The following is a 56,353-nucleotide window of genomic DNA, read 5'->3' as shown; positions in this document are numbered from 1 at the left end:
GACCGTCAGCGCGCCGTAGTTGCGATAGTCGTTGATGGTGTAGCGGCCGTTGCGCATGTAACCCGGCGAGGTGTCCACGATGGTGGTCGGGGTGACCCTGCCGCTGGACAGCGCCGCGGCGATGGTGATCGGCTTCATCGTCGAGCCCGGCTCCACCACGTCGGTAACGGCACGGTTGCGGCGCGCATCACCACGTCCGCCGTCCAGCTGATTGGGGTTGTAACTGGGCAGGTTGGCCATTGCCAGCACCTCGCCGGTATCCACATCCAGGATCACCACCGAGCCGGCTGACGCCCGCGCCTGTTCGATTCCCCGGCGCAACTCACGGAACGCCAGGTACTGGATCCTGCGGTCGATGGTCAGGGTCAGGTCATGGCCGGGCTGTGCCGGCCGGATCAGGTCGACGTTCTCGATGATCCGGCCCTGGCCATCGCGGATCACCCGCTTGGAGCCCGGCGTGCCACTCAGCCAGTCGTCGAATGCCAGCTCCAGGCCTTCCTGGCCGCGGTCATCGATATTGGTGAAGCCCAGCACATGCGCCATCGCCTCGCCCTGGGGGTAGAAGCGACGGAACTCGCGCTGCGAGAACACGCCGGGGATCTCGTGGCCCAGGATCTGGCGCGCCCGGCTCGGATTGATCCGGCGCTGCAGGTACATGAACTCCTTGTCCGCACGCTGGCTGAGCTTGCGTGCCAGTTCGTCGGCCGGCACGCCCAGCGCCTTGGCCAGCTCGGGAATCCGATCGGGGTATTGCAACAGCTCCTGCGGGTTGGCCCATACCGACTCGACCGGCGTCGACACCGCCAGCGGTTCACCATTGCGGTCGGTGATCATGCCGCGCGAGGTGGCAATGGGGATCTCGCGCAGCGCGCGCGCGTCGCCCTGGCGGACGTAGAAATCGTTGTTGAACACCTGGACATCAAGCGCGCGGCCCACCAGCGCGACCGAACACAAACCAAGCGTGCCGCCCACCAGCGCCATGCGCTTGCGGACGTTGTAGTGCATTCGACCACGGGTGGCGGCGCCATCGCCGCGACCGAGGTAGGCCTGCAACCAGGCCCAGCGGGAACGCTCACGCGACGACTGCGCACCACGCGCGCGCCGGCCATTGCCCCTCATGGCCGGATCACCACGATTTCCGCGCCTTCGGGGAGCTTCATCCCCAGCCGGTCACGCGCAATCTGGTCGATGCGGTTGCTCTCGGCCCAGGTCGCCTGCTCCAGTTGCAGGCGGCCAAAATCGATATCGAGCTCGTCGCGCGCCTTCTCCAACTGGCTGAGCTGGACGAACAGCACCCGGTGGCGATGACGCGCATGCACCACCGCAAGGGCCGACACCAGGTTGGCGACCACCAGGACGATCAGCAGCAGGCGCAGCGTCATGCGGCCTCCTGCACGGGAAGTTTCTCGGCCACGCGCAACACCGCCGAGCGCGCACGTGGGTTGGCCGAAGTTTCGTCAACCTCGGCTTTCCGGGCACCGCCGATCGCCAGCAGGACCGGCGTGAACTCGACCTCCGGCATGCGCCGGTTGCCAGGCGGGGCCTTGGCGTGGCGGTTGATGAACTGCTTGACGATCCGGTCTTCCAGCGAATGGAAGCTGATCACCACCAGCCGGCCACCGGGCTTCAGCCGCGCCAGCGCCGCGTCCAGCCCGGTCTCCAGGTCGGCCAGCTCGCGGTTGATGAAGATGCGGATCGCCTGGAAGCTGCGGGTGGCGGGATGGATCTTGTCCTTGCCGCGCGGCATCACCGAGGCGATCAGCTCGGCCAGTTGGGCGGTGCGGAGGATCGGTTGTTCCTCACGCCGGGCGACGATGACGCGCGCGATCCTGCGCGACTGGCGTTCCTCGCCATGGGTCCACAGCACGTCGGCGATCTCGCGCTCATCGGCCATGGCCAGCCATTGCGCCGCGCTCAGGCCGGTATCGGGGTCCATGCGCATGTCCAGCGGCCCATCCTTGCTGAAACTGAAACCACGCTCGGCGACATCCAGCTGCGGCGATGAGACGCCCAGATCGAGGAGGATGCCGTCCAGGGCACCATCGTCCAGAGCCGCGCCCGCACCGGTCGCGTCCCAGTGCGCCATGTGGGCGAAGCTGCCACGGAAGATCGCCACCCGCGGGTCGTCGCCAAAATCGCGCTCGGCGACCGCGATCGCATCGGGGTCCTTGTCCATCAACAGCAGCCGTCCGGCCGGCCCCAGCCGTTCAAGCACACCGCGCGCGTGACCTCCACGACCGAACGTGCCATCCAGGTAAGTGCCATTCCCACGCACCTGCAGGCCATCCAGCGCCTGTCGATACATCACGGGAAGGTGGCCGGAAGTCGCTGCGCGCTCCATGCCACCGCCCGTCATAGCTGCAGGTCGAGCAGCTCGTCACTCAGATCGTCATCAGAAATCGTCTGATGGATCTGTGCGTGATGCGCCTGCTCGCTCCACAACTCGAACTTCTCATCCATCCCCAACAAGATGGCCTTTCGCTCGATTCCCACCGCGGCACGGTGGCTGGCCGGAATGGTGATGCGGCCATTGCCATCCAGCTCCACGAAGCTTGCCGCGCCGACCAGTTTGAGCTGCATGGAGCGATTGACCTTCTTGGCCCTGGGCAGCTTGTTGACCTCTTTGCTGATGCGCTCCCATATCGCTACCGGATACAGATACAGGCAGCCGGACTCGAACGGGTTGTAGGTGACGACCAACCGGTTGCCACAATCACGCGCAACAAGATCCCGATGGGCGGTGGGAATCGCCAATCGGCCTTTGTCGTCAATAGTGATGGCGGTCTCGCCCTGGAACATTGCACACCTTCGCGTTGGCCCGCCTCTGCGGACGGTTCGCCTGTCGGACAACCGGGGCTGGAACCCGGTTGCAACCATCGAAAACCACAAAAAACCCGGTTTTCCCTCTGATGACCACCTTATGCACCACCCATAGGGTTGTCAACAAAATTCCCGGCGTATTTCGCCTGTCGGATCAATGGCTTGCGCGACACTTCATAGTCTTGGTCAAGAGTTACCCACTAACCCTTGTTTCGTCTCACATTTTGAGACTGACGGGTTTAGGGCATATGTGAAATTCGGTTCAGGAAACCAACCCTGCCGGCCACCGCAGGGCGCGCCGGCAGCGGCATGTGCGCCGCGGAAGCGGCGTGGTGTGGGAAAAAGTGGCGGAGCCGGCCGATAAGCCGGGTTCTGTCGTGGACAGTCATTCCTCTAGGCGCATCGTCACCGATACGCTCGAGCAACCTACCCGGACCCGACGCGGGCAGCGCCATTAGGTCCCTATTTGGTCTTGCTCCCGGTGGGGTTTGCCATGCCGGTCTGTTGCCAGACTCGCGGTGCGCTCTTACCGCACCGTTTCACCCTTGCCACGCATCCCGAAGGACCGTTCGGCGGTCTACTCTCTGTTGCACTTTCCGTCGGCTCGCGCCGCCCAGGAGTTACCTGGCACCGTGCCCTGTGGAGCCCGGACTTTCCTCGGCACCGCCGCGGGTAAACCCGCTGCGATGACGCGACTGTCTGGCCGACTCCGCCACGCGCAGTTTAGCGGTTGCGCGGTGGTTGCGGGGGATTGCTTGATGCTCGGGCGGTGTCTGGTTCAGAGCCAAGAGCGGCCTTCGGGAGGGTCGTGGCGCAGGAGCTGGGCTTCGGAGGGTCCGGCGTGCAGGAGGCGGCCGGCGGGGGGATTGCTCCAGCCCTTCGTCAGGGCATCCTGCCCTGAGGCGGGCCGCAGGCCATCCATGGCCTGCTTTTCCGCAATCCCCCCGCCGTCCACCTCCTGCCTGAGCTCGCTGACTTCGGGAGAGGCACGCGGCAGTGCCGCGCAAGTCGCCTGCACTCACCCTGTTCTGAGGCGGGAAATGCGAAGAGCACGCGTTGGGGCCTTTTGCCACATCGCCGATCCATGGACCGGGAACTCCACACACGACATATACAACAGCGGGAAGCCCCGTTGGCATGAATCGCCAAGACCAACCCGCTCTCACTGAAACAACGCCGCGACATCCCAGACCCGAAGCGGCGTCCTGTCCGGGCATTGCGGAGAGTGCGCCATGGATGGCGCACGGCGGTGAGTGTGGCCATGGATGGCCACCCGAACCGAGTAGCAATGCCCGGACAGGGCGGCGCCCCACCGAAGCCCACCCACTCCACCGCCGTTGCTGTTGCCGTTGCCGTTGCCGTTGCCGTTGCTGTTGCTGTTGCTGTTGCTGTTGCTGTTGCTGTTGCTGTTGCCGTTGCCCTTGTGCGGCGATCAATCCGAACCCGTCGCCCCATACAACGCCTTGCGCGACGCGCCGCTCAGGTCGGCGGCCAGCTTGGCTGCGGTCGACGGTGGCAGGTGTTCGGACAGTTTCAGGTACAGCCGCCGGCCCTCGATCAGCTTCGCCTCGGCGTCGTCGCCCAGTCCCTCCACGACCAGTACGAACTCGCCCTTGCGCTGGTTCGCATCGGCTTGCACCGCCGCCAGCAACGCCGCCAGGTCGCCATCGAGCACCGTCTCGAACAACTTGGTCAGCTCGCGCGCCAGCACCGCCGGACGCCCGGCACCGAACGCGGCAACGAAGTCGACCAGCGATTCCTCGATGCGGTGCGCGGACTCGTAGAAGATCAGCGTGCGTGTCTCCGCCGCCAACCGCGCCAACCGCTCGCGGCGCGCGCCACCCTTGGCCGGCAGGAAACCCTCGAATGCGAACCGGTCCGAAGCGATCCCGGCCACACTCAACGCCGCGATCGCCGCGCACGCGCCAGGGACCGGCGACACCCGCACCCCGGCCGCGCGCGCGGCGCGAACCAGGCGGAAGCCCGGATCGCTGACCAGCGGGGTACCGGCATCCGATACCAGCGCCAACGATTCACCGGCCTGTAGGCGGGCGACCAACTGATCCGCCTGCGCCTCCTCGTTGTGCTGGTGCAGCGCCAACAATGGCCGTTCCAGCCCGAAGTGCGACAACAACTGGCGGGTATGCCGGGTGTCCTCGGCGCAGATCGCATCGACCTGCCCCAGCACCTCCAGCGCGCGTGCGGAAATATCACCCAGGTTACCGATCGGGGTGGCGACGACGTGCAGGGTGCCAAGTTTGTGCATCGGAGCGACTTTGTGCATCGGGACGATGGTAAGCACGACGGCGCCTTTGCACCACCTCCCGGCATGGCCGGTAGAATCATCAAGGTCCCCACTGGAACGCCGCATCGCGGCGAGCGCATGCCGATGAGCACACACCTCCGACGTCCCCGGCGCACCTGGCTGTTCGCGCTGATAACCGCCATCGTCCTGCTGGGCGGCTGCGTCTCCATGTCCCCAACCTCACCCCGGACCGGCCAAAGCGCCCAGCATCCACTGGTCACGCAGGCCAGCGAGTTGCTGCAGTCCGGAGCCGACAACCAGCAGATCGACGCGCTGTTGGCGCAACTGGATGACGACACCCTTGCCCGCCAAGCCGCCGCGCTGCCGGTCGGCGACCCGCTCTACAGTCATCTTGCCCGCGCGCTGCTCCAGCGCGGGCTGGCCCTGCCAAGGCCACTGGACCGCGCCCGCTGGCAGTTCGATGCGGGCAATCGCCCCCCGGCCGACGCTCGCGATGGCTACCGGCCGCCGGTGAAACTGGGCGTATTGCTGCCTTTGTCGGGCGACATCTCGGCCGCCGCCGCACCGGTGCGCGACGGTTTCCTCGCCGGTTACTACGCCGAATCCCGGCGCCGGCCGGAAGTGGCGTTCTACGATACCCACGGCACCGCCGGTGGCGCGGTGGCGGCCTATGACCAGGCCGTGGCGGCAGGCAACGATTTCGTGGTCGGGCCGTTGTCGCGCACCGGTGTCGATGCCGTGTTCCGTCGTGGAGCGTTGCCGGTACCGCTGCTGGCGCTCAACCAGGGACAGGTCGCACCGCCGGCCGGCAATGCCAGCTTCTCGCTGTCACCGGAGGACGAGGGCATCGCCGCCGCCGACCTGCTGGTCAAGCGCGGCGCGAAACGCGTCCTGGTGGTGGCCGATAGCGACGACCAGGCACGCCGCGCGGTCGAGGCGCTGCGCGAGCGGCTGGCCGGACAAGGCGTGGTGGTGACGGATGTGCTCAGTGCCGGCATCGCCGACCTGACACCGTTTGCGCAGAAAGAAGGCGGTATCGACGCGGTATTCCTTGCCCTGCGCGGCAATGCGGCACGCGAGCTGGTGCCGCGGCTGGCCATGGCCGGGCTGGCGGGAAAGCCAATCGTGGCAACATCGCAATTGATTTCCGACACCGGCAAGACGGACCAGGACCGGGTTCTGGATGGCATCGCGTTTCCCGGCGGCACCTGGACCAGCGGCGGCCACGTGCCCGGCCTGCCGTCTGCGGCCAGTGCCGCGCAAACCGTGTCGACCGCACGCGGCGGCGGCGCTCGCCTGTTCGCCTTCGGCTATGACGCCTGGCTGCTCACCGCCTATCTGGACCGCCTGTCGCAATCGGCCGATGCCTACGTCGCCGGCGCCACCGGTGCGCTCAGCATCGATGCCTCCGGCAATGTCCAGCGCGTTCCTGCCTGGCTGACCTTCAGTGGCGGGGTAGTCGTACCGCTGGGCGATGGCAACCGTTACTGACCGGCGCCAGCGCGGTGCCGCGGTGGAAGCCGCTGCCCGCGACCACTTGCTGCAATCGGGCTTGCGTCCGGTTGCCGCCAATGTCAGCTACCGCCTTGGCGAGATCGACCTGGTGATGTTGGAAGGCGACACCCTGGTGTTCGTGGAGGTGCGCTACCGCCACGATGACCGCTTCGGTGGCGGCGCCGCTTCGGTCGACTGGCGCAAGCAGCGCAAGCTGGTACGCGCCGCGCAGATGTTCCTGCTGCGCCACCCCCGTTATGCCGACGGCCCGTGCCGGTTCGATGTTGTCGAGGCCGATGGCGACCCGGAATCCCCACGGCTGAACTGGTTGCGCGATGCGTTTCGCGCCGACGATTGCTGAGCCGATAGCGTGATGTCCACACCATTGCCGCCCGAACTGCATGCTGAAATGACCGGCTTGCTGGCCGCGGCGTGGCTCACCGACGACAGCGAACGACTTGCCTACGCCTATGACAACTCGCGGCAGTTGGCGTTGCCCGACGCGGTCGCCCTGCCCACCTCGGCGGCGCAGGTGGTCGCGCTGGTTCGCGCCTGTCGCCGGCACCGGGTGCCGGTGATCGCCCGTGGTCGCGGCACCAATACCACCGGCGCGGCGGTGCCGATCCATGCCGGCGTGGTGGTGTCGTTCGAGCGCATGGACAAGATCCTCGACATCCGTCCCGGCGACCGTTGCGTGGTGGTCCAGCCCGGGGTCCTCAATGGCGATCTGCAAGCCGCGCTCGCCCCGCACGGGCTGTTCTGGCCACCCGATCCGACCAGCGCCGCGTTCAGCACCGTCGGCGGCAACCTGGCCTGCAACGCCGGCGGGCCGCGCGCGGTGAAATACGGGGCCAGCCGCGACAATCTGCTCGCCCTGACCGCGGTCACCGGTGCCGGTGAGCTGATCCACTGCGGCACCCAGACCACCAAGGGCGCAACCGGTTACGACCTGCAGCGGCTGCTGGTGGGCAGTGAAGGCACCCTGGCGCTGATCGTCGAAGCATCGTTGCGACTGACCCCGGCACCGACCGCACAGCGTGCCCTGCGCGCGATCTATCGCGACGTGTCCAGTGCCGCGCAGGCAGTGGCCCGCTTGATGGCGCAGCCGGTCACGCCGTCGATGCTGGAGTTCATGGACGCCCACGCAGTGCGGCTGGCGCGCGACGTCGGTGGCGCCGACTTGCCCGATGACGCCGGCGCCCTGCTGATGATCGAAGCGGACGGCGACCCGGCGCATTTGCCGCACGATATCGAAGCGCTGAAGGACGCGGCTCGGGGCGAAGGCCTGGTCGCCCTGGACGACGCCGCCGACGAGGCCGCGCGCGCGCAGTTGTGGGCGGCGCGCAAATCGCTGTCGCCGGCGCTGCGGACGCTCGCCCCCGGCAAGATCAACGAGGACGTGGTGGTGCCGGTCTCGCGCATCCCGGAACTGGTCGATGGCGTGCAACAACTGGCGCGCGATTGCGGCCTGCCGATTGTCTGTTTCGGCCATGCCGGCAATGGCAACCTGCACGTCAACCTGATGTACGACCCGGCCGACCAGGACCAGTCCACGCGCGCCAACGCCACGATGGCCAAGGTGTTCACGCTGGCGATTTCACTCGGCGGCACCCTGTCCGGCGAGCACGGCATCGGGCTGGCCAAGCGCGACTTCATGCCGCAGGCAATCACGCCGCCGACGTTGGCATTGATGCGCGCCATCAAGACCGCCTTCGACCCCGACGGCATCCTCAACCCCGGCAAGCTGCTGCCACCGTGAGCGCAGCGGCGACACCAGGCCCGGCTCGCCCCACGGACCCTCCCGGCAACGGCGCCGAGCTGGATCGGTTGCTGGTGGACATACGCGCCTGCCGGATCTGCGAGGCCTCGTTGCCGCTGGGGCCGCACCCGGTGCTGGCCGCCAGCCAGAGCGCGCGGGTAATGGTGGTGGGCCAGGCACCGGGACGCAAGGTGCACCTCAGCGGGGTGCCGTGGGATGACGCCAGCGGCCTGCGCCTGCGTGAGTGGCTGGGGATCGATGGCCCGACCTTCTACGACCCGGCCCAGGTCGCGATCATCCCGATGGGCTTCTGCTACCCCGGCAAGGCCGGTTCCGGCGATGCCCCGCCCCGCCCCGAATGCCGCGCGACCTGGCATCCGCGATTGCTGCCGCTGCTGCCCAATATCGAACTGACGGTCCTGATCGGCCAGTACGCCCAGGCCTATTTTCTTGGCGGGCGACGCGGAAACAATCTCACCGCGACCATGCGCGCCTGGCGCGACTATCTGCCGACCGAGCTGCCACTGCCCCACCCCAGTCCGCGCAATGTCGCCTGGTTCAAGGCCAACCCCTGGTTCGAAGGTGAGGTGCTGCCGGTCCTGAAACAACGCGTGCGCGAAGCGTTGTCGCTTTAAAAGTGCGTATAACCGGTGCGCGGCGGATGCCACTGCCGGCCATCGGCCTCCAGCGCCCGCACGCCCTCGCCGGCGATCACCCGGCCAATGCGGGTGATCGTGGTTGCCGTCTGTGTCGCCAACGCATCGATCGATTCGCGCGCGCACACCGGCGCGGTGAAACACAGTTCGTAGTCGTCACCACCGCCCGCCTGCAAGCCGCGTCGCTGTGGCAGATCGAATGCCCGGGCCAGTGCAGAGGAACCCGGCAGGGCATCGAGCTCGACCTCGGCGCCGACGCTGCTGGCGCGACAAAGGTGGGCAAGGTCGGCCAGCAGGCCATCGGAAATATCGATCCCCGCGTGGGCAAGGCCGCCCAGTTGCTGACCGATGGCGACGCGCGGTGTCGGCCGATCCAGACGCGGACGCAGGGACTCGATCGCCTCGGACGGATCTGCGTCGAGCAGCAACAACGCCAGCGCCGCCGCCGCGTCACCGAGCGTTCCCGTCACCCAGAGATCGTCGTCCACCTGGGCGCCGTCACGACGCAGCGCGCGGCCGGGCGCGACCAGCCCGTGCGCGGTGACACTGACCGACAGCGGCCCGCGCGTGGTATCGCCGCCAATCAAGGCAACACGGTGCTCCGCGGCCAACGCCAGAAACCCGTCCAGGAAACCTTCCAGCCAGGCTGGAACATCGGACGGCATCGACAGCGACAGGGTGCACCAGGCCGGGGTCGCCGCCATCGCGGCCAGGTCCGACAGGTTGACCGCCAACGCCTTCCAGCCGATATCGGCGGGCGTGGTATCGAGCGGAAAATGGACTCCGGCATTGAGTGTGTCGGTACACACCACCAGTTGGAAACCGGCCGGCACCTGGATGATCGCGGCATCGTCGCCGATGCCCAGCACCACGTCATCGCGGCTCTGGGCCCGGGAGCGGATACGATCAATCAGGTCGAACTCGGCCATGCCCGTGTTGGCTCAGTCGGGCTTGCGCCGTGATGCGTTGACCTCGACCGCGCGCCACTGCGCCGCGGCATGATCCAGCACGCCGTTGACGTAGGTGTGGCCGTGCTCGGCGCCAAAACGCTTGACCGACTCGATCGCCTCGTTGATCACCACCCGGTACGGTACGTCCGGGCGATGCTGCAACTCGTAGGCGGCGATCCGCAGGACCGCCAACTCGATCGGATCGACCTGGGCGATATCGCGATCCAGGAAGGGCGTCAATGCCTGGTCCAGCTCGACGCGATGCTTGTCCACGCCGTGCACGAGCTCCTCGAAATAGGCCAGGTCGGCGACCTCGCGGGCTTGCTCGTGGGCGAACTGGGTCACCACTTCGCGCGCGCTGGAGCCGGACATCTGCCAGGCATACAGCGCCTGCAATGCGCGCCGTCGTGCCCGCGAGCGACCCACCGCGTCAATACCTCCCGGCCGGCGACGGTGGTTCATGCCAGTCGCTCCATCAGGTTTGCCATCTCCAGTGCGGCCAATGCCACTTCCTCGCCCTTGTTGCCATGGCTGCCGTTGGCGCGCTTCTCCGCATCCTCGTGCATCTCCACGGCCAGCACGCCGTTGCAGACCGGCACGCCGTGATCCAGTGCGACCCGCATCAGACCTTCGGAGCAGCCGTCGGCGACCTGCTCATAGTGGCGGGTATCGCCGCGCACCACGCAACCCAGCGCGACAATCGCCGCGTAACGTCCCGCCGCGGCAATACGCGCCGCGGCCACCGGGATCTCCCACGCGCCCGGCACCCGGATCACGTCGATGGCCTCCTCGGCCACGCCGTGGTCGGCGAAGGTCTTGCGCGCGCCGGTCACCAGGGTGTCGGTGATGCGCGGGTTCCAGCGACTGGCAATGATTGCGAAACGTGCGCCGTCAGGGCTGCGCAGGTCGCCTTCGATATGGGGCATGTCAGGGAAAGCCTTGGAGGGGGAGGGGAAATGCCGGGGTCTGGCGAGACCGCAGTTTACCGCGCGGGCGCACCGGCTACATCGAGTCCACGTACTCGACCACTTCCAGCCCGAAGCCGGCCAGACCGACCTGCTTGCGCGGCGTGCCCAGCACCCGCAGCTTGCCCAGCCCGAGGTCGGCCAGGATCTGGCTGCCGGCGCCATTGCGCCGCCATTCGGTCAGGCCCTGGCCGGCGCCGGGACTGATCTCCTGGATCGGCGCGTCGGCCGCCTGCGGTTCGGCGCGGATGCGCGCCAGCAGCGCGGGGGTATCGGCATGATCGGCCAACAGCACCAGGGCGCCGCGATCCTGCTCGGCGATCGCGGCGAGCACATCGCCGACGGCCGGGCCAAAGTCCGCGCGCCGCCAATGCAGCACGTCGGCCAGCGGGTTGTTCATGTGCACCCGCACCAGGGTCGGGATGGCCGGATCGGGCTCGCCCCGCAACATCGCAAAATGCAGCGCGTGGCTGAGCCGGTCACGGTAGGTCAGCAACTGGAACGGGCCGTGGTCGGTCTCGATCGGCCGGCTGTCGACCCGCTCCACGGTGTGCTCGGTCTCCAGCCGGTGCCGGATCAGCTGCTCGATCGAACCGATCTTCAAGCCATGCTCGGCGGCGAACTTTTCCAGCTCCGGTCGTCGCGCCATGGTGCCGTCGGCATTGAGCACCTCCACCAGTACCCCGGCCGGCTCCAGACCGGCCATCAGTGCCAGGTCGATCGCCGCCTCGGTATGGCCGGCGCGGTTGAGTACGCCACCAGGCTGGGCCTGCAGCGGGAAGATGTGCCCCGGCTGGACCACGTCGGACGGTGTCGCGTCGGGGCGGACGGCCGTGCGCACGGTGTGGGCGCGGTCGTAGGCGGAGATGCCGGTGGTGACGCCTTCGGCGGCCTCGATGCTGACGGTAAAGTTGGTGTGGTGCTGGGAGGTGTTGTCGCGCACCATCGGCGGCAGACCGAGCTGGACGCAGCGCTCGCGGGTCAGCGACAGGCACACCAGACCGCGCGCGTGGGTGACCATGAAGTTGATGTCGGTCGGCTTGACCAGCTCGGCGGCCATGATCAGGTCGCCTTCGTTTTCGCGATCCTCGTCATCGACGATGACGACCATGCGGCCGGCACGGATTTCTTCCAGCAGTTCGGGGACGGTGGCAAAGCTCATCGGGGTGGTTCCTGTGGTGTGGGCCGGCGGCAGGGAGGCGCCGCGGGCCCGTGATCGTCATTTCCGCAAGGGCGGAAACCGGTAGTGGAGGCAAATGCGGAAGGGAGGCTCGCGACGTCAGCTTTCCGCACGGCCCTGCAGCAGGCGTTCGACATAGCGCGCGACCAGATCCACCTCCAGATTGACCGCGTCGCCAGGCAGGGTATCGGCGAAAGCGGTGTGGGCAACCGTGTGGGGCACCAGCGCGACCTCGAAACCGTCCGCATCGACCTCATTGACGGTCAGGCTGACGCCGTCAACGCAGATCGAGCCCTTCTTGGCGATATAACGCAGCACGGCCGGTGGTGCGGTGAACCGCCAGCGTTGGGCGCGCGCATCCGGGGAGATCGTTGCGACCTCGCCGACCCCATCGACATGGCCGCTGACCATGTGGCCGCCAAGCCGGTCGGTCGGGCGCATCGCCCGCTCCAGGTTGACCGGCGCGCCAATGGGCAACTGGCCCAGGGTGGTCAGCGCCAGCGTCTCGTTGGATGCGTCGGCCTGAAATGTGTTTGCGTGGCCCCTATCGACGTCGAACTCGACCACGGTCAGGCAGGTGCCGTTGACGGCGATCGACTCACCCAATGCCACCTGCTCGAATGGCAGCGAGCCGACCTCGATGACAAGTCGTGCGTCACCGCCTCGGGAATCCCGTGCGGCCAGGCGGCCGACACCTTCGATGATGCCGGTGAACATCAGCGTGACTCCCCGGCAAGACCAGCCGGCAGGGTCGCCAGAACGCACCGCAACACCGGACACTTCAATGACATGGACATGGCTCGTTTCCCGCATCAATGGATGGCGAAAAACGCCACAAGGCAATGGCCTACGCATGGCCCCAGGGCCTGGCGTACGCCGTCTTCTTTCATCCGGACTATGACCGTCGGCTCCGGCATTCGACCGGATCTGCTGACCCTGCAGCAGTTGGCTGCAGGCGCTCGCGGGCTTGTCACCGCGGCCGTCATGGCCAGGTGACCTACCGCCGGTGGGGAGTTGCACCCCGCCCTGAAGACGTTTACGTGTGGTGCCACCGCAGTGGCGTGGTGATTCTACCAGCCCGCGGGCGCCACGACTGTCCGATCCGTGGAACGCTGTGGCGGCCGTTCGCGCTGGACGATCAACTTGTGTCACAGCGATAATACGACCCACGACACATTCGCGTCGTGCCGTTTATCGCGGAGCTGCGAGACGGATATCAATTCAGGGGATCCAGATGAAGAAGTGTGTGCTGCTGGCAGCGATGCTGGCAACGGTCGGCTTTGCCGCAAATGCCAATGAAATCAACTACACCTACGTCGAAGGCGGCTACGCCAAGTTGCATATCGACGACGAATTCCTCGGCAACCCCGAAGGCGACGGCGGTTACCTGCGCGGCTCGGTCGCCATTGCACCACAGGCTTATGTGTTCGGCAGCTATGGCCAGGTGTCCGATGATTTCCGTGACGGCGACGCCACGCTGGATGTCTCCATCGACCAGGCCGAGTTGGGCTTCGGCTACCACATGGCGTTCAGCGACCGGGTCGATTTCACCGCCGACATCGCGTACCTGCGCCAGGAGCTGACGCTGAAGCTGTCCGGGCTGGGCGCCGACTACGATGGCAAGGTCTCCGAAGACGCCAAGGGTGGCAAGGTCAGTGTCGGCCTGCGTGGCATGCCATCGGCACGCACCGAAGCCTGGGTCAAGGCCGGTTACATCGATGGCGGCGACTTTGAAGGTGATTTCGTCGGCACCCTGGGCGGCCAGGTCAAGTTCAACCCGACCTGGGGTCTGGTCGCCGAGGTCGAGATGATCGAAGACTTCACACGCTATCTCGTCGGCGTCCGCGCCAGCTTCTGATCGGTACCGGCGCCGTCAAGCCTGGCTTGCGGCGCCTGGTTTTACGGGCGCTGGTTTTACGAGCCCTGTTGCGGCTGCAACAGAACCCGGATGTCCTCGCCCAACTGGCGCGATTCAACCACGTGCATCTGCATGCGCTCGGCCATCGTCTCGATGTTGAGCCCGTCAAATAAAGGTCGCGCCTTGGATCCCAACAATACCGGGGCGACATAGAGCAGCAGCTCGTCGACCACCCCGGCCTCCAGGAAGGCCGCCGCCAGGGTTGCCCCGGCTTCCACCTGGACTTCGTTGACGCCTCGCTCGGCCAGCAGCTTCAGCACCGCGTGCAGATCGAAGCGACCGCCATCGACCGCCACCGTCGCCAGCTCGGCATCGATGCCGCGGCCGAGCTTGGTATTGGGCGCATGGATGTACAGGGTCGGCGCATCGCCATCGCGCACCCGGCCGCGGGCGATCGTGGCCAACCCGGGGTCGAGCACCACCCGCAATGGCGGCGCGAAGTCGACGCCCTCGCCCAACCGCACCGTCAACGACGGGTCGTCCGCCAACACGGTGCCGGCACCGGTCACCAGCGCCCCGGCACGGGCGCGCCAATGCTGGACGTCCAGGCGTGACGCCTCGCCACTGATCCACTTGGATTCGCCACTGGCCAGCGCGCTGCGGCCATCCAGGCTGGTGGCCAGCTTGACCCGCACCCAGGGCCGGCCACGCACGATCCGTGACAGGTAGCCGCGGTTGAGGTCGCGCGCCAGGGCTTCCATCAAACCGTGCTCGACCTGGATCCCGGCGGCCTGGAGCTTGTCGAAACCGGCACCATCGACCTGTGGGAACGGGTCGCGCATCGCCGCCACCACCCTTGCCACCCCGGCGGCGACCAACGCGTCCGCGCACGGCCCGGTGCTGCCCGTATGCGCGCACGGCTCCAGGGTCACGTAGACCGTGGCGCCCTTGGCCCGGTCGCCGGCGTCCTGCAGCGCCAGCACCTCGGCATGCGCCTCTCCGGCGCGCTGGTGGTAGCCCTCGCCCACCACTTCGTCACCCTGGGTGATCACGCACCCGACCATCGGATTGGGCCGGGTGGTGTAAGCGCCGTGCTCGGCCAGGCGCAGGGCGCGCGCCATCATCAGGTGATCGGTTGCGGTGAATTCGGGCATGGACGGTGGATTCCTCTTGCGGGAGTCGGAAGGTCTGCGGTCAGGGGCGCTGGCGGGCGCGAGCGCGGATGCGAAAACGTTCCGCCATCAGCGCTTGCGGGATTTTGTTGCCGTGTCCGGGTCCCCGCCCAGCAGTGGCAACTGGTCCGCGCCGGAATTGTCATTCTCCAGCCGGTCGAGCTCGTCGCGGAAATCCGCCACGTCCTGGAACGCGCGATAGACCGAGGCAAAGCGCACGTAACCGACATGATCGAGCTTGCGCAACTCGCCCATCACGAACTCGCCCACCCGCAGCGACGACAACTCGCGCTCGGTGGTGCGGCGAAGTTGGTGGACCACCGCGCGCACCGCCGTCTCGATCTGCTCTTCCGCCACCGGCCGCTTTTGCAATGCGCGGTCGAAGCCGCCGCGCAGCTTGCGTGCGTCAAAGGATTCGCGACGGCCATCGGACTTGATGATCACCGGCAACTTGAGCTCGACCGTCTCCAGGGTGGAGAAGCGCTCGCCGCAGGCCTCACAGACCCGGCGACGGCGGATGGTCGCGCCGTCATCGGACACCCGCGAGTCGATGACGCGGGTGTCTACGTGTTGGCAGAAGGGACAGTGCATGGCGGGCGGGGGCTAGCCGGGTTGCCCGGTCGTGCGGGGACGGCGGGTTGAAACCCGCCCTACGGGGGACTGGCCATGTCGGGTTGAAACCCGACCTACGGGGGACTGGCCATGTCGGGTTGAAACCCGACCTACGGGGGACTGGCCGTGTCGGGTTGAAACCCGACCTACGGGGGGCCGGCCATGTCGGGTTGAAACCCGACCTACGGGGGACTGGCCATGAGGGGTTGAGACCCGCCCCGGGGGTGCGGGGTGGGTGCACGTCAGGCGGCGGTCAACCATAGACGGGGAATTGCGCGCATTGCGTGGTCACGTTTTCGCGCACGGACTTGATCAGGTCCTCGTCATTCGGGTTGTCGAGGATGTCGCACATCCAGTTGGCCAGCGCGACACAGTCCGGCTCGAGGTAGCCACGCGTGGTCACCGCCGGGGTGCCGATGCGCAGACCGGAGGTGATGAACGGCTTTTGCGGGTCGTTGGGTACCGCGTTCTTGTTGACGGTGATGTGCGCCTTGCCCAACGCGGCTTCCGCGTCCTTGCCGGTAATCCCCTTGCCGATCATGTCGATCAGGATCAGGTGGTTCTCGGTGCCGCCGGAGACCACTTTGTAACCGCGGTCGATGATGACCTTGGCCATGGCCTTGGCGTTTTTCACCACCTGGGCCTGGTAGTCCTTGAACGCCGGCTCCAGTGCCTCCTTGAACGCCACCGCCTTGGCCGCGATCACGTGCATCAGCGGGCCGCCCTGCAGGCCGGGGAAGACGATGCTCTGCAGCTTCTTGACCAGCTCTTCGGTCGGGTTGCTGGCAATGATGATGCCGCCGCGCGGGCCGCGCAGGGTTTTGTGGGTGGTCGAGGTCACCACGTGCGCATGCGGCACCGGGTTGGGGTACACGCCGGCGGCGATCAGGCCGGCGACGTGGGCCATGTCGACGAAGAAGATCGCGCCCACCGCATCGGCAATCTCGCGCATCCGCGCCCAATCCACCACCTGCGAGTAAGCACTGAAGCCGCCGATCAGCATCTTCGGCTTGTGCTCGCGGGCCAGCCGCTCCATCTCGTCGTAGTCGATCAACCCGGACTCGTCCAGCCCGTACGGGACGACGTTGAACAGCTTGCCGCTGATGTTGACCTTGGCCCCGTGGGTGAGGTGACCACCGTGGGCCAGGCTCATGCCCAAAATGGTGTCACCGGGCTTCAGCAATGCGAAGTACACCGCCTGGTTGGCCTGCGAGCCCGAATGCGGCTGCACGTTGGCGTAGTCCGCGCCGAACAACTCCTTCAACCGGTCGATAGCAAGCCGCTCGGCCACGTCGACGTATTCGCAGCCGCCGTAGTAACGCTTGCCGGGGTAGCCCTCAGCGTACTTGTTGGTCAGCTGGCTGCCCTGGGCTTCCATCACCCGGGGGCTGGCGTAATTTTCCGAGGCGATCAGCTCGACGTGGTCTTCCTGGCGGCGATTCTCGTTCGCGATGGCCTGGGCGAGTTCCGGGTCAAATCCTTCAATACGTGCATCGCGCGCAAACATTGCCACTCCAGTTCAGATGAAGAAGGGAAGGCCCCGAGTTTAGCCCTGACCCGGCGCCGGAACCACGGGCGAGCGGGTTGCCGGTGCGGCGTACACCCAAACCAACTGCCCGCTGACCCGCCCGCTGCAGGAAACTCCCGCATCCGGGATAATGGCCGGCTATCGATCCTTTCCGGCCCCTGCCCCCGCGCAGGGCGCCGCCGTCTGCCTGCGGAGCCCCCGAATGTCGCAATACATCTACACCATGAACGGCGTCAGCAAGACCGTTCCGCCCAAGCGCCAGATCATCAAGGACATCTCGCTGTCGTTCTTCCCCGGCGCCAAGATCGGCTTGCTGGGCTTGAACGGCTCGGGCAAGTCGACGGTGCTGAAGATCATGGCCGGCGTCGACCCCGACTTCACCGGCGAGGCGCGCGCGGCCAAGGACATCAAGGTCGGCTACCTGGCCCAGGAACCCCAGCTCAACCCCGAGCACACCGTGCGCGAAGCGGTCGAGGAAGGCCTGGGCGAGGTCATCAATGCCCAGGCCGCATTGGACAAGGTCTACGAGGCCTACGCCGACGAGAACGCCGACTTCGACAAGCTCGCCGCCGAGCAGCAACGCCTGGAGGCGATCCTCGCCACCGGCGACGCGCACACGCTGGAGCACCAGTTGGAAGTCGCCGCCGACGCGCTGCGCCTGCCGCCGTGGGAAGCCATCATCGGCAAGCTGTCGGGCGGCGAGAAGCGCCGCGTCGCGCTGTGCCAACTGCTGCTGCAAAAGCCCGACATGCTGCTGCTGGATGAGCCGACCAACCACCTGGACGCCGAGTCGGTGGAGTGGCTGGAGCAGTTCCTGGCCCGCTACAGCGGCACCGTGGTCGCGGTCACCCATGATCGCTACTTCCTGGAAAATGCCGCCGAGTGGATCCTGGAGCTGGATCGCGGCAAGGGCATCCCGTGGAAGGGCAACTACACCGCCTGGCTGGAGCAGAAATCCGAGCGCCTGAAGCGCGAGGAGTCCGGCGAGAAGGCGCGCCAGAAGGCGCTGGCCAAGGAACTGGAATGGGTGCGCAGCAACGCCAAGGGCGGCCGCACCAAGGGCAAGGCGCGCATGGCGCGGTTCGAGGAGCTCAACTCGGTCGAATACCAGCGCCGCAACGAGACCAACGAGATCTTCATTCCGCCGGGTGAGCGCCTGGGCAACTCGGTGATCGAGTTCAACAACGTCTCCAAGTCGTTCGGCGACCGCCTGCTGATCGACGACCTGAGCTTCATCATCCCGCCCGGCGCGATCGTCGGCATCATCGGCCCCAACGGCGCCGGCAAGTCGACCCTGTTCAAGATGATCACGGGACAGGAAACTCCGGACAAGGGCGAGATCACCCGCGGCCCGTCGACCAAGGTCGCCTATGTCGACCAGAGCCGCGACACGCTGGAAGGCGACCACAACGTGTTCCAGGAAATCTCCGGCGGCGCGGACATCCTCAACATCAACGGGGTCGAGATCCAGTCGCGCGCCTACCTGGGCCGCTTCAACTTCAAGGGCCAGGACCAGCAGAAACTGGTCGGCACGCTGTCGGGCGGTGAACGCGGTCGCCTGCATCTGGCCAAGACCCTGCTGCAGGGCGGCAACGTGTTGCTGCTCGACGAACCCTCCAACGATCTGGACGTGGAGACCTTGCGCGCGCTGGAAGACGCGATCCTGGAATTCCCCGGCTGCGCGGTGGTGATCAGCCATGACCGCTGGTTCCTGGACCGCATCGCGACCCACATTCTCGCGTTTGAGGGCGACTCGCACGTGGAGTATTTCCAGGGCAATTACCGCGAATACGAGGACGACAAGAAGCGCCGCCTCGGCGAGGAAGGCGCCCAGCCCAAGCGCCTGCGGTTCAAGGCGCTGAAGTGACGGATTGGCCCGTGACCGCGCTGCGGCCACGGCTTTGCCAAACCGTCATCCCCGCATGCTTTAGGCGGGGATCCATGGACGTTGCGTTTGCGTAACCTCCGATGTAGATCCAATGCCCATAGGTGATCAGCCGTACGGCTGCTGTAAAGCGTTTCCCGCCTTCGCGGGAACGACGATGCAGTCCTTCGCCGTCATCCCCGCGAAGGCGGGGATCCAGGGACGTTGCGTTTGCCTGACCTACGATGTAAATCCAATGTCCATGGTTTCCCGCCTTCGCGGGAACGACGATGCAGCCCGGGCAAGCGCACCGGACTCGTAACCCCAAAGGCACCGCGAGCGAACTCCAGATGACCTTCATGCAGGCCCTGAAACACCGCTGGTCCGACGCCGACTCACTGGTCTGCGTCGGCCTCGATCCGGAGCCGGCGAAGTTCCCGGCGCAATTCGCCAACGATCCCGATGCGGTGTTCAACTTCTGCCGCGGCATCGTCGATGCAACGGCCGAATACGTCTGCGCATTCAAGCCGCAGATCGCCCATTTCGCCGCTCTGGGCGCGGAGGATGCGTTGGCGCGGCTGATCGCCCACATCCACGCCAGCCACCCCGGCATCCCGGTGATCCTGGACGCCAAGCGGGGCGATATCGGCAGCACCGCGCAGCATTACGCAAGCGAGGCGTTCGACCGCTACCGCGCCGACGCAGTGACCGCCAACCCGTATCTGGGACGTGACTCGATGCAGCCGTTCCTGGATCGCGCCGACCGCGGCGTGGTGATCCTGTGTCGCACGTCCAACCCCGGCGCGAGCGACCTGCAGGACCTGCTCGTGACCGGCAACGGCCGCGAGCGCCCGTTGGAACGTCCGCTGTACCAGCACGTCGCCGAGACCATCGCGCGCGACTGGAACGGCCACGGCAATTGCGCACTGGTGGTCGGCGCGACCTGGCCGGAACAACTGCGCGAGGTACGCGCGATCGTCGGCGAGATGCCCTTCCTGGTCCCCGGCGTCGGTGCCCAGGGCGGCGATGTCGACGCAGTGGTGAAAAACGCGAAGACCGCCGACGGGACCGGCCTGATGGTCAGCTCCTCGCGCGCGGTCCTGTACGCCTCCGGTGGTGACGACTACGCGCAGGCCGCCGCCACCGTGGCACGCGCGCTGCGCGACCAGATCAACCGATACCGCTGATCCGCCGCTGATCCGCGCCCGCGGTCTACTGCAGGTCAGCTTCCCCGCGCGCCGTCAACGATCGCCGTTGATCAGCTGGGCAATCAGCTGCCGGGTCAAGACCTGCAGGAAGTGCAGCCAGATCGCCAGCCAGACGGCAGCGCGCGCCAGTACACCGCGACGGGGTGCCTCGAACTTGCGGAAGTAGCGCCATAAGCCACGGTGTTTGTGCCACTCGACGAACACCGGCCGCGACCGGCTCGACACGCCGCGCACGTGAACCACGCGGACCTGGTTGGCGACGGCAATGGTTGCGCCAAGCCCGGCGATCCGGCGGCACAGGTCCAGGTCCTCGGCATGCAGGCGGTAGTCCTCGTCGAATCCTCCAACCTCCTCGAACAGGCGGCACGACAGGAACATCAACGCCCCGGAAATCGCTGCCACCGGCTGCAGCACCTGGGCGTCGTCGGTCGGGATCGCCATGTCGGCGCCCTTGGAGCTGCGGCTTGCGCGGTTGAACCAGCCGGCCAGCATCGCGCCAAAGTCGGGGGCGTGGCGACGCGCAGCGGGGTCACGCACGCCGTCCTCGCCGACCAGGTCGGCGCCCAGCAGGATGTGTCCGGGCGTGGTTGCGTCGACCGCCAGTGCCCGCAGTCGGGCAAGCGTGTCGTGCTCGACCATCGCATCGGGATTGACGAAGGCCAGCCACTTGCATCCCGGCGCGCGGCTGGCGACATCCGCCGCGCCCTGGTTGCAGGCCACCCCGAATCCGGGGTTGTCCGGGTTGGCGATGAAGCGCACCCGCGGGTCGGCGGTGGCGTGACGCTGGATGATCTCCAGGCTGCCGTCGTCGGACAGGTTGTCCACTACCCGGATCGCACCGATGCCGGTGGCCGCGCGCAAGCGGCACAGGCAGTCGTCAATGGTCGACGCGCTCTGGTGGGTCACCACGACCACGGCAATGTCGGCTTCGGCCCCCGGCGTGGAGGCATCGGGCATGGTGGCAGCGGACGCTGAACCGGTCACGTTCGATCCGGCCCGGTGGATGCATCCACCATCGTGTCGGGCGGCGGAAACAGATCGGCCTGCGGCACCGGTGGCCCGACCGAAGCCAGCAACTGGCCAAGCTGCTCGCGCGCACCGTGCAGCGGATCGCCCATCAGGAAGGCGGCCAGTCGCGCATGCCAGTCCGGCCAGCGCGCCGCGAGGCGATCCATGTCGCCCTCGAACGCCGCGCCCTCTGCCGGGCGGGCGACGAACGCCGACTCGCACAACACATTGCGCCAACCCAGTCCCGACAGCCGCAACGACAAGTCGATCAGGCCGGCATACCAGGAGCCGTAACTGGCCACGTCCAGCCCGCCGGCACGCTTGCGCGCGCTGCCGCGCAACACCACGGCGTGACTGATCGCGGCAGGCAGCTCGGGATGGATCTGCGGCATCGCGGCGGCAGCGCGTCCCAGTCGCTCGGGATCGGCCGGCATCGGATCGATCTCGCCGATCCGCGGCCAGGCCGCCGCCTCACCGGCGTTGCTCCAGGCACTGACGGTGGCGATGGCGCCGTCGCTGCCCAGGCAAGCGGCCATTGCATCGAGCCAGCCCGACACGGGCACCGCATCGGCGGCGAGCACGGCGACGTCGGCATCGCCGCAAGCGGCCAGTATCTCGTCCAGGTGTGCCAGCTCGCCGATGCTGCGCTGGCGACGGGTGTAGTCGGCCTTCAACGCGGTGCGCGACATCCAATGCTCGATGATCGCGTAACCGCGCGGACCGGCCAGGGCGTCGTCGGCCAGCCAAACCCGGGTACCCGCCGGTGTCGCTGCCTCCAGCGCCGCCAGGCTGGCGTCGAGCGCGGTGTCGTCGGCACCGACTGGAAACACAACGATGGGCAGTTCAGCCATGGATCGTGCGCGACCTCGGGGTGATGGTCCGGGTCACGGCTTGGGCTGGCGGTACAACGGCTCCAGCGCGCGGAACTGGCGGCCGTACTCGTCGGTCATCTCGCGCGCTTCCTGCGGGTTCCTGATGATGGTCGGGGTCAGCAGCACGATGGTTTCCTCGCGGTGGGTCGTGGAGCTCTGGGTGCCAAACAAGCCGCCGATCACCGGGATCCGGCTCAGGCCCGGGAAGCCCTTCGAGCCGCGGGTCACCCCATCACGGATCAGGCCGGCCAGCATCACCGTGTCGCCACTCTGGATTGCCGCCTCGGTCTTGAGCTTGCGGGTGTCGATGCGCACGTTGCCGTACTTGTCCGGGTCACCGCCAGGCGCGCTGACCTCCTGCACGATGTCCAGGAACACCATGCCGTCCTGGGTCACCCGCGGACGGACCTTGAGGATCACGCCGGTGTCCAGGTACTCGACCTGGCTGTAGCTGTTGTCGCCGCCCAGACCGGGGTTGACGGTGACCGAGGACACCGGGATCCGGCTGCCGACGTTGAACTCCGCCTGCGCGTTGTTGCGGACCACCACCGACGGGGTCTGCAACATGTTGACGTCGGTGACCGAGTCGAGCGCGCTGATGACGGCGGCCGCATTGCGCCCCAGGAACGTCCACGCCATGCCGGCGGGACTGCCGTTTCCCGCCTCGCCCTGCACGCTGCCAGCCAGGGTGCTCCAGGTATCCCGGCCGACGGCACTCGGCAAGCCGGCATCGGTCACGCCGCGCTCGAAGAACCAGTTGACGCCGTATTCCAGCGCGCCGCTGAGCTGCACCTCGACCACCTGCGCCTCGATATGGACCTGCATCGGCATCACGTCGAGCTGGACGATCACGTCCTTGATCGATTGCCAGGCCTGCGGGGTCGAGCGGATCAGCAGCGCGTTGGTCTCTTCCACCGCGGACACGCCGACCTTGTCCCCCTGGATCTCCAGACTGACGCTGCCATTGCCGCCTTGCGCCGCATCCAGCGACATCTCACCGCCGCCAGAACCACCACTGCGCCCGCCTCTGCCGATGCGTCCACTCCTGCCGCCGGAATTCCCCTGGTTGCCAACCACGACGCTGGAGCCGGAGTCGCTGGACGATATTTCCGCCGATTGCAGTCCCGGCATCAACGAAGGCCGGCCGTCGTCGCCGCCGCCGTCCGAGCCCGCCGATGAACCGCCAAACACCTCTGACAGGCGATCGGCCAGGTCACGCGCCTTGATGTACTTGAGCTGGTAGGTGTACAGCTGTACCGAACCGCCCGCGCCATCGATGCGCTCCAGCCATTGCTGGATCTGGCCCAGGTACTCCGCCTGCGGGGTGATAACCATCACCGCATTGGCACCTTCCAGCGGCATGAAGCGGAACATGCCGGCCACCGGCGATTTGCTGCTTTCGCCAAACACTTTTTCCAGGTCGGCGACCACCCGGTCGGCTTTGCCCGATTGCAGCGGGAACACGCCCACCGACATGCCCGACAGCCAGTCGACGTCGAAGACCTCGATCGTGCGCAGGTAGTTCTGTAACTCCGCGCGGGTACCGCCGACGCTGATCACGTTACGCGACGCATCGGTGCCGACAATCGCGCCGGGGCGCGCATATGGCTCGAGGATCTTTTTCATTTCCTCGGCCGCGACATAGCGCAGCGGCACCGTGCGGACCTCGAAACCGCGCGCGTTGGCGGCGCTGCCGGTACGCGGGGCGACGGTGCCGGCCAGAGCCCGGTCGGCCGGCACGATGTTGTAGCGCCCGCCGCTGTAGATCATGCGGGCGTTGTTCCAGCCAAGCACCTGGTCGAGCAGGCTGATCGCCTCGGCCGGGCTGACCGGGTTCGGCGTGGCCAGGGTCACTGTGCCCTGCACGCCGGGCGCGATCACGTAGTTCTGGCCCAGCATGTCGCCCAGGATCGCCTTGGCCACCGCATGCAGGGACTCGCCCTCGAAGTTGAAGGTGGCCTGCCCGCTGGTGCCACCCGGGTTGGGCCGTGGAGCCGCTGCGGCGGACTGGTTGATGACCTGACCGGTGCCGCGGTGGATCCGGGGCTGCAATCCGGTCTCCGGATCCTCCGGCGACTGCGTTGGCGCGCCATCAACCACCGTGGCCGGCGCGGTTCCCGCGGTGTGCATCTGTACCCCCGCCGCTCCGGTCGGGTGCGGCGGTCCGTCACGGCGGACATTGGGCACCGCGGTGCTGGCGCATCCCGCCACCAGGCCGGCGACCATCAGCCAGGCAACGAGCAGGCGGATCACAGCCGGCCCCGACCGCATGGAGGACAAGCGAGTCGGCGTCGATGACGAGTGATCGGTGGGGCGCTGCTTCATTGCATTCACTCTAGCGGTTGTTGCCCGGTGGTTCCGGTGCGGGTGGGTTGCGCAATTTCTCGCGTCGCGCCTGGATGCGTTGGCGGATCAAATCCATCTGCGCCGCATCGGTGGTGGCCGGTGGCTCGGCAGCTGTGCCGGACGCGTCCTGCTTAGTGCCATCGGGCGAAGCCGGCGCGGGTGGCTGCTCGCGGACCGGTGCTTGCAGGTCATCGGGGTTGACCGGTTCCGGTGCGCCATCCACGCGCCGCGCGGGTGCTTCAGCCGGTACCGCCGGCGACGCGCGCCCCTGACCATCGGCAGCCCCATCGGTCGTGCGCAGGACAGTTGGCGGCAAGCCACCGACACCGTCGAACACTCGAAGCGGCAAGGTGCGACGTCCTTCCGGCCCTTCGAATACCGCGCTGCGCTCGTCCAGCTCGACCAGGCGCCAAGCGGGATGAGGCTCCGGCCCGTGCTGGAGCAGGACCCGGAATGAGGCGCTGCCGTCCGGTGGCTGCAGGATCGCCAATTGCAGCCGGGGCGTGAGCAGCACGCTGGTCAGCACGTAGTTGAAGCCCTGCGTCTGCTCGCCATCGTCGTTTTCCAGGAAAAACGGCTGCGGAGTGCGATCGGGCGAGAACAACGGGCGTGCGGCAATCGCTTCATGCCCGCCCGGCGTGTCCGGCCGGGCCGTCGGCGCAGCGGGCAGCGTCGGCAATGGCGCCAGCACGTCGGAGGTGTCATCCAGCGGCGCGACACGCCCCCCCATCCCGGCCACGGCCAACGCCCAGACCAACACGGCTGCGCCGGCGACGGCGGCCAGCAGCCGGGTTCGCGGACCGGCGTCCTCAATCCGCATGGATCACCCCGTTGGCCCCGTCCGATACCACCGGCGAAGCGGGAAGCGCGAGATAGCCGTACAGGTCGAACGACACATCCAACCCTCCGGCACCGCTGGACGTATCGCGGCTGAGGAAGCGGCCGCGGGCCAGGATATTGAGGTTGTCGACGAACAGCCTGGGGGCGCCGCTCTCCAGCAGATCGAGCGCCCTGGCCAGCTCGGGGGTCCCGCACAGCAATCGCACCTGCACCGTCACCCGGGTGTAGGACTCGCGGTTATCGGAGTCGAGCGGCGAGCGATTGGTGATGGCGCAACTGCGATTGCCCGGGCTGGCCTGGAGCACCACCGCCTCCAGTCGCTGGATCAGGCTTGCCGTCGCCAGCTCCGGGTTGGCCTCGGGCAGGAACCCCGGAAGCTCCTTCTGTCGTGCCTGCACCTGCTCCAGTCGGCGTGCGACCTGCGGCGCCTGCTGCAGGTGCGCGCGCAGGCGCAGTTCACGTTGTTGCAGCGACTCGATGCGCTGGTTCGCGTCGGCCATGGGAAGCGTCCACCACGGGTGGATCAACACCGCGTAGACAATGCCCAGCACCGCAAGCAGCAGCGCCAACGCCAGCCAGCGGTCCCGGCCACCCAGGCGTTCAGCGACCCGGCTTGGCAGCGCCATCGGCGACCTCCCCGGGCTTTGGTGGTGTTGGCGATGTTGGTGTTGGTGCTTGCGGCGCGGCGACCGCCAGTTTCGCGGTCAGGGTAAACCGATCACGGCTGCTGCCCGGGTCGGGTTGCAGGGCGCCGGCCAGCGCCGGCGAGCTCCACGCCTGGGCCCCCTGCAACTGGCCGATCAGGGCCGCCGCCTGGCCACTCAGGCCGATCAGCAGCAACTGGTCGTCATTGATTGCGAGCTTTTCCAGGTAGGTATGGTCGGGCAGCCGCACGGTCAACTCGTCCATGACCTCGATCGCGGTGGGCCGCCGGGCCCGGGCCTGGTCCAGGAACGCCTGGCCTTCCACCAGGCTGGCCAGCTGATGGCGCTGGGCGGCGGCCTGACGCCCGGCGTCGGCCTGTTCGGCCATCGCCTGCTCCAATGCGTCGGCCGCCGCGCGCCGGTTATCCAGCAATTGCCACAGCAGCGCCGCCACGGCAACCACCGCGACCGCCGCCAACACGGCGTTCCAGATCGCCCACGGATCACGATGAAGCCGACGCTCGGACACCGGCAGCAGGTTGACTCCCAATGGCACGCCGTCGCCCGCCGCCACATCGACCCCGGCCAGGGTCGAGGCCAGCGAACCCAGCCGGTCCAATGCCGGGTCCAACGCCTGCCGCGGGACGACCACCAGTTCTACGTCGAGTTGGCCGTCGCTTTCGCGCCGTCCCGCTACCCGGGCATCGAACGCGACCGCATCGGCACGGAATGGCGTTTGTCGATCAATCTCGAAGGCCACCACATCGCGCAACCGGTCGATTGCCGCGGCGGGCAGGACCAGGCGACGACGCAGGCTGGTCGCTGGCGCCAGCAGCAACCAGCGCGGCAGGTCGTCCTGCCCGCCGCCCAGTAGCCGGTCCAGCTGATCGGATGGACCGGAGACATCCGCCAGCCCCACGCGCGTCAGGTCACGCAACTCATCGCCCTGTTGCAGCCGCAGCTGCAGGTCATCGCCATCCACATGCAGCAACAGCCGGCCACGATCGAAGCCCAGCGCCCGGCGCAGCCGCGGCGGCAACCATTCCGCCAGTGAGCGCCCCCACCAGCGCCATAGCCCGGCAACACGCGGGACCAGACGGGTGCCGATATCGCCCAGGCGACTGCTGGTACTGGAAGCGATCTGGCTCATTTTGACGAGGCTCCTTGTCTTCGATCCAACGCGTCCAATTGCAGCGCGCTCCAATGCGACGCGCTCCCATACGATATATCCCAATCCAGCACGGTGTAGGCCATCCCGGGCAAGCGCCCCGCGCCCGTGCGCACCACCACCCGCAACCCGGACTGCCGCCCGTTGGTAAGCCGGGCGCGGCTGTCAATACTATACGTACCGCCGGCGCGTGCGCCGATGCCGATGTTGAGTCCTGCGCGGGGCGGTGCGGGACGGCCGCGTTGCCCCACGATGGCCGCACCATCCAGGCCCATTGCGTTCAACACCGGCTGTGACGCGAATGCAGGATTGGGTTGCGGCAGCCCGCCATGCACGGTCACATGGGGCGACAAACCGGCGTACAGGGCCGGCGTGAAGCCCAGTACCTGCTCCAGCTCGGTGATGCTTTCGAAAGGAGCGTCCTTGGCGCCATAACCACGACCGGCGGACGCATAATCCTGGTCTTCCGCGCCGCCTGCCACCTGGGTCAGGCTGCCGGGGTCGCGCCAATCGATGATCGCTGCTGCCAGCCGCGACGCCTCGACCCGGTCGCTGCCCAGTTCCTGCAACAGCCCCGCCAACGATGGCGCGCCGGCCAGGTTGAGATCGACTTTGCCGCTCTCGTCGACGATCCGGATCTCGACCTGTGCGCCGGCATAGCTCCATGGGTACAAGCGGCCATCGGGCACCCATTGCAAGCGTGGGTCGGTGGCCTGCAACCGGCTGATCGCGTACTCCACTCCGGCGCGGGCCGCGCCATCGGCCGCCAGTCCGCGCACCAGTACGCGTCCCTGCATGTGCTCCACCCGGGCCACCATCGCAAACGCGCCGACCAGCGCAGTCAACAGCACGATCAGCCACAGCACCAGCAACAAGGCCGCCCCGCGGGTGGCGGAATTCGCGACCTGTCGCTGCCTCCTGCCAGGCTTGCCGAACAACCTCATCTGCCCGCACCCGGCGCGATACCGGCGACGCCACCCGCCTGGGGCAGCGCGACCACCAACGTCGGCCATTTGCGTTCGTCCGCGTCGGTGAACTCCACCTCGACCAATCGCGGCAATTGGCCGGCGTGGTCCCAGCTGTCTTGCCAGTCGCCCAGCCCCGGGCGATCGGGATCCATCCCGCGGTAGCGAAACGTGACCCGGCCCAACCCATCGACCAGCAACTCCGCTGGCCGCTGCCCGGGATCCTCGATGGTCTGACCCGCAATGACAATATTGAGCGCCAGCACGATCCTGACCTTCTGCTGGTCGACCTCGACGCGGAAGTCATGCAGGTATGGACCGCCCCGACCGAGGTAATCGGGCAGGTTGGCGACGAACCGCATCCGCCCCGGCTCGCCGATGAAGTACTGCGGCAACGCGTCGTCTTGCCCGGTGCTGAAGGCAAGCGGCCGGGCCGCCGCCAGCCGCTTGCGCAGGAAGCCTTCCACCGCGCGCACCTGCTCGCTGCGTTGCGCCATCAACTCGCCGCGGGTCGCAGTCTGGCTCGCCGCCGACAGGGTGGCGAACGCCAGCGCCAGCCCGGCGGCCAGCAACACGGTCGCCAGCAACACTTCGATCAGCGTGAACCCGGTCACCCGCCGACGCCGGACGCCGGTTGGCACCACGCTTGTCTGCCGCGTGCTCGAGTACGGCGTGCTCGATTGCAGCACGCGCGGCCGCGGCATGCGGAGGATGCTCATGGCCATCCGTCGGTCGGCTCGGCCACCACCAGCCGGAGGGTGCGCATCTGCAGGCGTTCGCGTGGACCACCGTCGCCCCAGGTCACATCCAGCACCACTTCATGCAGTTGGGGACCGGAAAGCGCGACGGGCACGTTGGCCAGCGCCGGATCGCGCCAACCGGCCACCTGCAACGACCAGCGATAGCGCCCGTCATCGAACTCGCCCTGGCGCTGCCCCGGTTGCACCGGCTCAACCACCCCGACCGTGTCCAGCAGCGATTGCGCATGCAGCGCCGCGCGCCCCGCATCGCCCGACCAGCGCACCTGCGAGGTTGCACCCGACAAGGTGCCCAGCAGCAAGGTCAACGCGACGGCGAGCAACGCGAACGCGACGATGACCTCGATCAAGGTGTAACCACGCTGCCGAGGGCCGCGCGGGACGCAACCGCCCCGCATGCGGCGCTGATGGCCGGAACGCCCGGCCATCAGCCACCCGGCCCCGAACGCTCCACGGTGACCTGCCCGGTCAGCCAGGCCACGTCGATGTTCCATTTCGCGCCATCGCGGTCCAGTTGCACCCGGCCGCCGGTCGCCGCCCCGTCCGGGAAAAACAGCACCGCGCCCTCACGCTCACTGGGCTGTGTCTCACGCGCGCCGATGAACCGTACTTGCAGGGCCGCAGGGATCTCGCCGTGGTGGTCGCCCGGTGCTTGCCAGGTACGCGCTTGCGGGTCGATCACAAAGCGTTGCGGCTGCCCGGTGACGATCGCCCGCGACCGCGTGTAGCGCAGCTCGGCGGCGATCTGCTTGGCCGCCGAACGCAACTGGGCACCCTTCATCCCGCCACTGAACGCCGCCATCGCCAGCAGACTGGCCGCCGCAATCAGTGCGACCACCAGCAGCATCTCCAACAACGAGACGCCTGCCTGGCGCGACCGCATTCCGGTCACCGGCGAAGCGGCCTCGGCCGCCCACGGTGTGCCACGTCACTGGTAGTGAATATCGCCATCGACGCTACTGCCACCGACCTTGCCATCCTTGCCCAGGATCGTCAGGTCGAAGTCACCACTCTCGCCCGGCACGCGGTACTCCATCGGATGGCCCCAGGGATCATTCAGCTCGGTCGCCTTGGCATACGGGCCCAGCCATCCGGGCGCGTCACCGGGCTCGGCGACCAGTTCGTCGAGCGCCGTCGGCAGCCGGCCGGTGTCCATCTGGAATGCCTCGACCTTCTGCGCCACGGTCATCACCTGCGACTTGGCCAGGTTGGCCTTGGCGCGGTCGGCACCGCCGAGCACGCGCGAGCCGACGAAGGTCAGCACCGCGCCGATCAGCACGATCACGATAATGATCTCGATCAGGCTCATGCCGGCCTGTTTCGCGGCGGAAGGGGCGCGGAAATTTCGGGTCCGGAAGTTTCGGTTCAGGGAATGACTGTTGTGCATTGCGTGGGTCCTGTGTGGGTTCATATGGTGTTTTTCTCGTCATCCCCGTTTTTCTCGTCATCCCCGCGAAGGCGGGGATCCATGGACTTTGATATTCGACAAGCACCTGACATCCATGCTGGCCTCGCTCGTCCCTGCGGGAATGATGGCAATGGTTCAAGATTCCTCAGCCGATCTGGTTGGTGAGGTCATACAGCGGGGTCAATACGGCCATCACCACCATGCCGACTACGCCGGCCAGCACCACGGTGACGATCGGCACCAAAGCCGCCAGCATCCGGTCCAGTGCCAGCGAGGTTTGATGTTCGAACGTCTCGGCGGTCTTGACCAGCATCGCATCAAGCTCGCCGGATTCCTCGCCGACCTGGATCATCTGCAGCGCCAGGCGGGGAAAGCGCTTGCCACGACCGAGCGCGGTCGACAGCGCGACGCCGCTCTTGACCTCCTCGCTGGCGGCGCTGACATCTGCGGCCAAAACCCGGTTGTCCATCACTTTCTGGGCGATGCCGAGCGCGCCCATCAATGGCACGCCATTGCGCACCAGCGTGCCCAGCGTACGCGCCAACCGCGCGGTCTCGACCTTGGCGACCAGCCCGCCAAAGAAACGGCGGCGCAATATCCAGCCGTCGAGCGCCTCGCGGAACACCGGATTGCGGCGCTTGCGGTCGATCCACAGCAGCAGCAACGCCGGCACCACGATCAGGAAAATCCACCAGTCGCGCACGAACAAGCCAACGCCCAGCACGATCCGGGTGAAGAACGGCAACTGCGCATCCAGGCTTTCGTACATCAGCGCGAACTGCGGCACCACGTAACCCAGCAGGAACAACAAGCTCAACCCGACCATCACCAGCAGGATGGCCGGATAGATCAACGCGTTGATCACCCGCCCCCGCATCGCCCGTGAGCGCTCCAGGTAATCGGCCAGCCGCGCCAGCGTTTCATCCAGGCTGCCACCGGCCTCACCGGCGCGGACCATGTTGACGTACAACCTCGAAAACGTGCCGTGCTGGCGCTCCAGTGCGGTCGACAACGACGTGCCACCACGCACCGCGTCACGCACGTCACTGACCACGCGCCTGGCCGCCTCATCCTCGGGCAACTCCAGCAGGATCGTCAGCGCGCGGTCCAGTGGTTGGCCCGCCCCCAGCAGCGTCGCCAGCTGCTGGGTGAACTGGACCAGCCGCTCACCGGCAAACGGGCTGGGTTGGAACAGCCCCTTCCAGAGCGACGCGCCGCCCCCCTCACTGGCCAGCCGCGCCTCGACCGGCAGATGCCCCTGCTCCTGCAGACGCGCAGCCACCTCGGCATTGCTGGCAGCCTCCATCTGGCCGTCCAGCATGTCGCCGCGCGCGTTGATCGCCTTGTAGGTGTAAAGGGGCATGGGTAAATGCGTTCTGCCTTGGCTCGTCATCCCCGCGAAGGCGGGGATCCATGGACGTTCGCCGCAGGTACCGCGCCGATGATGTCAGGCCACAGATCCCGCCACGAAGGGTTAAAGGAATCGATCAGACGAAGCTTCCATTCACGGTTCCACTTCTTGATGCGCTTCTCCCGCTGGATGGCCGATTCCATGACGTCATGCTGCTCGTACCAAACCAGTCGCGTAACGTCGTGTCGCGCGCTGAAACCTTCGACGACATGCTCGCGGTGCTGCCAGACACGCGTGACCAGATCGCTGGTCACGCCGATGTAGAGCGTTCCATTGCGACTGCTGGCGAGCAGGTAGACGCTGGGTTGTTTCTCCATTGCATTCCTTCCGTGGAATAAAAGCGACGTCCATGGATTCCCGCCTTCGCGGGAATGACGGTGGATGTTGATGTCGCAGGGTTCCCGCTTTCGCGGGAATGACGGAGTGTACTAAACGCCGGACGGGTTCCCGCCTTCGCGGGAATGACGGTCGAAACGGGGGTGACCATCTCACGCATCCTCGGTCACGCGCAGCACTTCCTCGATGGTGGTCAGGCCGGCCAGCGCCTTGATGATGCCGTCTTCGTACATGGTGCGCATGCCGGCGTCGCGGGCGATGCGCTCGATCTCGCCCATGCCGGCGTGGCGCATGACGGCACGGCGCAGGTCGTCGTTCAGGACCATGAATTCCATGATCGTGGAACGACCCTTGTAGCCTGTCGGTGCCAGCGGCGAGGCGACCGGGCGGTACAGGTGGATGTCGCCGTCGGGCTGGTAACGGCGCAGCGCGAACTTCTCGATCTGCTCCTGTGTAGCCGGATAACGCTCGGCGTGGGTCGGCTCCAGCTTGCGCACCAGCCGCTGGGCCAGGATGCCGTTGACGGTCGAGGTCAGCAGGTAATCCTCGACGCCCATGTCGAGCAGACGGGTGATGCCGCCGGCGGCGTTGTTGGTGTGCAGCGTGGACAACACCAGGTGACCGGTCAGCGCCGACTGGATCGCGATGCGCGCGGTCTCCAGGTCGCGCATCTCGCCGATCATGATGATGTCCGGATCCTGGCGCACGATCGAGCGCAACGCCTGCGAGAAATCCAGTCCGATCTGCGGCTTCGCCTGGATCTGGTTGATGCCCTCGATCTGGTACTCGACCGGGTCCTCGACGGTGATGATCTTGACGTCGGGCGTGTTGAGATTGCTCAACGCGGCGTACAGCGTGGTGGTCTTGCCCGAACCGGTCGGGCCGGTCACCAGCAGGATCCCGTGCGGCTGCTGCAGCACGTGCTGGAACTGCGGCAGGAACTCGTCGGTGAAACCCAGCTGGTGGAAATCCAACACCACCGACTCGCGGTCCAGCAGGCGCATCACCACGCTCTCGCCATGCGCGGTCGGCACCGTGCTGACACGCAGATCGAGTTCCTTGCCCTGCACCCGCAGCATGATCCGGCCGTCCTGCGGCAGCCGGCGCTCGGCAATGTTGAGCTTGGCCATGATCTTGATTCGGCTGATCACCGCCGCGGTCAGGTTGACCGGCGGGCTCTCGCCGTCGATCAGCACACCGTCGACGCGGTAACGCACCTTGAGCCGGTTCTCGAACGGCTCGATGTGGATATCGGAGGCGCGCAACTCGACCGCACGCTGGATGACGAGGTTGACCAGTCGGATCACCGGCGCCTCGGAGGCAAGGTCGCGCAGGTGCTCGACATCGTCGAGGTCGCTGCCTTCGCCTTCCGCGGTTTCGATGATCGCGCCCATCGCGCTGCGACCCTGGCCATGCCAGCGCTCGATCAACTCGTCTATTTCGGAACGCAAGGCGACGCTGGCGTGGACGTCGCGACCGGTTGCCAGTCGCACCGCATCGAGGGTGTACGGGTCCTGCGGGTCGGCGGCGAGAATCGCGACGCTGGTTTCGGTCTCGGCGACCGGACAGACCGCGAACTGCTTCATGAACTTGGTGGTGAGCAGCACGCCCTCGGGCGGCAGCTCCGGCATGGTCTTGGCGCTGACCAGCGGCAGGTCGAGCACCTCGGCCACGGTCTCGGCGTGGTCGCGTTCGGACACCAGTCCAAGCCGGGTCAGCAGCGCCAGCAGGCTGCCGCCGGTTTCCGCCTGCAGCCGACGCGCGCGGCCGAGGTCGGCTTCCTTGAGCCGGCCTTTCGCGAGCAGGGCGTCGACGATCGATTCGTCGACAGGGTTACTGCCGATACCGCGACCATCCGTGCCGCCCGCGAGTGTGTCTGCAACTGCGCTCACATCGCTCTCCGAATCCTTCAGCGGCTGACTTTAGCAGGTCGGTTGCGTGGTGATCGGCTCGTGGCCCAGTCGGTGTCCAGGGAATGGAACGTTACTGCCGGACAAGAAACGACAGGGAGCAAAAGCCCGGCGTCGGGCGGAAGCGGCGCCCTCGCGAGTCAGTCGACGCACACCCGTGCGTTGCGGAACATCCGCAGCCACGGGGAATCCTCGCCCCATTCGCGCGGGGCCCAGCTCAGGTTGGCGGTGCGCAGGGTGCGTTCGGGGTGCGGCATCAGGATGGTGGCGCGGCCGTCGGCGCTGGTGACGGCGGCGATCGCGTCCGCGGAGCCGTTCGGGTTGGCCGGGTACAGGCTGGAGGGGGAGCCGTCGGCGTCAACATAACGGGCCGCGGCGTGGGTTGCGGCGCGGTCGGACGGGTTGTCGAAGGCGGCGCGGCCCTCACCGTGGGACACCACCACCGGGATCCGTGATCCGGCCATGCCGCGCAGGAACAGCGACGGCGATTCGACCACTTCGAGCAGGCTCAGGCGGGCCTCGAACTGCTCGCTGCGATTGCGCAGGAAACTCGGCCAGTGCTCGGCGCCGGGGATGATCGGCTTGAGCTGGCTGAGCATCTGGCAGCCATTGCAGACGCCCAGGGTGAAGCTGTCGCCGCGGGCGAAGAATGCCGCGAACTGGTCGCGCAACGCACTGCGCTCCAGGATGCTGGTGGCCCAGCCGCGGCCCGCGCCGAGCACGTCGCCGTAGCTGAAGCCACCGCAGGCGGCAACGCCCTTGAAGCCGTCCAGCACGACGCGCCCGGCGATCAGGTCGCTCATGTGCACGTCGAACGCCTCGAAGCCGGCGCGGTCGAAGGCCGCCGCCATCTCGATCTGGCCGTTGACGCCCTGCTCGCGCAGGATCGCGACCTTCGGCCGAGTACCAAGGTTGAGATACGGCGCTGCGATGTCTTCCGCCGGGTCGAAACCCAGTTTGGGCATCAGTCCCGGCGCGTTGAAGTCGCGTGCGGCGCTGCGCTCCTGGTCGGCGCAATCGGGGTTGTCGCGCAGCTTCTGCATCGCGTGACTGGTCGACCACCAGGCATCGAACAACTCGTCCCAGCGCCATTCGACCAGGGTCCCGGCCTCCTCGCTGATCCGGATCACCGGGGCCGTGGTTGGCCGTGCAATGCGCTGGGCACAATCGATCAGGCCGTGGTGGGCGACCAGGTCGGCGAAATCCGCCCGGTCTTCGGCGGCGATCTGGACCACCGCGCCGAGCTCTTCATTGAACAGGGTCCGGAACGGATCCTCGCCCCAGCCATCCAGGTTGATCTCCAGGCCCAGGTGCGAGCAGAACGCCATCTCGCACAGCGTCGCGAACGCGCCACCGTCGGAACGGTCGTGGTAAGCCTGCAACAGATTGGCCTCGCGCGCCTCGCGGATCAGCTCGAAGAAGTCGCGCAGGCGCTTGGGCTCGTCCAGGTCCGGCACACCGGCATCGCGGCGACCGTCCTCGGACGGCTGTCCGGCAAACGCCGGCAACCGGCTTACCTGGGATCCCGCGCCATTGCCGTCGTTGCCAGCCACCGCCTCGGGGTGCACCTGGGCCAGCACCGAGCCGCCAAGACGCTGCTTGCCGGCGCCAAGACCGATCAGCCACAGCTCCGAATCTTCCTCGCGAGCAAGAAAGGGGGTCAATTGTTGGCGCACGTCGACCACCGGTGCGAACGCGGTGACGACCAGCGATACCGGCGAGACCGATTTTTGCGGCCCGCCCTTGTCGTGATCGCCATCCGCCTGCCACTGCGCCTGCATCGACAGCGAATCCTTGCCGACCGGAATGCTCAGCTCGATCTGCGGGCACAGTTCCAGGCCCACCGCGCGGACCGCGTCGAACAGCAATGCGTCCTCACCGTCGTGCCCGGCCGCCGCCATCCAGTTCGCCGACAGCTTGACCCGGTTGAGTGATTCCACCGGCGCCGCGCATAAATTGGTGATCGCCTCGCCGACCGCCATCCGTGCGGCCGCAGCCGAGTCCAGCAATGCCAGTGGCGCGCGCTCACCGATCGCCATCGCCTCACCGGTAAATCCGTCGAAACCGGCGAAGGTAATCGCGCAATCTGCCACCGGTACCTGCCAGGGCCCGACCATCTGATCGCGCGCAGTCAAGCCGCCGACACTGCGGTCGCCGATGGTGATCAGGAACTGTTTGGAAGCCACGGTCGGATGCGCCATCACCCGCAGCGCGGCGTCGCGCAGGTCCAGCCCGCTCCAGTCCAGCGCCGGCCACGGTGCGTCATCCGGCCGATGGGCGTCGCGCTGCATCTTCGGCGCCTTGCCGAACAGCAGGTCCATCGGCAAGTCGATCGGCCAATGATTGTTGGTGCCCTCATCCGCCCTTCGGGCACCTTCTCCCGTGAACGGGAGAAGGGAATCTGCTGCGGCTTCGCCGTAAACGGTTTCTATGGTCGCCCCATACCCCACTACCAACCGCTCCTCGGCGGTGGCATGACCGACCACGGCGAACGGGCAGCGCTCGCGCTCGCAGATCGCGGCGAACTCGGCTACGCGGTCGGCCGGCAGGCCGAGCACGTAACGCTCCTGCGACTCGTTGCACCACAGCTGCATCGGCGACAGCGAGGGGTCGTCGCTGGGCACCTTGCCCAGGTCGATCACCCCGCCCAGCTGCGAGTCGTGCAGCAATTCCGGGATCGCGTTGGACAGGCCGCCGGCCCCGACGTCGTGGGCGCTGTCGATCGGGTTGGCCGCGCCCAGCGCGACGCAATGGTCGATCACTTCCTGGCAGCGTCGTTCCATCTCCGGGTTGTCACGCTGGACGCTGGCAAAATCCAGCGCCTCGTGGCTGTCACCGGATGCCACCGAGCTGGCCGCGCCGCCGCCCAGGCCGATCAGCATCGACGGCCCGCCCAGCACGATGACCGCGTGGCCGGGTTTAAGGCCGAGCTTCTCGACCTGGTTGCGGTCGATCGCGCCCAGCCCGCCGGCCAGCATGATCGGCTTGTCGTAGGCGCGGGTCAGCTCGCCTTCGCCCAACTCGAACGTGCGGAAGTAGCCGACCAGGTTGGGCCGGCCGAACTCGTTGTTGAAAGCCGCCGCGCCGAGCGGGCCATCAAGCATGATCTCCAGTGCCGGCGCCATGCGCGGGTTCAGGGCGCGTTCGCCCTCCCACGGCTGCGGCAGGGTCGGGATGCGCAGGTGCGAAACCGAAAACCCGCACAACCCGGCCTTCGGTTTGCCACCGCGGCCGGTCGCGCCCTCGTCGCGGATCTCGCCGCCGTTGCCGGTGGAGGCGCCGGCAAACGGTGAGATCGCGGTCGGGTGGTTATGGGTCTCGACCTTGATGCAGAACGCCGACTCGACCGGCGCCTCGGCGCGATAGCCACCGGTCGCCGGGTCGGGCCGGAACCGTTGGCTGGTGTAGCCCGCCACCACCGCCGCGTTGTCGCTGTAGGCCGACAGCGTGTTCTCCGGCGTCTGCGCGTGGGTGTGCTTGATCATCTTGAACAGCGAGGTGGACTGCGCAACGCCGTCGATGATCCACGATGCGTTGAAGATCTTGTGTCGGCAATGCTCCGAGTTGGCTTGGGCGAACATCATCAGTTCGACGTCCGAGGGCGCACGACCCAGCGCGGTGTAACGCTCGCGCAGGTAGGCGATCTCGTCCTCGGCCAGGGCCAGGCCCAGGCGGTCGTTGGCCACTTCCAGCTGGTCCAGCGCGATGCGCTCAAGCTCGCCGCGCGCCGGGGTCACGAACAACGCGGCGGCGTGGTCGCGGGACTCCAGCAACGATTGCGTCATCGGGTCGTGCAGCGCCTTGGCCAACGCGCGCTGGACGGCCGCATCGGTGGGCCAGCCGGCAAAGTCGTAACGGGTCCCGTGCTCGACGCGCCGGACCGCCAGGTTGGCCCCGTGCAGCAGATCGGTGGCCTTGCTCGCCCAGGGCGACATCGTGCCCAGCCGGGGGGTGACATAACGCGAGACCGCGCCGTCGGCACGCGCGGCGGCGGCGGGTTCGGCCTGCAGTATCCGGCGCAGTGCGGCATCGTCGGGACTGGCACCGGGCTCGGGCTGGACCCAGTAGACCGGCCATGCATCGAGCAGGCGAATCCCGGGATGGAGGGTCTGGAGGCGGGCTTGCAGGCGTTCACGACGGAACGCGGACAGGGCGGAAGCGCCCTCAAGGACGATCATGTCCGGGAACCACAGGTCGGCGGGCCGGCTATTGTAAGCCAGACCCGGGCCAAAGCGCTCAGACGCCGCCGCTGGGCGCGTCTTTTGCGGCCAGTTTGTCCAGTGCCTCGCGCAGCGCCTTGGGCGGCACGTAGCCACCAAGCTGGGTGCCATCGGCGGCAATGATCATCGGCGTCCCGGTCAGGCCGACGCGCTGGCCGATGTTGTACTGCATGGTGACGGTGTTCTTGCAGTCCTTTTCGACGACACCACCGGTGGTCTTGGCCGTGGTCAGCGCCGCCTTGCGGTCGGCCGCGCACCACACCGAGACCATCTTCTCGAAGTCCTCGCTGCCGATCCCCATCCGCGGGAACGCCAGGTACTCCACGGCGATGCCCTGAGCGTTGTATTCCTTGATCTCGCTGTGCATCTTGCGGCAATAGCCGCATTCCACGTCGGTGAACACGGTGACGGTGTGCTTCGGGTTCGGCGGGGCGAACACGATCCGCTCACTGGCCGGGATGGTCGCCAGCAACTTGGTGCGCATGCTCCCCAGAGTGCTCTCGCTGAGGTTTTCCTGGGTCCGGGTATCCAGCAGCGCACCGCCGGCGCCGGCCAGGAACAGGTAGCGGCCATCGTCGCTGACATAGATGGCCTGGCCGCCGACCACCGCCTCGCGGAAGCCCGGCAGCGGCGCGGGACCGATATGTTCGATCTTCGCGCGGGGGTTGAGTCGCTCGATGGCCGCCACCGCGCGGGCCTCTGCGGTACCGGCAACCGGCTCCACCGTCGCCGCTGCGGCCGCGGCCGCGGCCGGCACAGAGCCGTCGCTGTCCGGGCCGGGCGTCTTCGCGCAGGCGGAAACGCTGATCGCGCCAAGCGCGGCGACAAGGAGGAGACGCTTCATGGACTGTCCTGGGTGCTGGGCGGCAAGGACACCGCCCCGGAGGGAATCCCGAATTGTGGCACGTCCGCCGCCCGACCCCTACCCGCGCGGGTGGTGTTTGGCATGCAGTTGCTTGAGCTGCTCACGGGCGACCAGGGTGTAGATCTGTGTGGTCGACAGCGAGCTGTGGCCGAGCAGCATCTGCAGTGCGCGCAGGTCGGCGCCGTGGTTCAGCAAGTGGGTCGCGAAGCTGTGACGCAATCCGTGCGGACTGATCCGTGCCGGGTCGATACCGGCGACGGCGGCGTAGCGCTTGACCAGCTGCCACAGTTGCTGGCGGGTCGGCGGCTGGCCGCTGTCGGCGATGAACAGCGGTGCCAGTACGCGCTTCCCCGCCAACTGCGACCGGGCGCCGGTGATGTAGCGCTCGACCCAGTACTGCGCCTCCTCCCCCAGCGGCACCAGACGCTCCTTGCTGCCCTTGCCGGTCACCCGCAACACGCCCTGGCGCAGATTGATCGCCGTGGAGGGCAGGTTGACCAGTTCGCTCGCCCGCAGGCCGCAGGCATACATCAACTCCAGCATCGCGCGGTCGCGCAGGCCCAGCGGGGTGTCGATGTCGGGTGCGCGCAGCAAGGCCTCGACCTGGCTCTCGGTCAGTGCCTTGGGCAACGGGCGTGGCAACCGGGGCGGATCCAGCAATGCCGTTGGATCGTCGGCGCGCTCGCCGTGACGTACCCGCCAGGCGTAGAACGCACGCAACGACGACAGCAACCGCGCGTTGCTGCGCGGTGAATACTGTTGCGCCGCACGCGCGGACAGGTAAGCAAAAAGGCCGCTCCGGTCAGCGCCGCCCAGACCACCATTGTTTCCGCCGCGCCAGCGGGCAAACCCCTCCAGGTCACGCCGATAGCTGGCCAGGGTCGACTGGGACAAGCCGTTCTCGGCCCAGACCGCATCCAGGAAAGCGGCGATCACCGCCGCGTCCGCGTCCGGCACCGGCGGCATGGCCATCGCATGTCGACGGCGATCGGAGGCGGTAGACGGGCTCATCCGCCCAGCTTAGCCGCAGCGCGAAGGCTTGCCCTAGACTTGCCGATCACCGCGTCACGCCTAACGCGTCATGCCCATCGCGTCATGCCTGCCCCATCTCGCCCGCCGAAACCGATCCGCCGCACGCCAATGACCCAGAACCCAACGGAACCCCGGCCCTCAACGCCGCACGCCACCGCAGCCCTGATCGGCTGGCGGCTGTTGTCATTGATGTACGACTTCTTCGCGGCGCTCGGATTGTGGCTGCTGGTGGCCGCGATCTTCGTCGCCGTGCACCGCGACGCCATCACCGGTGGCGTGTGGGGAGGGTTCGAGTTCGCGGCGCTGTGGAGCATCACCGCCGCCTATGCCATCGCCAGCTGGCGCTACGGCGGCCAGACCCTGGGCATGCGACCGTGGCGGCTGCGGGTGGTGGCAGCCGACGGCCGCAGCCCGGGTTGGCGCGCTTTGCTGGTCCGCTATGCGGTCGGCAACGTGTCGCTGCTATTGGGCGGGCTCGGTTTCTGGTGGGCCTGGATCGACCGCGACCGGCTGACCTGGCACGACCGCGCCAGCGGCACCCGGATGCGCCGCGAGCCCGGCCGGGCCCGCTGAATATCGCCGTCTGGCTGTGCAGACCCAAGTAAGGTCTGAACCATTGCCGTCATTCCGTTTTCGCTCGTCATTCCGCTTTCGCCCGTCATCCCCGCGAAGGCGGGGATCCATGGACGTTGCGTGCTTGAACATCAAAGTCCATGGCTTCCCGCCTTCGACCGAAGGAAGTCCAGTCGGACGCGGGAATGACGGCAATGGTTCAGACTTTCCCTAACCCGATCGCCGTTTGAACAGGTACATCGACACGCCGACCATGATTATCGTTGGCAACGCATACGCCAGTCGGAAGTCGAACTTGAACGCGCTCGCCATTTTCACGAACTGGGTCTGCAGCAACCAGAAGCCCAGCGCAAAGACGATGCCGATGAACAGCCGCTTGCCCATGCCGCCACTGCGCAGGCTGCCAAAGGCAAACGGAATCGCGGCCAGGCACAGCGCGAGCACGTTGATCGCATAGAACCAGCGGCCCCAGTAATTTTCCTCGTAGTCACGCGCATCCAGCCCGTTGCGGGCGCGGTACTGCATCGCGTCGCGCAATTCGCGGGTGCTCAGATAGCGTGGCCGGTCGATGTCCGCGCTCAATGCGGTGGCATCCAGCTGGGACTCCCAACGCTCCTGCGCGACCTGGGTCCGGGTAACCGAGTCGTCACCAAAGGTGGTTCGGGTCACGTCGCGCAACAGCCAGCCGCCCGGGCGGTGCTCGGCGACCTTGACCAGCGCGAGCGACTTCAGCCGGCCGTCGTCCTCGAACTCGTACAAGCGCACGTCATGCAGCTCCAGCCACTGGTCGCCGCCTTCATTGTGTTCCTCGCCACCTTCGGCATTGAGGATGACCGCGCCTTCGCGCGCCCACACCCCGGAATAGCGGGCGACGATCATGTTCTTGGACTTCGATGACGCCTTGAGCGCATCGGCGCTGCGCTGCCCCCAGGGCGCCAGGGTCTCGCCGTTGACCACCATCAGCAGCGTCAACAACGCCAGCGCGGCACCAACGGCGATGGTCATGCGTTGCCGGGACAAGCCAATCGCCCGCAACGCAGTCAACTCCGAGGTCGCCGCAAGTTGCCCCAGCGCCATCAGCGAGCCGATCACCGCGGCGGTCGGGAACAACGCGTAGGCGTGCCGCGGCACCGTGTACAGGATGTAGACCAGGGCCTCCATCGCACCGTAATTGCCCTCACCGACGCTGCCAAATTCCGAAACCAGCGCCAGCATCATGTCCAGCCCCAGCAACACCGCCCAGGTCAACAACACGCTGCCAATCACCACTCGCCCCAGGTACAGGTCGTGGATCTTCGGAAACGGCATCATGGGCCCGCCTCCTGCACCTTCGGCAGTCGACTACGGCGCATCCGGCCATCGTTGAAGTACAGCCATAGCGATCCGCCCAGCAGCGGCAACACCAGCCACCACAACCCCAGCGCGGGCGCGATCCGCCCGGTAACCAGCCAGTCCTCGCCCATCAGCACCAGGTTCATGCCGATCAGGTAGGCGAAAAAGCCCATCATCATCCCGCCATAGCGCGCCTGGCGCGGGGTGGTGCGTGCCAGCGGGATCGCCATCAGCGCGAACGCCAGCGTCAGCAGCGGCGGCGCCAACCGGACATGCAACTGCGCGTTGGCGGCACGACGCGGGTCGCCAAACAGCTCGGTGGTGGGAAGCACTTCCGGATCGTCCGGGTCGAAGCGCTGGCGGCCGGCCGGCAGCCGCACCTCGTTGCTGGCATAGCGCATCAACCGGTAGTCCAGCCCCGAGTCCATCGGCCCTTCCACCTGGAAGCCATCGTCCAGGGTCAGGTAGCGCTCGCCACTGTCGTCCACGCTCAGCGCGCCGCTGTTGGAGGTAGTGACATCCAGCCGACCTTCCGATTGGCGGTAGATGAAGATCCTCCGGAACTGGCTGCCATCACTGGACATAGCACCCACGTAGACGACCCCCCCGCCGCCGGGAATTTCGGTGAAGCTGCCCGGCTCCAGCCCGGAGATCACCAGGTTGCGGTTGGCGTCGTTGATCATCTGGCGCGAGATACGCTCGGCCATCGGCCCCAGCCACAAAGAACACAACGCGACCACCAGCACCACCGGCAACACCAGCGTCAGCACTGGCCGCAGCAGCTGCCTGGGACCAATGCCCATGGCGGCGATCACCGGCATTTCCGAGTCGCGGTACAGCCGGCCGACGCCGATCATGATGCCCAGCATCAACGCCAGCGGCAGGATCAGCGGCAACCAGTTGAGCAACACCAGGCCGAGTTGGGCCAGCATCAGCCCGGCCGGCAGCCGGCCCGAGGCAATGTCCTTGAGTACGTCGGTGATCACCCCACCAACGCTGACGATCAGCAGCACCACCAGGGCGGCGAAGGTCGATTGGGCAAGTTCGCTCAGCAGGTAACGGTCGAGCTTGGACATCGGCGGCCTATGGTTGCGTTCTTTTTATAAAGACAGGGGCTTGCTTTAGACTCGATGGTTCATTCACACGGTTCACGCCGGCCGCGCCACGCGCGATCCGGCCGCCATTGTCGCCCGGATCGACCGTTTTCGCCGCCCGGGCGCCGCGAATCATCCTTTCACTTCCCTTGGAATCTGTTGCATGGCCCTCGAATTTGACCTGAACCACGATGCTCCCGCCGCTGCCCAGGTGGACTGCATCGTCGTCGGCGCGTTTTCCGACAACTCCCTGACCATCGCCGGCAGCGCCTTGGACCAAGCCTCCAGTGGACGGCTGCAAGCATTGCTGGCACGCGGTGATATCAGTGGCAAGACCGGCAAGACCGCGTTGCTGCACGACGTTCCCGGCGTGAGCGCCCCGCGGGTGCTGGTGATCGGCTTGGGCGAGGCCGGCAAGTTTGGCGTGCCGCAGTACCTCAAGGCCGTCGCCGATACCGCCAATGCACTCAAGACCGGCCCGGTTAGCCATGCCTTGTTCACCTTGACCGACGCCCCGGTGACCGGTCGCGACAGCACCTGGGCCGTCCGCCAGGCCGCGATCGCCGCCGATCACGCCTGCTACCGCTATTCCGCGACGCTGGGCGACAAGAACAAGGCCAAGGCCGGCGAGCCGGGACTGCGCAAACTGTCCATCCATGCGCCCACCGGCCAGAGTGACGCCGGGCACCAACTTGCCGTCGCCCAGGGCCAGGCCATCGCCGCCGGCGTCGCCTTCGCGCGCGAGCTCGGCAACCTGCCGCCGAACGTCTGCAACCCGGCCTACCTGGCGCAGCAGGCGCAGGAGTTCGCCGGCCGCTTCGACACCACCAGTTGCGAAGTGCTCGACGTCGCCGCGATGGAGAAACTCGGCATGGGCTCGCTGCTCGCGGTCGGCCGCGGCTCGGCCAACCCGCCCAAGCTCATCGCGCTGAAGTACGACGGCGGCGGCAGCGATGACAAGCCCTATGTGCTGGTCGGCAAGGGCATCACCTTCGACACCGGCGGCATCAACCTCAAGACCCAGGGCGGGATCGAGGAGATGAAGTTCGACATGTGCGGCGGCGCCACGGTGATGGGTACCTTCGTCGCCGCGGTCGGCATGCAGTTGCCGGTCAACCTGGTGGTGATCGTGCCGGCGGTGGAGAACATGCCCGACGCCGACGCCTACCGCCCGTCCGACGTGCTGACCAGCATGTCCGGCAAGACGATTGAAGTCGGCAACACCGATGCCGAGGGCCGGCTGATCCTGTGCGACGCGCTGACCTATGCGCAGAAGTACGAACCAGCGGCACTGGTCGATGTCGCCACCCTGACCGGCGCCTGCATGGTCGCGCTGGGCAAGTACGCGTCCGGCCTGATGAGCAAGGACGACGACCTCGCCAACGAGCTGCTGGCCGCCGGCGAAAACGTGTTCGACCGCGCCTGGCGCCTGCCGCTGTGGGACGAGTACCAGGGCATGCTCGACTCGACCTACGCCGACGTCTACAACATCGGTGGCCGCTGGGCCGGCGCGATCACCGCCGGCTGCTTCCTGTCGCGCTTCACCGAAGGCCAGCGCTGGGCGCACCTGGACATCGCCGGTAGCGGCAGCGACGACGGCAAGCGCGGCATGGCCACCGGCCGCCCGGTCGGCTTGCTGAGCCAGTGGCTGCTCGACCAGGCCGCCAAGTAGACCGACTGCCGTGCGCGCCGACTTCTACCTGATCGCCAAGCCGCGGTTCCGCCAGGAGCCGCTGCTGCTGGTCTGCGAGCTGGCCCGCAAGGCCAGCGACGCCGGCCTGGCAACGCTGGTGCTGGCCCGCGACACCGCCCAGGCCGAGCTGCTCGACGACCTGCTGTGGTCCTTCGATCCCGACGCCTTCATCCCGCACCAGATCGTGGGTGCGGACGATGACGAGGACGCCCTTGATGAAGCCGACGAAGAGGTGGCCGTGTTGATCGCCACCCCGGAGCACGATGTCGCGTTGCGACCGTTGGTCATCAACCTGCGCGATGGCGCCGTGGAGGGCGAGTTCGAGCGGGTACTGGAAGTGGTACCCGCCGACGATTCGGCCCGCGGCCCGCTGCGCGAGCGCTGGAAACAGTACAAGTCGCGCGGCCTCGACGTGAATGCACACAACATGTAGCGCTACACCGTCACCCCCCTACACCGTCACCCCCCTACACCGTCACCCCCCTGCACCGTCACCCCCCTGCACCGTCATCTCCCTACACCGTCATCCCGCCTACACCGTCATTCCCGCGAAAGCGGGAACCCAGTGACTCCCCCGCTTTCACGACGATGACGGTGGACCGCTGGACAACCAGCCAAGACCCATGACCGACACCCTCGCCTCCAGCTACGATCCCACCCAGTTTGAAACCCGGCTGTACCAGCAGTGGGAGGCCAGCGGCGTGTTCCAGCCGCGTGGCGAGGGCGAGCCCTACACCATCCTGCTGCCGCCACCGAATGTCACCGGCACCCTGCACATGGGCCACGCGTTCCAGCACACCCTGCAGGACGCGTTGATCCGCTACCACCGCATGCGCGGCTTCGACACCCTGTGGCAGATGGGCAGCGACCACGCCGGCATCGCCACCGAGATGGTGGTTGCCCGCAACATGGCGCTGGAAGGCAAGGGCGAGACCCGCGACTCGCTCGGTCGCGATGGTTTCATCGGCAAGGTCTGGGACTGGAAGCAGCATTCGGGCGACACCATCGAGCGCCAGATGCGCCGCATCGGCACCTCCGGCGACTGGTCGCGCAGCGTGTTCACGATGGACCCGATGGCCGCCGAGGCGGTGATCGAAGCGTTCGTGAAGCTGCACGACGACGGGCTGATTTACCGTGGTCAAAGATTGGTCAACTGGGACCCGGTGCTGAAGACCGCGATCTCCGACCTGGAAGTCGTCAACGAGGAAGAAGAAGGCTTCCTGTGGTCGATCCGCTACCCGTTGGCCGACGGCGTCAGCTACGAGCATATCGAGCGCGACGCGGACGGTAACGAGTTGCTACGCGAAACCCGCAACTACCTGGTGGTGGCCACCACCCGCCCGGAAACCCTGCTGGGCGACAGCGCGGCCATGGTGCACCCGGACGACGAGCGCTACGCAGCCCTGATCGGCAAGCAGGTCAGCCTGCCGCTCACCGGCCGCGAGATCCCGGTGATCGCCGACGACTACGTCGACCGCGAGTTCGGCACCGGCGTGGTCAAGGTCACTCCTGCGCATGATTTCAACGATTACGCGGTCGGCCAGCGTCACGGCTTGCCGCTGATCAACATCTTTACCCACGAGGCGGCGACCAACGACACCGTGCCCGCCCCGTATCGCGGCCTCGACCGCTACGAGGCCCGCAAGCTTGTGCTCGCCGATCTCGAATCCGCCGGCCTGCTGGAGGAAACCAAGCCGCACAAGCTGCAGGTGCCGCGCGGCGACCGCAGCGGTGTCGCGATCGAGCCGTACCTGACCGATCAGTGGTTCGTGAAGATGGACACGTTGGCCAAGCGCGGGTTGGCGCTGATCGAGGGCGTTGACAGCCAGCCGGGCGCGGTCAAGTTCGTCCCCGGTAACTGGATCAACACCTACCGCCACTGGATGGAGAACATCCAGGACTGGTGCATCAGCCGCCAGCTGTGGTGGGGACACCGGATCCCGGCGTGGTACGACGAGGCCGGCAAGATCTATGTCGGCCGCGGCGAGGCCGAGGTGCGCGCTAAACATTCGCTCGGCGACGACGTCGCGTTGTCGCAGGACAACGACGTACTCGAGACTTGGTTCTCCTCGTCGCTGTGGCCGTTCAGCACCATGGGCTGGCCCAACCAGGCCCTGATGGCCGAGCGCGGCTTCGACAAGTTCGTGCCGTCCTCCGCACTGGTCACCGGCTTCGACATCATCTTCTTCTGGGTCGCCCGGATGATCATGATGACCGACCACTTCACTGGCGAGGTGCCGTTCAAGGACGTCTACATCACCGGCCTGATCCGCGATAGCCACGGCCAGAAGATGTCCAAGTCGAAGGGCAACATCATCGACCCGATCGACCTGATCGACGGCATCTCGCTGGAGGCGCTGGTCGCCAAGCGCACCACCGGCCTGATGAAACCCAAGGACGCGCCGAAGATCGAGAAGGCGACCCGGCGCGAATTCCCCGACGGCATCCCGGCTTTCGGCGCCGACGCGCTGCGCTTCACCATCGCCGCGCTTGCCACCCACGGCCGCGACATCCGCTTCGACATGGGCCGCGCCGAAGGCTACAAGAACTTCTGCAACAAGCTGTGGAATGCCAGCCGTTTCGTGTTGATGAACACCGAGTCGTTCTCCCTTCTCCCGCCTGCGGGAGAAGGTGCCCGAAGGGCGGATGAGGGCGCCCTTGCCCCGCAGCCGAAGACCGATGCCGAGCGCTGGATCCTCGCCCAGCTTGAGAAGACCGCCGCGCAGGCCGCGCAGCACTTCGCCGGCTACCGCTTCGACCTGCTCGCCCAGTCGCTGTACGAGTTCGCCTGGAACGACTTCTGCGACTGGTTCGTCGAACTGGCCAAGCCGGCCCTGCACGGCGATGACGTCGCTGCCGCGAACAGCACCCGCCACACCCTGCTGTACGTGCTCGAACGCCTGCTCAGCCTGCTGCATCCGCTGATTCCGTTTGTGACCGAAGAGTTGTGGCAGCAGGTCGCGCCCCGGCTCGGGATCGACGGCGACACCATCATGCTACAGCCATACCCGCAGGCCGGCGACATCGCGACCGCGGGTTATGCCGGCGCCGAGGCCGATGTGGAATGGCTGAAGGCGATGGTGTCCGCGCTGCGCCGGGTGCGCAGCGAGCTCAACGTGGCGCCGTCCAGGCAGGTCACGCTGCTGCTGGCCGGTGCGACCGATCATGATCGCGAGCGCACCGCACGTTTTGACGACTCGTTGCGTTTTTTGAACAAGCTGGAACGGATCGAATTCATCGACGACGCGTCCACGGCGCCCGCGGCCGCCACCGCCGTGGTCGGCGAGCTCAAGTTGCTGGTGCCGCTGGAAGGCCTGGTCGACCTGGGCGCCGAACGCACCCGGCTCGACAAGGAGCTCAAGCGCGTGGAGGTCGAAATCGGCAAGTGCAACGGCAAGCTGGCCAGCGAGACCTTCGTCAACAACGCCCCGCCGGCCGTGGTCGAGCAAGAGCGCAAGCGACTGGTCGACTGGAACATGCAACGCGAGGCCCTGGCCACTCAACGCAACAAGCTGGTGAAAGCCTGAACAACACGGCTTTATACCCGTCACCCCCTTTTGCCCGCCATCCCCGCCTCTGCCCGTCATCCCCGCCTCTGCCCGTCATCCCCGCGAAGGCGGGGATCCATGGACGTGTGCCCGTGAAAAACAACGTCCATGGGCTCCCGCCTTCGCGGGAGTGACGATTTTGGGGTGAGCTGCGGTACGGTTTTGGGGTGAGCTGCGGTGAGGATGATCTGGCAGAACTACACGACAGCGTTTACCCGTCAATCCCCGCTTTCGGGGAATGACGGCAATGGTTCAAACGTTTCCCGGGTTGACTACAGGGCGGATTCCAGCAGCTCCAGCGCCATCACCACTGCGTCCTCGCGGCCACTGCGGGCCGGGTAGTAACGCGGGCGCCGGCCGATCTCGTTGAAGCCCTCGTGGTGGTACAGCGCGATCGCGCCGACGTTGCTCGGACGTACTTCCAGGAACACCCGTTGCGCGCGACGCATGCGGGCAAGCTGCAGCAACACGTGCAACAACTCACGGCCGTGGCCTCGGCCCCGCAGCTCGGGGGCGATGCAGATGTTCAATATATGCGCCTCGCCGACCGCCAGGCTGATCAGGAAGTAGCCGACAATCCGGTCTTCGGCGACCAGCACCCACGCCGGGTAATCTGCGCGCAGGCAGTCGCGGAAGATCCCCAGCGTCCACGGGTACTCGTAGCTGCGGACCTCCAGCGCATGCACCGCAAGCAGGTCGTCCTCGCGCATCGGACGGCGCGACACCGGTGCCTGCAACGCGTCGGCGGCCAATGCGCTCACCGTTTACGGCCTCCCCGCAGGTCTTGCAATTGCCGCCACAGCGCGCGCTTGGCAGATGGGTCGGCACGCAGCTTTTCCAGATCGATCGCCAACGCCGCCACGGCCTGTTGGGCGGCCGATCCCTTCAGCCCGGTCGCAAGCAGGATCGCTGCCAGCAACGCATCATCATCCTGCGGTGCGGTTGGCGCGGCGGGACGCGCCGCACGACGGGCGCGACGCGCCTCATCCAGTGCCGCCCTCTTGGCGGCCACATCAGTGCGATCTCGCGTGCGGCCTGGTTCTCCCACCGCCCCCGCCACCGCCACCGGTTCACCGGCAGCAATCGGGTTGACCCGCTTCGTGGCGGTGCTCACCGGGCGACTCGGGCGCGTGTCGGCCTGTGCCGGCCTGGCCGCCGCCGTCGTTCCGGGGGCTACCGCCGGTTCAGCGACCGGAGTTGGCACCGGGGCGATCACGGACAACGCCGGATCGCCGACCAGCAACAGCACCGGATGACCCAGTGCCTGCAGCCACTGGTGTTGCTGCGCCGTCCACAAGCTCACGAGACCGGCTCCACGGGCACCTTGCGCAGGCGCCGGCCGGCGGCATACAACGGCCCGGAAATCGCATACAGCGCGGTGATCGCCAACAGCACGCGCGGCGGGTCGATCGCAATCGCCGCCACCACCACCACGATCACCAGCACCGTCAAGAACGGCATCCGGTCGTGCTTCGGCCCGCCACCCTTGAAACTGAAATACCGCACCGGGCTGACCATCAGCAACGCGGCAGCGATGGTGGCCGCCAATGCCAGGTAGCGCAATTGCGGGCCGTCATAGCCGAGCACGAAGCACGTCCACACCAGGCTCGCCAACAGTCCCGCCGCCGCGGGACTGGCCAGGCCGATAAACCAGCGCTTGTCGACCTGCCCCACCTGGGAATTGAACCGCGCCAGCCGCAGCGCGGCACAGGCGGCGTACAGGAACGCGGCCACCCAGCCGATCTTTCGCATCGTCACCCCGTCCAGCGCCATCGCGAACAGCGCCCAGTGGTACATCACCAACGCCGGCGCCAGGCCGAAGCTGATCAAGTCGGCAAGCGAGTCGTACTGGACGCCGAATTCACTCTGGGTATTGGTCAGCCGCGCCACCCGGCCATCCAGTCCGTCCAGGATGGCGGCGACGAATATCGCGATGCAGGCATGATCAAAATGGCCCTGGGTCGCGGCGATGATCGCGTAGAAACCTGCGAACAAACCACCGGTGGTAAACAGATTGGGCAACAGGTAGATCCCGCGCGGGCGTGACGGCGGGCTGGGGGGCGAGGTGGAAAGTGGGTCAGTAGGTTCCATTTCAGCAGTTTAGCGCTTGCTTGCGGCGCACAGCGGTGCTGCAATCACCATTGACAACACCGCGCACGGAAGAAGCTCCATGTCTGACCTCAATCGCTCGCCCCGTTTCCACTTGTTGCCCTGGCTGGGTGCCGCCGCGTTACTGGTCGCCTTGCCGCTGACGGCCGGCGAGTTGTACCAGTGGAAGGATGCCAGCGGCGTAACCCACTACTCCGACGCGCCGCCACCCGATGGCGAGTACAAGAACCGGGTGATCAGCAACACCGGCTCGGCGGCGATTGCCAGCGCGCCCACCGACGACGCTCCGGCCGAAAACACCCAGTGCACCACCGCGCGCGACAACCTGGCGTTGCTGGGCGCAGAGGGCGCGGTCGGGATCGACAGCGACGGCGATGGCAAACCCGACAGCGAGATGACGGTCGATCAACGCAACGCACAACAGCAACTGGCCGAGGCGGCGATCAACGTCCATTGCAGTACTGACGCGCCGCCTGTCGCCGAGTCCTGACCATCCCTTGGCAGGGGCCACGGGGCTGGCTCCGTGGCAGAATGCCCGATCCCTCCGGCAAGAACTCCGCCCATGCGTCTGTCGCAGTTTCACCTCCATACCAGCAAGCAGATCCCGGCCGAAGCCGAAATCATCAGCCACAAGCTGATGCTGAAGGCCGGAATGATCCGCAAACTCGCCTCCGGGCTTTACACCTGGTCCCCGCTGGGCCTGCGCGTGTTGCGCAAGGTCGAGCGCGTGGTGCGCGAGGAGATGGAGGCGGCCGGCGCCATCGAGATGCTGATGCCCTCGGTGCAGCCACGCGAACTGTGGGAGGAAACCGGACGCTGGGAGAAATTTGGCGGCCAACTGCTGAAACTGCAGGACCGCAAGGACGCTTGGTATTGCGTCGGCCCGACCCACGAAGAAGTCATGACCGACTTTGCGCGTAGCGAGTTGGCCAGTTACAAGCAACTGCCGGTGACGTTCTACCAGATACAAACCAAGTTCCGTGACGAGATCCGGCCGCGGTTCGGGGTCATGCGCGCGCGCGAGTTCCTGATGAAGGATGCGTACTCCTTCCATCTGGACGATGCCGACCTGGACCGCCAATACCAGGTTATGCATGACGCCTACAGCCGGATATTCAAACGCCTGGGCCTGGAGTTTCGCGCCGTATTTGCCGATACCGGCGCGATCGGCGGCAACGCGTCGCATGAGTTCCACGTGCTGGCCGACTCCGGTGAGGATGCGATCGCGTTCTCCAACGGCTCCGGGTATGCGGCCAATACCGAATTGGCCGAAGCGCTGGCCCCCGAGGCGCGCGCCGCGGCGGGCGAGACCATGCGCCAGGTCGAGACCCCTTTCCAGCGCACCTGTGAAGCGGTGGCAACGCTGCTCGACATCCCGCTGACGCACACGGTGAAATCCGTTGTCATGGTCGGCGAGACCGGACTTGTGATGGCACTGGTGCGCGGCGATCACGCCATCAACGAGATCAAGCTGGCCAAGCTTCCCGGAATGGCCGGCTACCGGCTCGCCACGGAGGCGGAAATCCACGATGCGCTGGGCTGCGAGCCGGGGTTCCTCGGGCCGGTCGCTCCCAAAAGCAGCATCCACGTGATTGCCGACCGCAGCGTCGCTGCCATGGCCGACTTCGTGGTCGGCGCCAACCAGAAAGGATTCCACCTGGCCGGCGTCAATTGGGGCCGCGATCTTCCCGAGCCTGCGCTGGTTGCCGATATCCGCAACGTGGTGGCCGGAGATCCCTCGCCTGACGGCCACGGAACGCTCGACATCGCGCGCGGCATCGAGGTTGGCCACATATTCCAGCTGGGTCGCGGCTATGCCGAAGCCATGGGTTGCACCGTGCTGGACGCAAACGGGAAGGCCGCCACCCCGACCATGGGCTGTTACGGCATCGGCGTGTCGCGGATCGTCGCGGCGGCCATCGAGCAGAACCACGACGATAACGGCATCGCCTGGCCGGAGGCGATGGCGCCGTGGCTGGCGGCGGTCTGCATCATTAACCCGAAGAAGGATCCTGCCGTCAGCGAGGCGGCCGAAACTCTGTACGCCGAGCTCAATGCCGCCGGCATCCAGACCCTGCTGGACGACCGCGGCCTGCGGCCGGGCACGATGTTTGCCGATATCGAATTGATTGGTATCCCGCATCGGATTGTCGTGTCCGAGCGGGGCCTGGCCGCGGGAACCTTTGAGTATCGCCATCGCCGGGCCAGCGAATCGGTCAATCTGGCGGCGGCGGCATTGCGGACGCAGTTGGGTATTGCCGACCCGGGTTGAACAGTCCGGGTCGAACAATCCGGGTTGAAAGCCGCAGGGCTCCTTTGAACCTGAATTTAAGGGTGTCGGGAATAAACACCTGTATTTACTAACGCTTGCTGCGCGACTACCATTGCGCGGCAGGCCATGGCGTGGCCCGAGTTAATCAACCCTTGGAGGTTCCAATGTCGATCAATATCAACGCAATGTCCGCGAAAGAGCTCGGAGCCCTGATCACCGAGGCGCGCAAGCGCAAGACCACCTTGAGCAAGCGCAAGCCGCTGGCGCAGGTCCGCAAGAAGCTGACCCAGCAGGCAAAAAACGAGGGATACACCATCGATGAGCTGTTCGGTACCGGCGCCACAGCCACTGTCGCGCGTGCTCCGCGCGGTACCGCAGTAAAGAAGACCCGCAAATCGACGGGCAAGGTCGCTCCTAAATACCGCGATCCATCCAACGCAGACAACACCTGGACCGGTCGCGGCAGGCAGCCATTGTGGCTGGCGGCGTATACCGACAGCGGTCGCAACCGTGACGAGTTTCTGATCGAGAAGAACGCGGGTGCCGGCACGAGCAGTTAATCCGCATCCCATTCCTGAACGGAAACGTGGATGAAAAATAGAAACCGGCTATGGCGGTTTCCCCCAGGATGCCGGCCATGCGCCGGCATTCTTGGTTCTGGACAGTCGTTCCGAATCGTCACTCCCGCGAAGGCGGGAGTCCAAGGACGTTGTTCTTCACGAGCCCACGTCCATGGATCCCCGCCTTCGCGGGGATGACGGTTTGTTGCAGGGATGACGGTTTACTGCAGGGATGGCGGTTTACTGCAGAGATGGCGGTTTACTGCAGAGATGGCGGTTTACTGCAGAGATGACGGTTTGTTGCAGGGATGACGGTTTGTTGTGGGGATGACGGCAGACATTCCCTAAAGATTCCGGCGTGTCGGTAGCAACAGGTTGCCGAACAGCAAACCGGCGACGACCGCCAGCAGGATATTCAATACCCCCAACAGCGCTTCCTGGCCGACCCCCATGTCCTGTTGCTGGAGCAGGTCCAGCAAGGCGCGCAGGCTCGCGCTGCCGGGCACCAGCAAGATGATTCCGGGCACCCGCACGATGGTCCCGGGCCGATGGAACCAGCGCGCATAGGCATTGCCGGCTGCGGTCATCACCAGCGCCGCCAGGAAGATGCCGGCCGGGGCGCCCCAGGCCAGCCCACCGAAACGCGAGATCAGGTAACCACTGGCCGCTGCCACCATCACCAACGGGTAATCACTGGCCTTGGCCCGGAACAGCACCGCAAATGACAGCGACGCGGCGACCAGCGCCACCCATTCCACCCAGTCCGGTTGCGGCCGCAGCGCGCGCACCGCTGGCTCAAGCGACATCAAGTTGGCCAGGTACAACGCGATCACCGTACCCAGCGCAAGCTTGAGGACCGTGGTCAACGCGCCGGCAACACGCGCGGTGCCGGACACCAGATGCTGGCTGGTCAACTCGTTCATCGCATTGGTCAGGGTCAGACCCGGCAGCAACACGATCAGCGAGGCGATGATCACCGTGTTCTGGTTCAACGGCGCGATGAAACTCGCCACCAGAACCGCCACCATGGTCGCGATCATCGCCAGTACCGCGTCGGAAGCCTCGCGCAGGCGCGGGCGCGATTCCGCCAACTGGGTCAACAGGCCGATCGCCAGGCCGTTGAAACCGGCCACGCCGATATCCAGCCACGGCAACCGCAACATCCCGCCAACGGCGGCGGCGACCAGCCCGTAGCCCACTATCTGGGCCAACCGCCCTTTCCAGCCGGGTGGCGCGTCGAGCGCGTTCATGGCCTCGAATGCGGTCGCCAGATCCATCTCGCCGCCGATCAGTGCCTCGGCGATGCGGTCGGTCTCGGCCAGGCGATAGAGGTCATTGTCGCCGGGCGGCAACCGGATCACGCGGGTGATGTCGCTGGCACCGGTCAGGCGCTGCGGATCGCTGAACGACAGGATCAATGCCGTTGGACTCACCCACGGCTCGCAATCCAGGCGCAGCCGCTCGGCCACCGACAGCAACGCACCCTCCAACCGCTGGGCGGTGGTGCCATAGATATGCAGCCGTTCGGCCAGTTCCACCATGAAGGCGATGCGGTCCGGATAACTGGCGTTGCTCAGCGGGAAGGCATCGGAGGTGCTTGGCAGCGGCAGCGGGGTCGTCATCGGGCAAGCATCGCACGCCGAGGTCACGGATCAACAGCGTTCCCACCGGGAATTGGCGGCTCGGCCCCGGCGGCCCGTGTATCCTGCCAAGACACTCATGAAGCCGCTCTCAGTCCAGCCGCCGACGATCGAATCCGACGACCGCACGCCCGGCTGCCTGCGGCTTGCGGGACAGTGGACGCTGGAGTATGCCAGCCAGGTCGGCGACTGCCTGGAGACGGTGCCGCCTGGCATCACCTTCCTGGATGCGTGCGCGGTGGAGCGACTCGACTCGCTGGGCGTGTTGCACCTGTTGCGCTTCGCCAGTCAGCGCAATCTGGACTTCACCCATTTCCGGTTTCGTCCGGATCACCGGGCACTGGTCGAGGCGATCGACGATGTCGCCGACGACCGCCCTCCGCGTCGGCGCGAATACGGCGTCTACGACGCATTGGCGCGGCTGGGACGCGCGGTCACCAACAACTGGCGGGAATTCCTCGCTCTGGTCGGTTTCCTCGGCGAGGTGCTGGTCAAGTTGCTGCGGCTGATCAAGGAGCCGAGCCGGTTCCGACCCACCGCGACCGTCTTCCACATGGAGCAGGTCGGCCTGGACGCGGTGCCACTGGTGGCCTTGCTGTGTTACCTGGTCGGCGCGGTGGTCGCCTTCCTGGGCGCGAACGTACTACGCGAGTTCGGCGCGGAGATTTTCGTGGTCGACCTGGTCAGCATCGCCTTCATGCGCGAGTTTGCAGTCTTGCTGACCGCGATCATCCTGGCCGGCCGCACCGCCAGCGCATTCACCGCGCAGATCGGCGCGATGGTCAGCCGCGAGGAGGTCGACGCGATGCGTACCCTCGGGCTGGACCCGGTCGACCTGCTGGTGATCCCGCGCGTGCTGGCGCTGCTGGTGATGCTGCCGTTGCTCACCTTCGTGGCGATGGTGGCCGGACTGCTGGGCGGGTTGAGCGTCGGTGCGTTCGGCCTGGACATCCCGCCGCAGCAGTACCTGGTCCGGATGCAGGACACGATGGAGCTGAGCAACCTGTGGGTGGGTCTGGTCAAGGCGCCGGTGTTCGCAATGCTGATCGCGTTGATCGGTTGTCTGGAGGGCTTGCAGGTGGAAGGCACGGCACAGTCGGTCGGCGAGCGCACCACCTCCAGCGTGGTCCAGGCAATTTCGGTAGTAATCATCCTGGACGCGTTCTTCGCGATCTGGTTCATGGAGATGGGCTGGTGAGCGCCGACCCGATCATCCGCGTGCGCGGGCTGGTCAATCGCTTCGGCAGCCAGCTCGTGCACGACGATCTGGACCTGGACGTATTGCCCGGCGAGATCCTCGGTGTGGTCGGCGGCTCGGGCACCGGCAAATCGGTGCTGATGCGTTCCATCCTGGGACTGCGCAGGCCCAACGAAGGCGCGATCGAGGTACTCGGGATCGATGCGCGCAGCCCCGATG

52 protein-coding genes, 1 other RNA gene and 1 riboswitch (2 of these 54 only partly in view) are annotated in these 56,353 nt (G+C 66.7%); of the genes, 16 read left to right on the top strand and 37 right to left on the bottom strand.

Going from position 1 to position 56,353, the window contains the following annotated elements:
- From ACW7G6_RS08825 to rsmI, 6 genes are all read right to left on the bottom strand, one after another.
- On the bottom strand, positions 1–1,005 hold the 5' portion of the coding sequence (locus tag ACW7G6_RS08825; protein WP_456998152.1) for a peptidoglycan D,D-transpeptidase FtsI family protein. Its footprint begins 846 nt before the window's first position; 1,005 of the gene's 1,851 nt are visible here — the first part of the coding sequence; its start codon is at positions 1,003–1,005; the stop codon falls past the left edge of the window.
- 110 nt (positions 1,006–1,115) lie between these two features.
- Positions 1,116–1,382 (bottom strand): cell division protein FtsL, encoded by a 267-nt coding sequence (ftsL, locus tag ACW7G6_RS08820; RefSeq protein ID WP_456962377.1) that lies wholly within the window; start codon positions 1,380–1,382, stop codon positions 1,116–1,118.
- Positions 1,379–2,341: a 16S rRNA (cytosine(1402)-N(4))-methyltransferase RsmH gene (gene rsmH / locus ACW7G6_RS08815; protein WP_456998061.1), complete on the bottom strand. Its 963-nt coding sequence runs from the start codon at positions 2,339–2,341 to the stop codon at positions 1,379–1,381. The genes ftsL and rsmH overlap by 4 nt, the downstream gene beginning before the upstream one ends.
- An 11-nt stretch (positions 2,342–2,352) precedes the next feature.
- A complete protein-coding gene (mraZ, locus tag ACW7G6_RS08810) occupies positions 2,353–2,799 on the bottom strand; it encodes a division/cell wall cluster transcriptional repressor MraZ (RefSeq protein ID WP_456962379.1) in 447 nt (148 codons plus the stop codon).
- A gap of 366 nt (positions 2,800–3,165) precedes the next feature.
- Positions 3,166–3,531, bottom strand: an RNA gene (gene rnpB, locus ACW7G6_RS08805) — RNase P RNA component class A.
- Between the two features lie 721 nt (positions 3,532–4,252).
- Entirely contained in the window at positions 4,253–5,086 is an 834-nt protein-coding gene (gene rsmI, locus ACW7G6_RS08800) for a 16S rRNA (cytidine(1402)-2'-O)-methyltransferase (RefSeq protein WP_456998151.1), read from the bottom strand.
- Between the two features lie 123 nt (positions 5,087–5,209).
- On the opposite strand from rsmI, the gene ACW7G6_RS08795 reads away from it, so the two are divergent.
- The 4 genes from ACW7G6_RS08795 (at position 5,210) to ACW7G6_RS08780 (ending at position 8,974) form a co-directional block, all read left to right on the top strand.
- Positions 5,210–6,577, top strand: a complete 1,368-nt coding sequence (locus tag ACW7G6_RS08795) for a penicillin-binding protein activator (RefSeq protein WP_456998060.1) — start codon at positions 5,210–5,212, stop codon at positions 6,575–6,577.
- Positions 6,561–6,941 (top strand): YraN family protein, encoded by a 381-nt coding sequence (locus ACW7G6_RS08790; protein ID WP_456998059.1) that lies wholly within the window; start codon positions 6,561–6,563, stop codon positions 6,939–6,941. The genes ACW7G6_RS08795 and ACW7G6_RS08790 overlap by 17 nt, the downstream gene beginning before the upstream one ends.
- 12 nt (positions 6,942–6,953) lie before the next feature.
- On the top strand, positions 6,954–8,339 hold the full coding sequence (locus ACW7G6_RS08785) for an FAD-binding oxidoreductase (RefSeq protein WP_456998058.1): 1,386 nt from the start codon (positions 6,954–6,956) through the stop codon (positions 8,337–8,339).
- Positions 8,340–8,413: 74 nt separating this feature from the next.
- A complete protein-coding gene (locus ACW7G6_RS08780; RefSeq protein WP_456998057.1) occupies positions 8,414–8,974 on the top strand; it encodes a uracil-DNA glycosylase family protein in 561 nt (186 codons plus the stop codon).
- Here the strand turns inward: ACW7G6_RS08780 and thiL are convergent.
- The 5 genes from thiL to ACW7G6_RS08755 all read right to left on the bottom strand — a co-directional run bounded on the left by thiL (position 8,971) and on the right by ACW7G6_RS08755 (position 12,807).
- Positions 8,971–9,924, bottom strand: coding sequence for a thiamine-phosphate kinase (thiL, locus tag ACW7G6_RS08775; protein ID WP_456998056.1), 954 nt, complete (start codon positions 9,922–9,924; stop codon positions 8,971–8,973). The two genes, ACW7G6_RS08780 and thiL, sit on opposite strands and share 4 nt — an antisense overlap.
- Positions 9,925–9,936: 12 nt before the next feature.
- Positions 9,937–10,407 (bottom strand): transcription antitermination factor NusB, encoded by a 471-nt coding sequence (gene nusB, locus ACW7G6_RS08770; RefSeq protein WP_456978315.1) that lies wholly within the window; start codon positions 10,405–10,407, stop codon positions 9,937–9,939.
- Positions 10,404–10,871, bottom strand: coding sequence for a 6,7-dimethyl-8-ribityllumazine synthase (ribH, locus tag ACW7G6_RS08765; protein WP_456998055.1), 468 nt, complete (start codon positions 10,869–10,871; stop codon positions 10,404–10,406). Before ribH ends, nusB begins: the two co-directional genes overlap by 4 nt.
- 76 nt (positions 10,872–10,947) lie before the next feature.
- Positions 10,948–12,072, bottom strand: a complete 1,125-nt coding sequence (gene ribB, locus ACW7G6_RS08760) for a 3,4-dihydroxy-2-butanone-4-phosphate synthase (RefSeq protein ID WP_456998054.1) — start codon at positions 12,070–12,072, stop codon at positions 10,948–10,950.
- 117 nt (positions 12,073–12,189) lie between these two features.
- Positions 12,190–12,807 (bottom strand): riboflavin synthase, encoded by a 618-nt coding sequence (locus tag ACW7G6_RS08755; RefSeq protein ID WP_456998053.1) that lies wholly within the window; start codon positions 12,805–12,807, stop codon positions 12,190–12,192.
- A 157-nt stretch (positions 12,808–12,964) separates the two neighbouring features.
- Positions 12,965–13,128: riboswitch (FMN riboswitch) on the bottom strand.
- A gap of 196 nt (positions 13,129–13,324) precedes the next feature.
- Between ACW7G6_RS08755 and ACW7G6_RS08750 the strand changes: the two genes are divergently transcribed.
- On the top strand, positions 13,325–13,948 hold the full coding sequence (locus tag ACW7G6_RS08750) for a hypothetical protein (protein WP_456978311.1): 624 nt from the start codon (positions 13,325–13,327) through the stop codon (positions 13,946–13,948).
- Between the two features lie 56 nt (positions 13,949–14,004).
- Here the strand turns inward: ACW7G6_RS08750 and ribD are convergent, their stop codons facing one another.
- The 3 genes from ribD to glyA form a co-directional block, all read right to left on the bottom strand.
- Positions 14,005–15,102: a bifunctional diaminohydroxyphosphoribosylaminopyrimidine deaminase/5-amino-6-(5-phosphoribosylamino)uracil reductase RibD gene (gene ribD / locus ACW7G6_RS08745; RefSeq protein ID WP_456998052.1), complete on the bottom strand. Its 1,098-nt coding sequence runs from the start codon at positions 15,100–15,102 to the stop codon at positions 14,005–14,007.
- An 87-nt stretch (positions 15,103–15,189) separates the two neighbouring features.
- Positions 15,190–15,711 (bottom strand): transcriptional regulator NrdR, encoded by a 522-nt coding sequence (gene nrdR / locus ACW7G6_RS08740; RefSeq protein ID WP_456978309.1) that lies wholly within the window; start codon positions 15,709–15,711, stop codon positions 15,190–15,192.
- Between the two features lie 274 nt (positions 15,712–15,985).
- The gene (gene glyA, locus ACW7G6_RS08735; RefSeq protein ID WP_456987128.1) at positions 15,986–17,239 is read right to left on the bottom strand and encodes a serine hydroxymethyltransferase; all 1,254 of its coding nucleotides are present in this window, start codon (positions 17,237–17,239) and stop codon (positions 15,986–15,988) included.
- A 223-nt stretch (positions 17,240–17,462) separates the two neighbouring features.
- Here glyA and ettA point away from each other — a divergent pair, with 223 nt between their 5' ends.
- Both ettA and pyrF read left to right on the top strand, forming a co-directional pair.
- Entirely contained in the window at positions 17,463–19,127 is a 1,665-nt protein-coding gene (gene ettA / locus ACW7G6_RS08730; RefSeq protein WP_456978307.1) for an energy-dependent translational throttle protein EttA, read from the top strand.
- Positions 19,128–19,474: 347 nt separating this feature from the next.
- A complete protein-coding gene (pyrF, locus tag ACW7G6_RS08725) occupies positions 19,475–20,311 on the top strand; it encodes an orotidine-5'-phosphate decarboxylase (protein WP_456998051.1) in 837 nt (278 codons plus the stop codon).
- 54 nt (positions 20,312–20,365) lie between these two features.
- Here pyrF and ACW7G6_RS08720 read toward each other — a convergent pair whose 3' ends face one another.
- The 17 genes from ACW7G6_RS08720 to xerD all read right to left on the bottom strand — a co-directional run bounded on the left by ACW7G6_RS08720 (position 20,366) and on the right by xerD (position 40,094).
- Positions 20,366–21,289, bottom strand: a complete 924-nt coding sequence (locus ACW7G6_RS08720; protein ID WP_456998150.1) for a glycosyltransferase family 2 protein — start codon at positions 21,287–21,289, stop codon at positions 20,366–20,368.
- Positions 21,290–21,312: 23 nt separating this feature from the next.
- Positions 21,313–22,191: a glycosyltransferase gene (locus tag ACW7G6_RS08715; protein WP_456998050.1), complete on the bottom strand. Its 879-nt coding sequence runs from the start codon at positions 22,189–22,191 to the stop codon at positions 21,313–21,315.
- A gap of 33 nt (positions 22,192–22,224) precedes the next feature.
- Positions 22,225–24,483 carry a type II secretion system secretin GspD gene (gene gspD / locus ACW7G6_RS08710; RefSeq protein ID WP_456998149.1) on the bottom strand — a complete coding sequence of 753 codons (2,259 nt, stop codon included), beginning with the start codon at positions 24,481–24,483 and terminating at the stop codon, positions 22,225–22,227.
- Between the two features lie 64 nt (positions 24,484–24,547).
- Entirely contained in the window at positions 24,548–25,378 is an 831-nt protein-coding gene (locus ACW7G6_RS08705; protein ID WP_456998049.1) for a type II secretion system protein XpsN, read from the bottom strand.
- Positions 25,368–26,024 carry a type II secretion system protein GspM gene (gene gspM, locus ACW7G6_RS08700; RefSeq protein WP_456978303.1) on the bottom strand — a complete coding sequence of 219 codons (657 nt, stop codon included), beginning with the start codon at positions 26,022–26,024 and terminating at the stop codon, positions 25,368–25,370. The genes ACW7G6_RS08705 and gspM overlap by 11 nt, the downstream gene beginning before the upstream one ends.
- Complete coding sequence (locus ACW7G6_RS08695) at positions 25,999–27,192, bottom strand: PilN domain-containing protein (protein WP_456998048.1); 1,194 nt, start codon at positions 27,190–27,192, stop codon at positions 25,999–26,001. Before ACW7G6_RS08695 ends, gspM begins: the two co-directional genes overlap by 26 nt.
- The gene (locus ACW7G6_RS08690) at positions 27,189–28,154 is read right to left on the bottom strand and encodes a general secretion pathway protein GspK (protein ID WP_456998047.1); all 966 of its coding nucleotides are present in this window, start codon (positions 28,152–28,154) and stop codon (positions 27,189–27,191) included. Before ACW7G6_RS08690 ends, ACW7G6_RS08695 begins: the two co-directional genes overlap by 4 nt.
- A complete protein-coding gene (locus ACW7G6_RS08685) occupies positions 28,151–28,894 on the bottom strand; it encodes a prepilin-type N-terminal cleavage/methylation domain-containing protein (protein ID WP_456998046.1) in 744 nt (247 codons plus the stop codon). Before ACW7G6_RS08685 ends, ACW7G6_RS08690 begins: the two co-directional genes overlap by 4 nt.
- A complete protein-coding gene (gene xpsI / locus ACW7G6_RS08680; protein ID WP_456998148.1) occupies positions 28,891–29,331 on the bottom strand; it encodes a type II secretion system protein XpsI in 441 nt (146 codons plus the stop codon). The genes ACW7G6_RS08685 and xpsI overlap by 4 nt, the downstream gene beginning before the upstream one ends.
- 29 nt (positions 29,332–29,360) lie before the next feature.
- The gene (gene xpsH / locus ACW7G6_RS08675; RefSeq protein WP_456998045.1) at positions 29,361–29,816 is read right to left on the bottom strand and encodes a type II secretion system protein XpsH; all 456 of its coding nucleotides are present in this window, start codon (positions 29,814–29,816) and stop codon (positions 29,361–29,363) included.
- Between the two features lie 45 nt (positions 29,817–29,861).
- Positions 29,862–30,320 (bottom strand): type II secretion system major pseudopilin GspG, encoded by a 459-nt coding sequence (gene gspG / locus ACW7G6_RS08670; RefSeq protein ID WP_456998044.1) that lies wholly within the window; start codon positions 30,318–30,320, stop codon positions 29,862–29,864.
- A 166-nt stretch (positions 30,321–30,486) separates the two neighbouring features.
- Positions 30,487–31,704, bottom strand: a complete 1,218-nt coding sequence (gene xpsF / locus ACW7G6_RS08665; RefSeq protein WP_456998043.1) for a type II secretion system protein XpsF — start codon at positions 31,702–31,704, stop codon at positions 30,487–30,489.
- 26 nt (positions 31,705–31,730) lie between these two features.
- The gene (locus ACW7G6_RS08660; RefSeq protein WP_456998042.1) at positions 31,731–32,069 is read right to left on the bottom strand and encodes a GIY-YIG nuclease family protein; all 339 of its coding nucleotides are present in this window, start codon (positions 32,067–32,069) and stop codon (positions 31,731–31,733) included.
- A 171-nt stretch (positions 32,070–32,240) separates the two neighbouring features.
- Positions 32,241–33,932 carry a type II secretion system ATPase GspE gene (gspE, locus tag ACW7G6_RS08655; protein ID WP_456998147.1) on the bottom strand — a complete coding sequence of 564 codons (1,692 nt, stop codon included), beginning with the start codon at positions 33,930–33,932 and terminating at the stop codon, positions 32,241–32,243.
- 206 nt (positions 33,933–34,138) lie between these two features.
- Complete coding sequence (gene purL, locus ACW7G6_RS08650; protein WP_456998041.1) at positions 34,139–38,176, bottom strand: phosphoribosylformylglycinamidine synthase; 4,038 nt, start codon at positions 38,174–38,176, stop codon at positions 34,139–34,141.
- Positions 38,177–38,234: 58 nt separating this feature from the next.
- Positions 38,235–39,062, bottom strand: a complete 828-nt coding sequence (locus tag ACW7G6_RS08645; protein WP_456998040.1) for a DsbC family protein — start codon at positions 39,060–39,062, stop codon at positions 38,235–38,237.
- Between the two features lie 78 nt (positions 39,063–39,140).
- On the bottom strand, positions 39,141–40,094 hold the full coding sequence (xerD, locus tag ACW7G6_RS08640) for a site-specific tyrosine recombinase XerD (protein ID WP_456998039.1): 954 nt from the start codon (positions 40,092–40,094) through the stop codon (positions 39,141–39,143).
- A 129-nt stretch (positions 40,095–40,223) separates the two neighbouring features.
- Here xerD and ACW7G6_RS08635 point away from each other — a divergent pair, with 129 nt between their 5' ends.
- Complete coding sequence (locus ACW7G6_RS08635) at positions 40,224–40,688, top strand: RDD family protein (RefSeq protein ID WP_456998038.1); 465 nt, start codon at positions 40,224–40,226, stop codon at positions 40,686–40,688.
- 210 nt (positions 40,689–40,898) lie between these two features.
- Here the strand turns inward: ACW7G6_RS08635 and lptG are convergent, their stop codons facing one another.
- Together lptG and lptF are read right to left on the bottom strand one after the other, a co-directional pair.
- Positions 40,899–41,999 (bottom strand): LPS export ABC transporter permease LptG, encoded by a 1,101-nt coding sequence (lptG, locus tag ACW7G6_RS08630; protein WP_456978291.1) that lies wholly within the window; start codon positions 41,997–41,999, stop codon positions 40,899–40,901.
- Positions 41,996–43,096, bottom strand: a complete 1,101-nt coding sequence (gene lptF / locus ACW7G6_RS08625) for an LPS export ABC transporter permease LptF (RefSeq protein ID WP_456978290.1) — start codon at positions 43,094–43,096, stop codon at positions 41,996–41,998. Before lptF ends, lptG begins: the two co-directional genes overlap by 4 nt.
- A gap of 181 nt (positions 43,097–43,277) precedes the next feature.
- Between lptF and ACW7G6_RS08620 the strand changes: the two genes are divergently transcribed.
- The 3 genes from ACW7G6_RS08620 to ACW7G6_RS08610 all read left to right on the top strand — a co-directional run bounded on the left by ACW7G6_RS08620 (position 43,278) and on the right by ACW7G6_RS08610 (position 48,334).
- Positions 43,278–44,786 carry a leucyl aminopeptidase gene (locus tag ACW7G6_RS08620; RefSeq protein WP_456998037.1) on the top strand — a complete coding sequence of 503 codons (1,509 nt, stop codon included), beginning with the start codon at positions 43,278–43,280 and terminating at the stop codon, positions 44,784–44,786.
- A gap of 10 nt (positions 44,787–44,796) precedes the next feature.
- Positions 44,797–45,240 (top strand): DNA polymerase III subunit chi, encoded by a 444-nt coding sequence (locus tag ACW7G6_RS08615; protein ID WP_456998036.1) that lies wholly within the window; start codon positions 44,797–44,799, stop codon positions 45,238–45,240.
- Between the two features lie 190 nt (positions 45,241–45,430).
- On the top strand, positions 45,431–48,334 hold the full coding sequence (locus ACW7G6_RS08610) for a valine--tRNA ligase (RefSeq protein WP_456998035.1): 2,904 nt from the start codon (positions 45,431–45,433) through the stop codon (positions 48,332–48,334).
- 293 nt (positions 48,335–48,627) lie between these two features.
- Here the strand turns inward: ACW7G6_RS08610 and rimI are convergent, their stop codons facing one another.
- Genes rimI through pssA form a run of 3 tightly spaced genes read right to left on the bottom strand, consistent with a single transcriptional unit; the run spans position 48,628 to position 50,446 of the window.
- Entirely contained in the window at positions 48,628–49,065 is a 438-nt protein-coding gene (gene rimI, locus ACW7G6_RS08605) for a ribosomal protein S18-alanine N-acetyltransferase (protein WP_456998146.1), read from the bottom strand.
- 47 nt (positions 49,066–49,112) lie between these two features.
- Positions 49,113–49,658 (bottom strand): hypothetical protein, encoded by a 546-nt coding sequence (locus ACW7G6_RS08600; protein WP_456998034.1) that lies wholly within the window; start codon positions 49,656–49,658, stop codon positions 49,113–49,115.
- On the bottom strand, positions 49,655–50,446 hold the full coding sequence (pssA, locus tag ACW7G6_RS08595; protein ID WP_456998033.1) for a CDP-diacylglycerol--serine O-phosphatidyltransferase: 792 nt from the start codon (positions 50,444–50,446) through the stop codon (positions 49,655–49,657). Before pssA ends, ACW7G6_RS08600 begins: the two co-directional genes overlap by 4 nt.
- Positions 50,447–50,525: 79 nt before the next feature.
- Between pssA and ACW7G6_RS08590 the strand changes: the two genes are divergently transcribed.
- From ACW7G6_RS08590 to ACW7G6_RS08580, 3 genes are all read left to right on the top strand, one after another.
- Positions 50,526–50,954 carry a DUF4124 domain-containing protein gene (locus tag ACW7G6_RS08590; RefSeq protein ID WP_456998032.1) on the top strand — a complete coding sequence of 143 codons (429 nt, stop codon included), beginning with the start codon at positions 50,526–50,528 and terminating at the stop codon, positions 50,952–50,954.
- Positions 50,955–51,026: 72 nt separating this feature from the next.
- Positions 51,027–52,736 carry a proline--tRNA ligase gene (locus tag ACW7G6_RS08585; protein WP_456978283.1) on the top strand — a complete coding sequence of 570 codons (1,710 nt, stop codon included), beginning with the start codon at positions 51,027–51,029 and terminating at the stop codon, positions 52,734–52,736.
- Between the two features lie 164 nt (positions 52,737–52,900).
- Positions 52,901–53,296: an H-NS histone family protein gene (locus ACW7G6_RS08580; RefSeq protein WP_456978282.1), complete on the top strand. Its 396-nt coding sequence runs from the start codon at positions 52,901–52,903 to the stop codon at positions 53,294–53,296.
- A 344-nt stretch (positions 53,297–53,640) separates the two neighbouring features.
- Here ACW7G6_RS08580 and ACW7G6_RS08575 read toward each other — a convergent pair whose 3' ends face one another.
- Positions 53,641–54,900: a threonine/serine ThrE exporter family protein gene (locus ACW7G6_RS08575; RefSeq protein WP_456998145.1), complete on the bottom strand. Its 1,260-nt coding sequence runs from the start codon at positions 54,898–54,900 to the stop codon at positions 53,641–53,643.
- Positions 54,901–55,015: 115 nt separating this feature from the next.
- On the opposite strand from ACW7G6_RS08575, the gene ACW7G6_RS08570 reads away from it, so the two are divergent.
- Positions 55,016–56,134, top strand: coding sequence for an MlaE family ABC transporter permease (locus ACW7G6_RS08570; protein ID WP_456998031.1), 1,119 nt, complete (start codon positions 55,016–55,018; stop codon positions 56,132–56,134).
- Positions 56,110–56,353, top strand: the start of a protein-coding gene (locus ACW7G6_RS08565; protein WP_456998144.1) for an ABC transporter ATP-binding protein. It continues 581 nt past the right edge of the window; the window shows 244 of its 825 coding nt (coding positions 1–244); it begins with the start codon at positions 56,110–56,112; the stop codon falls past the right edge of the window. Before ACW7G6_RS08570 ends, ACW7G6_RS08565 begins: the two co-directional genes overlap by 25 nt.

Source organism: Lysobacter sp. A421, assembly GCF_054052145.1.
Note: the sequence above shows the minus strand (reverse complement) of the source record. Positions and strands in the feature narration are given on the sequence as shown.

What these genes read in the sequence shown, in the direction of transcription:
- ACW7G6_RS08785 (WP_456998058.1), top strand. Translation starts at nt 6,954, where the DNA reads ATGTCCACACCATTGCCGCCCGAACTGCATGCTGAAATGACCGGCTTG.
- nrdR (WP_456978309.1), bottom strand. Translation starts at nt 15,711, where the DNA reads ATGCACTGTCCCTTCTGCCAACACGTAGACACCCGCGTCATCGACTCG.
- xpsF (WP_456998043.1), bottom strand. Translation starts at nt 31,704, where the DNA reads ATGCCCCTTTACACCTACAAGGCGATCAACGCGCGCGGCGACATGCTG.
- gspM (WP_456978303.1), bottom strand. Translation starts at nt 26,024, where the DNA reads ATGGCGCTGCCAAGCCGGGTCGCTGAACGCCTGGGTGGCCGGGACCGC.
- thiL (WP_456998056.1), bottom strand. Translation starts at nt 9,924, where the DNA reads ATGGCCGAGTTCGACCTGATTGATCGTATCCGCTCCCGGGCCCAGAGC.
- xpsI (WP_456998148.1), bottom strand. Translation starts at nt 29,331, where the DNA reads ATGCGGGGCGGTTGCGTCCCGCGCGGCCCTCGGCAGCGTGGTTACACC.
- ACW7G6_RS08570 (WP_456998031.1), top strand. Translation starts at nt 55,016, where the DNA reads ATGAAGCCGCTCTCAGTCCAGCCGCCGACGATCGAATCCGACGACCGC.
- lptG (WP_456978291.1), bottom strand. Translation starts at nt 41,999, where the DNA reads ATGATGCCGTTTCCGAAGATCCACGACCTGTACCTGGGGCGAGTGGTG.
- ACW7G6_RS08645 (WP_456998040.1), bottom strand. Translation starts at nt 39,062, where the DNA reads ATGAAGCGTCTCCTCCTTGTCGCCGCGCTTGGCGCGATCAGCGTTTCC.
- ACW7G6_RS08795 (WP_456998060.1), top strand. Translation starts at nt 5,210, where the DNA reads ATGAGCACACACCTCCGACGTCCCCGGCGCACCTGGCTGTTCGCGCTG.
- ACW7G6_RS08750 (WP_456978311.1), top strand. Translation starts at nt 13,325, where the DNA reads ATGAAGAAGTGTGTGCTGCTGGCAGCGATGCTGGCAACGGTCGGCTTT.
- pssA (WP_456998033.1), bottom strand. Translation starts at nt 50,446, where the DNA reads ATGGAACCTACTGACCCACTTTCCACCTCGCCCCCCAGCCCGCCGTCA.
- ACW7G6_RS08635 (WP_456998038.1), top strand. Translation starts at nt 40,224, where the DNA reads ATGACCCAGAACCCAACGGAACCCCGGCCCTCAACGCCGCACGCCACC.
- xerD (WP_456998039.1), bottom strand. Translation starts at nt 40,094, where the DNA reads ATGAGCCCGTCTACCGCCTCCGATCGCCGTCGACATGCGATGGCCATG.
- ACW7G6_RS08660 (WP_456998042.1), bottom strand. Translation starts at nt 32,069, where the DNA reads ATGGAGAAACAACCCAGCGTCTACCTGCTCGCCAGCAGTCGCAATGGA.
- pyrF (WP_456998051.1), top strand. Translation starts at nt 19,475, where the DNA reads ATGACCTTCATGCAGGCCCTGAAACACCGCTGGTCCGACGCCGACTCA.
- ribB (WP_456998054.1), bottom strand. Translation starts at nt 12,072, where the DNA reads ATGAGCTTTGCCACCGTCCCCGAACTGCTGGAAGAAATCCGTGCCGGC.
- rsmH (WP_456998061.1), bottom strand. Translation starts at nt 2,341, where the DNA reads ATGGAGCGCGCAGCGACTTCCGGCCACCTTCCCGTGATGTATCGACAG.
- ACW7G6_RS08720 (WP_456998150.1), bottom strand. Translation starts at nt 21,289, where the DNA reads ATGCCCGATGCCTCCACGCCGGGGGCCGAAGCCGACATTGCCGTGGTC.
- ACW7G6_RS08580 (WP_456978282.1), top strand. Translation starts at nt 52,901, where the DNA reads ATGTCGATCAATATCAACGCAATGTCCGCGAAAGAGCTCGGAGCCCTG.
- ACW7G6_RS08755 (WP_456998053.1), bottom strand. Translation starts at nt 12,807, where the DNA reads ATGTTCACCGGCATCATCGAAGGTGTCGGCCGCCTGGCCGCACGGGAT.
- ettA (WP_456978307.1), top strand. Translation starts at nt 17,463, where the DNA reads ATGTCGCAATACATCTACACCATGAACGGCGTCAGCAAGACCGTTCCG.
- ACW7G6_RS08585 (WP_456978283.1), top strand. Translation starts at nt 51,027, where the DNA reads ATGCGTCTGTCGCAGTTTCACCTCCATACCAGCAAGCAGATCCCGGCC.
- ACW7G6_RS08790 (WP_456998059.1), top strand. Translation starts at nt 6,561, where the DNA reads ATGGCAACCGTTACTGACCGGCGCCAGCGCGGTGCCGCGGTGGAAGCC.
- lptF (WP_456978290.1), bottom strand. Translation starts at nt 43,096, where the DNA reads ATGTCCAAGCTCGACCGTTACCTGCTGAGCGAACTTGCCCAATCGACC.
- ACW7G6_RS08715 (WP_456998050.1), bottom strand. Translation starts at nt 22,191, where the DNA reads ATGGCTGAACTGCCCATCGTTGTGTTTCCAGTCGGTGCCGACGACACC.
- rsmI (WP_456998151.1), bottom strand. Translation starts at nt 5,086, where the DNA reads ATGCACAAACTTGGCACCCTGCACGTCGTCGCCACCCCGATCGGTAAC.
- ribD (WP_456998052.1), bottom strand. Translation starts at nt 15,102, where the DNA reads ATGCCCGAATTCACCGCAACCGATCACCTGATGATGGCGCGCGCCCTG.
- rimI (WP_456998146.1), bottom strand. Translation starts at nt 49,065, where the DNA reads ATGCGCGAGGACGACCTGCTTGCGGTGCATGCGCTGGAGGTCCGCAGC.
- nusB (WP_456978315.1), bottom strand. Translation starts at nt 10,407, where the DNA reads ATGAACCACCGTCGCCGGCCGGGAGGTATTGACGCGGTGGGTCGCTCG.
- xpsH (WP_456998045.1), bottom strand. Translation starts at nt 29,816, where the DNA reads ATGCGGTCGCGCCAGGCAGGCGTCTCGTTGTTGGAGATGCTGCTGGTG.
- ACW7G6_RS08705 (WP_456998049.1), bottom strand. Translation starts at nt 25,378, where the DNA reads ATGCGGATTGAGGACGCCGGTCCGCGAACCCGGCTGCTGGCCGCCGTC.
- gspG (WP_456998044.1), bottom strand. Translation starts at nt 30,320, where the DNA reads ATGCACAACAGTCATTCCCTGAACCGAAACTTCCGGACCCGAAATTTC.
- ACW7G6_RS08695 (WP_456998048.1), bottom strand. Translation starts at nt 27,192, where the DNA reads ATGAGCCAGATCGCTTCCAGTACCAGCAGTCGCCTGGGCGATATCGGC.
- ACW7G6_RS08690 (WP_456998047.1), bottom strand. Translation starts at nt 28,154, where the DNA reads ATGAGGTTGTTCGGCAAGCCTGGCAGGAGGCAGCGACAGGTCGCGAAT.
- ACW7G6_RS08590 (WP_456998032.1), top strand. Translation starts at nt 50,526, where the DNA reads ATGTCTGACCTCAATCGCTCGCCCCGTTTCCACTTGTTGCCCTGGCTG.
- ACW7G6_RS08685 (WP_456998046.1), bottom strand. Translation starts at nt 28,894, where the DNA reads ATGAGCATCCTCCGCATGCCGCGGCCGCGCGTGCTGCAATCGAGCACG.
- ACW7G6_RS08620 (WP_456998037.1), top strand. Translation starts at nt 43,278, where the DNA reads ATGGCCCTCGAATTTGACCTGAACCACGATGCTCCCGCCGCTGCCCAG.
- ribH (WP_456998055.1), bottom strand. Translation starts at nt 10,871, where the DNA reads ATGCCCCATATCGAAGGCGACCTGCGCAGCCCTGACGGCGCACGTTTC.
- ftsL (WP_456962377.1), bottom strand. Translation starts at nt 1,382, where the DNA reads ATGACGCTGCGCCTGCTGCTGATCGTCCTGGTGGTCGCCAACCTGGTG.
- ACW7G6_RS08610 (WP_456998035.1), top strand. Translation starts at nt 45,431, where the DNA reads ATGACCGACACCCTCGCCTCCAGCTACGATCCCACCCAGTTTGAAACC.
- mraZ (WP_456962379.1), bottom strand. Translation starts at nt 2,799, where the DNA reads ATGTTCCAGGGCGAGACCGCCATCACTATTGACGACAAAGGCCGATTG.
- glyA (WP_456987128.1), bottom strand. Translation starts at nt 17,239, where the DNA reads ATGTTTGCGCGCGATGCACGTATTGAAGGATTTGACCCGGAACTCGCC.
- purL (WP_456998041.1), bottom strand. Translation starts at nt 38,176, where the DNA reads ATGATCGTCCTTGAGGGCGCTTCCGCCCTGTCCGCGTTCCGTCGTGAA.
- gspD (WP_456998149.1), bottom strand. Translation starts at nt 24,483, where the DNA reads ATGCGGTCGGGGCCGGCTGTGATCCGCCTGCTCGTTGCCTGGCTGATG.